The sequence below is a fragment of the Microcoleus sp. D3_18_C4 genome (assembly GCF_036702355.1).
Lineage (GTDB): Bacteria > Cyanobacteriota > Cyanobacteriia > Cyanobacteriales > Microcoleaceae > Microcoleus.
Window position 1 is genome coordinate 1 of the sequence record NZ_JAUBTF010000026.1, and the last position, 57,671, is coordinate 57,671.

General features: G+C 45.6%; 48 protein-coding genes (1 of these 48 running past the window's edge). 24 read left to right on the top strand and 24 right to left on the bottom strand.

Annotated features, from left to right (window positions below; all coding sequences use genetic code 11):
* Window positions 1-84: 84 nt before the first annotated feature.
* The gene (locus QUA90_RS14720; protein ID WP_333322004.1) at window positions 85-729 is read right to left on the bottom strand and encodes an IS607 family transposase; all 645 of its coding nucleotides are present in this window, start codon (window positions 727-729) and stop codon (window positions 85-87) included.
* A 65-nt stretch (window positions 730-794) separates the two neighbouring features.
* Window positions 795-1,409 carry a hypothetical protein gene (locus tag QUA90_RS14725; RefSeq protein WP_333322002.1) on the bottom strand — a complete coding sequence of 205 codons (615 nt, stop codon included), beginning with the start codon at window positions 1,407-1,409 and terminating at the stop codon, window positions 795-797.
* 529 nt (window positions 1,410-1,938) lie between these two features.
* On the opposite strand from QUA90_RS14725, the gene QUA90_RS14730 reads away from it, so the two are divergent.
* Window positions 1,939-2,844, top strand: a complete 906-nt coding sequence (locus QUA90_RS14730; protein ID WP_333322000.1) for an alpha/beta hydrolase — start codon at window positions 1,939-1,941, stop codon at window positions 2,842-2,844.
* Between the two features lie 195 nt (window positions 2,845-3,039).
* Here the strand turns inward: QUA90_RS14730 and QUA90_RS14735 are convergent, their stop codons facing one another.
* Window positions 3,040-3,564: a DUF4330 domain-containing protein gene (locus QUA90_RS14735; RefSeq protein ID WP_333042459.1), complete on the bottom strand. Its 525-nt coding sequence runs from the start codon at window positions 3,562-3,564 to the stop codon at window positions 3,040-3,042.
* Between the two features lie 381 nt (window positions 3,565-3,945).
* Here QUA90_RS14735 and QUA90_RS14740 point away from each other — a divergent pair, with 381 nt between their 5' ends.
* A complete protein-coding gene (locus QUA90_RS14740) occupies window positions 3,946-4,797 on the top strand; it encodes a M48 family metallopeptidase (RefSeq protein WP_333446226.1) in 852 nt (283 codons plus the stop codon).
* Between the two features lie 200 nt (window positions 4,798-4,997).
* On the opposite strand, the gene QUA90_RS14745 is transcribed toward QUA90_RS14740, so the two are convergent.
* The 5 genes from QUA90_RS14745 to rfbF all read right to left on the bottom strand — a co-directional run bounded on the left by QUA90_RS14745 (window position 4,998) and on the right by rfbF (window position 9,987).
* Window positions 4,998-5,768, bottom strand: a complete 771-nt coding sequence (locus QUA90_RS14745; RefSeq protein ID WP_333446228.1) for a metallophosphoesterase family protein — start codon at window positions 5,766-5,768, stop codon at window positions 4,998-5,000.
* A gap of 381 nt (window positions 5,769-6,149) precedes the next feature.
* Entirely contained in the window at window positions 6,150-6,896 is a 747-nt protein-coding gene (locus QUA90_RS14750; protein WP_333446230.1) for a DUF1995 family protein, read from the bottom strand.
* Between the two features lie 228 nt (window positions 6,897-7,124).
* Window positions 7,125-7,856 carry a cyclase family protein gene (locus QUA90_RS14755; RefSeq protein ID WP_333446231.1) on the bottom strand — a complete coding sequence of 244 codons (732 nt, stop codon included), beginning with the start codon at window positions 7,854-7,856 and terminating at the stop codon, window positions 7,125-7,127.
* A gap of 84 nt (window positions 7,857-7,940) precedes the next feature.
* Entirely contained in the window at window positions 7,941-9,005 is a 1,065-nt protein-coding gene (locus QUA90_RS14760) for an acyl-CoA dehydrogenase family protein (RefSeq protein WP_333446233.1), read from the bottom strand.
* Between the two features lie 205 nt (window positions 9,006-9,210).
* Entirely contained in the window at window positions 9,211-9,987 is a 777-nt protein-coding gene (rfbF, locus tag QUA90_RS14765; protein ID WP_333446235.1) for a glucose-1-phosphate cytidylyltransferase, read from the bottom strand.
* A gap of 370 nt (window positions 9,988-10,357) precedes the next feature.
* On the opposite strand from rfbF, the gene QUA90_RS14770 reads away from it, so the two are divergent.
* Window positions 10,358-10,897, top strand: a complete 540-nt coding sequence (locus QUA90_RS14770) for an RNase A-like domain-containing protein (RefSeq protein ID WP_333446237.1) — start codon at window positions 10,358-10,360, stop codon at window positions 10,895-10,897.
* On the top strand, window positions 10,894-11,193 hold the full coding sequence (locus QUA90_RS14775) for a contact-dependent growth inhibition system immunity protein (RefSeq protein ID WP_333446238.1): 300 nt from the start codon (window positions 10,894-10,896) through the stop codon (window positions 11,191-11,193). The genes QUA90_RS14770 and QUA90_RS14775 overlap by 4 nt, the downstream gene beginning before the upstream one ends.
* A 70-nt stretch (window positions 11,194-11,263) precedes the next feature.
* Here the strand turns inward: QUA90_RS14775 and QUA90_RS14780 are convergent, their stop codons facing one another.
* The 3 genes from QUA90_RS14780 to QUA90_RS14790 all read right to left on the bottom strand — a co-directional run bounded on the left by QUA90_RS14780 (window position 11,264) and on the right by QUA90_RS14790 (window position 18,846).
* Entirely contained in the window at window positions 11,264-12,592 is a 1,329-nt protein-coding gene (locus tag QUA90_RS14780) for a GH39 family glycosyl hydrolase (RefSeq protein WP_333446240.1), read from the bottom strand.
* A gap of 73 nt (window positions 12,593-12,665) precedes the next feature.
* Window positions 12,666-16,172 carry a glycosyltransferase gene (locus QUA90_RS14785; protein ID WP_333446241.1) on the bottom strand — a complete coding sequence of 1,169 codons (3,507 nt, stop codon included), beginning with the start codon at window positions 16,170-16,172 and terminating at the stop codon, window positions 12,666-12,668.
* A 127-nt stretch (window positions 16,173-16,299) separates the two neighbouring features.
* Entirely contained in the window at window positions 16,300-18,846 is a 2,547-nt protein-coding gene (locus QUA90_RS14790) for a glycosyltransferase (protein WP_333446243.1), read from the bottom strand.
* 160 nt (window positions 18,847-19,006) lie between these two features.
* Here QUA90_RS14790 and QUA90_RS14795 point away from each other — a divergent pair, with 160 nt between their 5' ends.
* The 3 genes from QUA90_RS14795 (at window position 19,007) to QUA90_RS14805 (ending at window position 28,406) form a co-directional block, all read left to right on the top strand.
* A complete protein-coding gene (locus QUA90_RS14795) occupies window positions 19,007-21,325 on the top strand; it encodes a tetratricopeptide repeat protein (RefSeq protein WP_333446245.1) in 2,319 nt (772 codons plus the stop codon).
* Between the two features lie 183 nt (window positions 21,326-21,508).
* Window positions 21,509-22,801 (top strand): ATP-binding protein, encoded by a 1,293-nt coding sequence (locus tag QUA90_RS14800; protein WP_333321969.1) that lies wholly within the window; start codon window positions 21,509-21,511, stop codon window positions 22,799-22,801.
* A gap of 409 nt (window positions 22,802-23,210) precedes the next feature.
* Window positions 23,211-28,406 (top strand): PAS domain S-box protein, encoded by a 5,196-nt coding sequence (locus QUA90_RS14805; RefSeq protein ID WP_333446246.1) that lies wholly within the window; start codon window positions 23,211-23,213, stop codon window positions 28,404-28,406.
* A gap of 77 nt (window positions 28,407-28,483) precedes the next feature.
* Here QUA90_RS14805 and QUA90_RS14810 read toward each other — a convergent pair whose 3' ends face one another.
* Window positions 28,484-29,047: a Uma2 family endonuclease gene (locus QUA90_RS14810; protein WP_333446248.1), complete on the bottom strand. Its 564-nt coding sequence runs from the start codon at window positions 29,045-29,047 to the stop codon at window positions 28,484-28,486.
* 228 nt (window positions 29,048-29,275) lie between these two features.
* On the opposite strand from QUA90_RS14810, the gene QUA90_RS14815 reads away from it, so the two are divergent.
* Window positions 29,276-30,661, top strand: coding sequence for a lipid-A-disaccharide synthase-related protein (locus QUA90_RS14815; protein WP_333321962.1), 1,386 nt, complete (start codon window positions 29,276-29,278; stop codon window positions 30,659-30,661).
* A gap of 321 nt (window positions 30,662-30,982) precedes the next feature.
* On the opposite strand, the gene QUA90_RS14820 is transcribed toward QUA90_RS14815, so the two are convergent.
* Window positions 30,983-31,774: a 2-phosphosulfolactate phosphatase family protein gene (locus tag QUA90_RS14820; RefSeq protein ID WP_333321958.1), complete on the bottom strand. Its 792-nt coding sequence runs from the start codon at window positions 31,772-31,774 to the stop codon at window positions 30,983-30,985.
* A gap of 124 nt (window positions 31,775-31,898) precedes the next feature.
* Here QUA90_RS14820 and QUA90_RS14825 point away from each other — a divergent pair, with 124 nt between their 5' ends.
* Complete coding sequence (locus tag QUA90_RS14825) at window positions 31,899-32,792, top strand: EI24 domain-containing protein (RefSeq protein WP_333446251.1); 894 nt, start codon at window positions 31,899-31,901, stop codon at window positions 32,790-32,792.
* 3 nt (window positions 32,793-32,795) lie between these two features.
* Here the strand turns inward: QUA90_RS14825 and QUA90_RS14830 are convergent, their stop codons facing one another.
* Window positions 32,796-33,050: a hypothetical protein gene (locus QUA90_RS14830; protein ID WP_333446253.1), complete on the bottom strand. Its 255-nt coding sequence runs from the start codon at window positions 33,048-33,050 to the stop codon at window positions 32,796-32,798.
* A 467-nt stretch (window positions 33,051-33,517) separates the two neighbouring features.
* Between QUA90_RS14830 and QUA90_RS14835 the strand changes: the two genes are divergently transcribed.
* Window positions 33,518-34,249: a DUF7873 family protein gene (locus QUA90_RS14835; protein ID WP_333446255.1), complete on the top strand. Its 732-nt coding sequence runs from the start codon at window positions 33,518-33,520 to the stop codon at window positions 34,247-34,249.
* Window positions 34,250-34,722: 473 nt separating this feature from the next.
* Window positions 34,723-35,661, top strand: a complete 939-nt coding sequence (locus QUA90_RS14840) for a serine/threonine-protein kinase (RefSeq protein WP_333446257.1) — start codon at window positions 34,723-34,725, stop codon at window positions 35,659-35,661.
* Here QUA90_RS14840 and QUA90_RS14845 read toward each other — a convergent pair.
* From QUA90_RS14845 to QUA90_RS14855, 3 genes are all read right to left on the bottom strand, one after another.
* Window positions 35,655-36,278 (bottom strand): J domain-containing protein, encoded by a 624-nt coding sequence (locus QUA90_RS14845; RefSeq protein WP_333446259.1) that lies wholly within the window; start codon window positions 36,276-36,278, stop codon window positions 35,655-35,657. The two genes, QUA90_RS14840 and QUA90_RS14845, sit on opposite strands and share 7 nt — an antisense overlap.
* A 130-nt stretch (window positions 36,279-36,408) precedes the next feature.
* Entirely contained in the window at window positions 36,409-37,002 is a 594-nt protein-coding gene (locus tag QUA90_RS14850; protein ID WP_333321941.1) for an ATP-dependent Clp protease proteolytic subunit, read from the bottom strand.
* 228 nt (window positions 37,003-37,230) lie between these two features.
* Window positions 37,231-37,890, bottom strand: a complete 660-nt coding sequence (locus QUA90_RS14855) for an ATP-dependent Clp protease proteolytic subunit (protein ID WP_333321938.1) — start codon at window positions 37,888-37,890, stop codon at window positions 37,231-37,233.
* Between the two features lie 72 nt (window positions 37,891-37,962).
* Between QUA90_RS14855 and QUA90_RS14860 the strand changes: the two genes are divergently transcribed.
* The 5 genes from QUA90_RS14860 (at window position 37,963) to thrB (ending at window position 42,127) form a co-directional block, all read left to right on the top strand.
* Entirely contained in the window at window positions 37,963-39,198 is a 1,236-nt protein-coding gene (locus tag QUA90_RS14860) for a VWA domain-containing protein (RefSeq protein ID WP_333321936.1), read from the top strand.
* Between the two features lie 225 nt (window positions 39,199-39,423).
* Entirely contained in the window at window positions 39,424-39,990 is a 567-nt protein-coding gene (locus QUA90_RS14865) for a Uma2 family endonuclease (protein ID WP_333321934.1), read from the top strand.
* Between the two features lie 3 nt (window positions 39,991-39,993).
* On the top strand, window positions 39,994-40,485 hold the full coding sequence (locus QUA90_RS14870) for a tetratricopeptide repeat protein (protein ID WP_333446262.1): 492 nt from the start codon (window positions 39,994-39,996) through the stop codon (window positions 40,483-40,485).
* Between the two features lie 52 nt (window positions 40,486-40,537).
* Window positions 40,538-41,107 carry a Uma2 family endonuclease gene (locus QUA90_RS14875; RefSeq protein WP_333446264.1) on the top strand — a complete coding sequence of 190 codons (570 nt, stop codon included), beginning with the start codon at window positions 40,538-40,540 and terminating at the stop codon, window positions 41,105-41,107.
* Window positions 41,108-41,194: 87 nt separating this feature from the next.
* Window positions 41,195-42,127: a homoserine kinase gene (gene thrB, locus QUA90_RS14880; RefSeq protein ID WP_333446266.1), complete on the top strand. Its 933-nt coding sequence runs from the start codon at window positions 41,195-41,197 to the stop codon at window positions 42,125-42,127.
* A 240-nt stretch (window positions 42,128-42,367) separates the two neighbouring features.
* Here thrB and QUA90_RS14885 read toward each other — a convergent pair whose 3' ends face one another.
* On the bottom strand, window positions 42,368-43,615 hold the full coding sequence (locus tag QUA90_RS14885; RefSeq protein WP_333446268.1) for a response regulator: 1,248 nt from the start codon (window positions 43,613-43,615) through the stop codon (window positions 42,368-42,370).
* 466 nt (window positions 43,616-44,081) lie between these two features.
* On the opposite strand from QUA90_RS14885, the gene QUA90_RS14890 reads away from it, so the two are divergent.
* Window positions 44,082-46,790 carry an endonuclease MutS2 gene (locus tag QUA90_RS14890; RefSeq protein WP_333446311.1) on the top strand — a complete coding sequence of 903 codons (2,709 nt, stop codon included), beginning with the start codon at window positions 44,082-44,084 and terminating at the stop codon, window positions 46,788-46,790.
* Between the two features lie 40 nt (window positions 46,791-46,830).
* Here QUA90_RS14890 and QUA90_RS14895 read toward each other — a convergent pair whose 3' ends face one another.
* Window positions 46,831-46,959 carry a ribbon-helix-helix protein, CopG family gene (locus QUA90_RS14895; RefSeq protein ID WP_333446270.1) on the bottom strand — a complete coding sequence of 43 codons (129 nt, stop codon included), beginning with the start codon at window positions 46,957-46,959 and terminating at the stop codon, window positions 46,831-46,833.
* Between the two features lie 46 nt (window positions 46,960-47,005).
* Between QUA90_RS14895 and QUA90_RS14900 the strand changes: the two genes are divergently transcribed.
* A complete protein-coding gene (locus tag QUA90_RS14900; protein WP_333446272.1) occupies window positions 47,006-48,130 on the top strand; it encodes a transposase in 1,125 nt (374 codons plus the stop codon).
* Between the two features lie 290 nt (window positions 48,131-48,420).
* Window positions 48,421-49,362, top strand: coding sequence for a site-specific DNA-methyltransferase (locus tag QUA90_RS14905; protein ID WP_333446274.1), 942 nt, complete (start codon window positions 48,421-48,423; stop codon window positions 49,360-49,362).
* Here QUA90_RS14905 and QUA90_RS14910 read toward each other — a convergent pair.
* Complete coding sequence (locus tag QUA90_RS14910; protein ID WP_333446276.1) at window positions 49,325-49,876, bottom strand: hypothetical protein; 552 nt, start codon at window positions 49,874-49,876, stop codon at window positions 49,325-49,327. The two genes, QUA90_RS14905 and QUA90_RS14910, sit on opposite strands and share 38 nt — an antisense overlap.
* Window positions 49,866-50,078, bottom strand: coding sequence for a helix-turn-helix transcriptional regulator (locus tag QUA90_RS14915; RefSeq protein ID WP_333446278.1), 213 nt, complete (start codon window positions 50,076-50,078; stop codon window positions 49,866-49,868). Before QUA90_RS14915 ends, QUA90_RS14910 begins: the two co-directional genes overlap by 11 nt.
* Before the next feature lie 166 nt (window positions 50,079-50,244).
* On the opposite strand from QUA90_RS14915, the gene QUA90_RS14920 reads away from it, so the two are divergent.
* The 3 genes from QUA90_RS14920 (at window position 50,245) to QUA90_RS14930 (ending at window position 52,836) form a co-directional block, all read left to right on the top strand.
* Complete coding sequence (locus QUA90_RS14920; RefSeq protein WP_333446279.1) at window positions 50,245-50,445, top strand: hypothetical protein; 201 nt, start codon at window positions 50,245-50,247, stop codon at window positions 50,443-50,445.
* Window positions 50,446-50,462: 17 nt separating this feature from the next.
* The gene (locus tag QUA90_RS14925; RefSeq protein WP_333384901.1) at window positions 50,463-51,065 is read left to right on the top strand and encodes a DUF3038 domain-containing protein; all 603 of its coding nucleotides are present in this window, start codon (window positions 50,463-50,465) and stop codon (window positions 51,063-51,065) included.
* Window positions 51,066-51,243: 178 nt separating this feature from the next.
* Window positions 51,244-52,836, top strand: a complete 1,593-nt coding sequence (locus QUA90_RS14930; protein ID WP_333384904.1) for a DUF4335 domain-containing protein — start codon at window positions 51,244-51,246, stop codon at window positions 52,834-52,836.
* Between the two features lie 72 nt (window positions 52,837-52,908).
* Here the strand turns inward: QUA90_RS14930 and QUA90_RS14935 are convergent, their stop codons facing one another.
* A complete protein-coding gene (locus QUA90_RS14935) occupies window positions 52,909-54,267 on the bottom strand; it encodes a DUF3370 domain-containing protein (RefSeq protein ID WP_333384907.1) in 1,359 nt (452 codons plus the stop codon).
* Between the two features lie 140 nt (window positions 54,268-54,407).
* Window positions 54,408-55,331, bottom strand: coding sequence for a nucleoside hydrolase (locus QUA90_RS14940; RefSeq protein ID WP_333446281.1), 924 nt, complete (start codon window positions 55,329-55,331; stop codon window positions 54,408-54,410).
* 79 nt (window positions 55,332-55,410) lie between these two features.
* On the opposite strand from QUA90_RS14940, the gene QUA90_RS14945 reads away from it, so the two are divergent.
* On the top strand, window positions 55,411-57,372 hold the full coding sequence (locus tag QUA90_RS14945; RefSeq protein WP_333446283.1) for a S9 family peptidase: 1,962 nt from the start codon (window positions 55,411-55,413) through the stop codon (window positions 57,370-57,372).
* Window positions 57,373-57,481: 109 nt separating this feature from the next.
* Here the strand turns inward: QUA90_RS14945 and QUA90_RS14950 are convergent, their stop codons facing one another.
* The gene (locus tag QUA90_RS14950) at window positions 57,482-57,604 is read right to left on the bottom strand and encodes a hypothetical protein (RefSeq protein ID WP_333086344.1); all 123 of its coding nucleotides are present in this window, start codon (window positions 57,602-57,604) and stop codon (window positions 57,482-57,484) included.
* Between the two features lie 5 nt (window positions 57,605-57,609).
* Here QUA90_RS14950 and QUA90_RS14955 point away from each other — a divergent pair, with 5 nt between their 5' ends.
* A protein-coding gene (locus QUA90_RS14955) for a hypothetical protein (RefSeq protein WP_333084085.1) crosses the window boundary here: on the top strand, window positions 57,610-57,671 show its beginning. The gene runs 157 nt beyond the window's last position; 62 of the gene's 219 nt are visible here — the first part of the coding sequence; the start codon lies at window positions 57,610-57,612; its stop codon lies beyond the right edge, outside the window.

Consider the following 57,671-nt stretch of genomic DNA (forward strand, 5'->3'; position numbering starts at 1 on the left):
AAACTTATATTTAACTCACCTTGAATATATCGATCGCTCCTGCTAGTGGTCTGCGATCAATTATTCAGCAAACCCTAGTTAAACTTACTTGGAATTCTTTACTTGGTGAAGTATATGGGACTCTGAACAAGGATCTATATCCTCTACAATATTCTTAACTTTTGCTTGATATTTCCGTAACCCGTAGATGCGGGAAGAAAAGCAGTCGATAATCGAGAGTAAATCTTGAGTCAATTCTTCATGCGGTGAAAGGGTTTCGGCGTTGGCGACGATAATCGTTCCGCCATTCCACTGTAGAATTTGCTCGACCAATTCAAATCCAAATCGGCAGAGTCGATCTTTGTGAGCCACGTATAGCATCTTGACTTCGCCCTGTATTGCCCATTGTATGATTTGCAGGAATTTGGGACGATTGAAGTTCAGTCCTCCCCCAATCTCTTGAATGGAGTCCGTGATGGAGACACCTTGGGCCAAGCAAAATTGTTCCATAGCCTGTGTCTGGCGAAGTAACTCTGGTTTTTGTGCAGTGGATGAGACGCGGCAGTAGACGATAACTCGGTTTGGTGTTTTACCTGTTTTCAGATTTCGGGCGATACTCAGGTGACTTTCTGTATAAAGACGCTGGTTGCCTAGTGTCCTATTGGGGACTAACTTGCCTTCACTTTCCCAACGCCGTAAGGTAGAAGACGAAACTCCAACTAACTTTCCAAATTCTGCCACTTTCCACATAAAACTTCTTCTTAAGGATTAACTATGGATAAGTTTAGCGAACTATTTGGCAATTTAGTTCAAATCTAAAATCCAAACATTAAGTCATCGACTATTAGCTGACCGTCAAAAGCGTAAAAACTAATTCGATGAATATTCGGAGCTTTTACGCGCAGGGGAGCCCTAGGGGCGATCGGAGAATTAGACCCGACCAGATTGGGCGCCGGCATTTCATCCTGAACAATTGGGTTGCCGTCAATGTCACAAGCTGATAAAACAGTTCGTCGCGAACTGGTGACAAGTCCTGACACCCAGCGAACTGGATACTTAAAAGTTACTTCTATCAGTCCGCTTTTGGGGGCGCCCATTAACACTGTTGCCCCAGAACCCGTGAAAAATGCTGGGTTTGAAGGTTGGATGGCGACGGCATTGCTAAAAGTCACCCCCCAATGTGCAAACTGGTGTTCTACTACTTCAAAGCATTTCAAGTCTTCTAAAGCTACGCGGACGATCGCAGGTACTGTGGCACGCGATCGCACCTCTGACCCTGCGCCTGAGCGTTCTGGAGTGGCGACAACAGACTTTTTGCCGTTTAAATCCATGCTTCGACAGGCTGTGTCAAATTCTGCAAACCCGTCCGATTGAAGACTTTTCGCATCAACCATAAAACCCTCGCGATCCCTTTTTCTGAGCAGTTGCATTTTAGTAGACCTCCCTGAGATTAGTTGTTTCTTCTGTTTTGGAATTGATAACGGCGAGGTCAGTGATTGCCAAACCTGCAATTAGGAATCGAAACCCCATTGCCCGCCCTCCAACAAAGACTTTCGACCTCAAAAGCCACTGCTCCGCAAAATATCGTGATTAATGATTTGTGATTGGCGAGCGTCGGCAAACCTGCCGCCTGCCTGAAAGCCAGTTCTAATAGTCCTCCTTTCCGAGCGCCTGCTTTCCCAGTTAGCGAACAGACTCTATTTTGTTGAGGGGTCTTACCCATCATTTTGCTATTATCTCCCATCAGCGGTAGTTTGCAAGGGTAAGGATAACTACACAGCCGAATTGCCCAAATCGCAAAACTTACTTGCTGTCTGTAGTTTCACGCTTCACCTGTACTAAAATAGATTTAAATCATTACTCAATCTTTACAAAAACGCCACCAGCTTTGCAAGTTTTTTAAACAAAGACGGGGCGACGGAAAAGAATCTAAAATATAACAGCGATTAAGGTTAGTTTATGCTTGTACCCCTCGGCTTCGGTCAGCGATCAATAGTTACTTCTCTCGGCAGAATGGTTTACTACACTGCTGAAAAAATGCCTTGGATGGGGTTGCCGACCTCAACTTCGGAAAATAAGCCGAACTTAGTATTTTTTCACGGTTTTGGCGGCGGGTCGAGTGCCTACGAATGGTCGAAAGTTTATCCGGCTTTTGCGACAGAATATCGAATTTTAGCACCTGATTTAATCGGTTGGGGGCGATCGGAACATCCGGCAAGAAATTATCAGGTTGAAGATTATATCACAACTTTGATCGAATTTCTCGAAAAAACTTGCGGCAGTCCGACAGAGGTGATTGCTTCTTCGCTAACAGGGGCGATCGCGATTCGAGCTGCGATCGCACGGCCGGATCTTTTCAAATCTCTGATTTTGACCATACCCAGCGGTTTGTCGGACTTCGGACAAGATTACGGCAGCAGTTTCTTCGCTAAGCTAGTCAACACGCCGATTTTAGATCGCTTGCTCTACAGTACCGGAATCGCCACAGACGGCGGCATCCGTAGCTTCCTAGAACAACGCCAATTTGCCGATTCGCGTCGCGTTTACCAAGAAATTGTTGATGCTTACCTCCAATCTGCTTTGGAACCAAATGCAGAATATGCCGCCCTGTCTTTTGTGCGGGGAGATTTGTGCTTTGATTTGTCGCTGTACATCACTCAGCTAACAAGGCCGACAGCGATTATTTGGGGAGAAAAATCGCAGTTTACCGGGCCCGATATCGGCCAGCGGTTGGCAAATCTCAACCCCGAAGCAATCAAAGTTTTTCAACCTCTGGAAAACGTAGGTTTGACTCCGCAGTTAGAAATTCCCGCTGTCACGATTGGCTTAATTCGGCAATACTTAAAATTGCTTTCGGAAGGGTGAAAAAGTTCGGCAACGGATTTTTAAATGGATGTAACGGATGGAGGAAAAAGGAAGAAGGAAGTTCGGCAACGGATTTTTTAACGGATGTAACGGATGGAGGAAGAGGCAACAAGGAAGATTAATTACCCATTACCCATTAGTCCTTACCCATTACTAAGGACTAATGACTAATGACTACTGACTACTGACTACTAATTATTCTTTTACTCGCACGTCGATAACGCTGGCGTTGAAAATGTACTTGTTGCCTTCAAGCTCTAGAGTAGTGCCAATTTTGACTTTCGTATTACCTAAAACCGGGCCATTTTCAGTAAGTTGACCTTTTCCCTCTAAGGTAAACATCATATTTTTGCTGAAGGCTTCTTCTTCTCTGGGATCGGGGAGAGCTTTCAGAGTGCCGTTGGGCTGAGGAACTGCTAGGGTTCTGGTGAGAGTTTTGACAGATTTGATGGTAATCTGACCGGAGGGTTGATTGCGGATCACCACATTGATTTTATCACCCGGTTTGAACAAATCTTGAACGTTTGTTCCTTTGAGACCGATCGCAATTGCATCAATCTCTACAGGTTTGACACTGGTGCCGACTTGGGCGACGGAACCGCCAGAAGTGCCGGGAAAGAAGAAGATTCCGACTGCAACTAGCAGTACGATCAGAGCGGCAGCTACGTCTAGAATGCTGAGTTTGCCGAACAGTCGGCCTTGAGAATCTAAAATTTTCATAATCGCCTATTATACTGATAGCGACAGGAGTATGTTTACAAGCTCAGGACTTACGCAGACATCGATGAAAAACAGATGCTGCTATTGCTGAGCTACCGCTGGCAATGACATACTTTATTGATGTGTAAGTCCTGAAGCTAAAAGATATTACCACAACGATCGCCCAAAATCCGCATGACTTGGGCACTTAAAGCATAAGGCAGAAGGCAGTTGTTGAGGGCGGTTGGTTGCCCAGTTGCCGATCGCCGTGAAGCTGGTGGCGCCGTTAAAAATTGACAAAAAGCTAGAATAGCAACTAAGCAGCCTCAAATTGCGTCTGCCTATTGAGTGACTTTTCGAGTATTTCCTCAAATTTTATCTAACTTCTCCCACGTATCAATCATGTTAAAAAGTTTTTGGTTGACTTGTCGGCGTACTTGTGGTAGGGGAATTTATCTGTTTCTGTCCCTGATTGTGGCTGCGGGTATCTGGGTGGTTTCCCCAGAACCGACTCAAGCATTTTCTTTGCCTGAACTTATTTTTCGAGGCATTCAAGTTATTCAATTGTCGAATATGTCCGATCGCCAAGAGGTGACTATTGGCAGACAAATTAATCAGCAGTTGACCAGCAGCCAGTTTAAGATTGACCGCGATCGGGACACTACAGAATATATCAACCGTATCGGTCAACGACTCGCTCAAGAAAGCACTCGCCCCAATATTCCTTATACTTTTCAAGTGATTGACGACGACGCGATTAATGCTTTTGCAACTATGGGCGGTTTTGTTTATGTGAATAAAGGCTTAATGGCAGCGGCGGACAATGAGGCAGAATTGGCCAGTGTGATCGCCCACGAAATCGCTCACATTAATGCTCGCCACGCGATTCAACAAATGCGTCAAATGGCCATAGCTTCAGGTGTAGCTTCGGCAACTGGGCTCGATCGATCTCAGGCGGTTCAGATTGGGGTGGAATTGGCTTTGCGCCGTCCCCACAGTCGCCAAGCTGAGTATGAAGCCGATCAGTTGGGATTGCAAACTATGGGGCGAGCAGGCTACGCTCAATCTGGGATGGTTGATTTTATGAAAAAGTTGCTCAACAAGCCTTCTCCTCCTAGCATTTTGAGCACTCACCCGGCAACTGGCGATCGTATTGCTGCTATTTCACAGGCTATAGATCCGGATCTTGCTAGCGGTGAAGGTTTGAATAATGAGGATTACAGGCTAGAAATCCGCAGACTTTTAGGTTCGTAGCAATTCTCAATCTGTCAGGGGCTCTATTGTTTTCTCTTCTATTTTCTTACTTCGCGATCTAGCGCTAACGCGCCGCTTCGCTAACGCGTCTTCGGGGTTCGTTAAAAAACGAATCCAGTTACTAGGGTAAGTCAGCAGCAAGTTAATTTCGATTTAAGATATCGGACTTAATCTGACATACCCTACAACTAAAACTTGATTTAACACTGCTGTTGAACAATAGAATCGATCGCAGCTTGCGGGGGTGGAATCGGCTGCGGCTTCAATTGCCGAACAACTTCGTCAAACGGCAAAATTCGGACTTGATTGTTAAATACATTTACTTGATAAACTCTGCGGTAGCTGAGGTCAAATCCTGTCAGCCAGCCGCTTTTGGGATGATAAGCACCCGTGTCAATATCCAACCACCCTTCGCCCCTGACTAATTCGCCCGGTCTGACCCCATGAAAGGTAAAGGTGATCGTGTGACCGGTGATAATTAATTTATTGGGAAAATAGGGTTTCGACATGGTGTGAAATTCCCTGCGAATCCAACACAGTTGTTCGATCGACTGTTCATCGAGCGACAGATGGGGGTCAACGCCGGCGTGAACCAGCCAGATGTCCCCTAAATCCAGGTGCGTGGGGAGCGATCGCAGCCACTCTAAGTGTTTGTACGGCATCATCCCTGTATCTCTGTAGCTCGCTACTGTCGCATCGCCACCACTGTAGAGCCAAGATTGCCACGCTCGCATATCCATCGGCGTTCCCGACAAAGCCTCCAGCATCAGTTGTTCGTGGTTGCCCAACAGAGTTTGGTAGGGGCTTTGCTGCACAAAATCTAATACCTGAGCGCTTTTGGGGCCACGATCAATTAAGTCTCCTAAAAAATAGACGCGATCGTCCAAGCCGGGGGCAAGTGCCTCTAGCAGGGTCATTAACCCGTCGTAATGCCCGTGTACGTCCCCGATAACAATGCGCCGGTGCTCCATTGTGTTTATCCGCTTCCCTGACTCAAAAGCCCCATCTCTAGCTTATAGCATCTGATTTTGCTGCTATTTGCCTCCCCTCTTTTACGGTGGAGGGGTGTCACCCATTATAGTGCCTTGTATAAAGATTCTGTAAAGCTCGCCAGTACCTGTTTGCGTAGCTACTGATAGAAACAGAGGCAAGTTATATCAATTCCGCTTGCACTCCTCGATATGAGTGTTGACTGTTGACTGTTGACTGTTGACTGTTTGGACATTTGAACAATACCGATGCAACCGGAAACGATATTATGGCAGTTTTAATTTGAGCGAAGTACAAATATCGGGTAGGGGCACGGCGCCTGGCCGTGTCCTGGGCGTATTTCAGAGAATTGAAAACTGCTGTCACTGAGTCAAAGCTTTGAGGAATGTTTGGAGTTCTGCCAAAAAACCTTTCTTTTTTAAGGGTTTGGCAGGTGTGGTGGAGTCAGGATCGTCGGTTCCGAGAGCTTTGGCTAAAATCCGCTCTAAATCGTCTCCGACTGGTTTTTGGGCAGTTTCAGAAATTAGTTTGTATTCGTCGTTTGTTTCCAACCACACTTGCCACGATTGGGGGTAGCAGCGGAATAAAGCAGCAGTGTCTAGGGGTCTGATATAGTAGCAGGATTCGATTTTGCTGAGGAATCGATCGCGCAATTGGCGGCCCGCATAGCCTATACCTATGGTGGCAACATCTTCCAGGCGCGGGTTGAGTAGAATTACGGGGCGACCGGCCGCAGCTATATAAATTTTTTCGACTTGGGCAACTTCTACGGCTGCTGGATTGATCAAAAGGAAAAGTTGATCTTCCGGTGATATTTTATCTTCAACAGGGGTGCGACTGCTACCCAAATCAGTGACTTTAAACGGTGTTTCTCCCCAGTCGCGACGCGCGAGGGCTGCCGCACCGGTGTCGGGAAAAAAGACTTTGACTCCGGGGTAGATTTCCTCAAATTCTGGGAGGAATTGTAGGGTGATAGACTGTGCTTGCAGGGCGATTTCTGGAAATACTAATTCGACTTGCAGTAGAGTTTTGCCGTCCGAGAGGGCAGCGGCGGTGGCAATGCGGGATTGGGCGATCGCCTCGTTGAGATCCTTGGGCAGTTCTGTCATTAATCTAATTGTTTTTACTCGACTTCTCTCAATCTAATTTTACCTGAGATATTGCACCATTTTCAATTACCTATTTATGAACTGGCAAGATGCCCGTTCCACAATAAAATTCACTCTTTGTGGAACGGGCATCGGGCTTTCCGACCTGTGAAGCGAGAAAATTCACTCTTTGTGGAACGGGCATCTTGCCTGTTCTTGAGCATAATGCAAGATGTAAGTTTTACCGCCTCAAGCAACAAAAGCTAACACCGACACGGGCGAACCGGAACCTCCCAAAAGGCGCAATATTCCGATAACTAAAGTGATTTCAGTCACAGGTAACAAGTCGAGATTTGTTAGATTTTCCAGCACTATTCGCTGCTTTTCCAATACCAATTTGTTAACCGCAAAACTTTGATCTCGCCCGGTATCGACTCCGTGGGTGTCGGTGCCAATTCCGGCTATCGAGCGTTCTTCTAGCAAAAATTGAGTTGCTGCTTGGCTAAATCCGGGAAAGTGGCAAATTCCGCGATCGTCTCGGTTGAAAAATGCTTTCTCGTTATCCCATTTTGCTTGCCACCCAGTATACAATAAAACTAGATTTCCCGGTTCTATAAGTTTGTGCTGCCGTTCCCAAGTCAATATATCATCAATTGTTAAAGTGTAGTCGGGATTGGCAAGGCTTTGCTCTCGGATGTCGATCGCAATTGCCGGCACAACGAGTGACTGCGGGGAATAATTATCAATGCTGGCGCCTCCTGCATAAAAGCTGTTGGGTGCGTTGATGTGAGTGCCGCTGTGTTCTCCCATTGAGAATTTTCGCAGGAAATACCCGTCTGTTTCTATTTGGGCTACTGTGGCAATTTCTGTCGCTGGATCTCCTGGCCAAATGGGAATATTTGGGTGAATTGCATGGGTTAAGTCTACAATTGTGCTATAGGCGATCTTTTTTAAGTTATTTGACTTAAAGTTGTTGGTCATCAGGTTAAATATATCTATTATTTATTAAACACAGTTGAGCTATTGACCTTCTGCACTCTCAATCTCATATCTAAAATCTACTATCTAAAATTGGATTAGTCGATCGAGCGTTGCTTCCATCACATCCTTTGTTTGCCCGGAAACAGTATACACCAAAGCTTCTCGATAAACTCTCCCGGCGGGGTGTAGCGCACCGTTAGCAGCACCGCTAGAAACTGCAACCGCCGCGTGCCCGCAACGCACGGCTAAATCAATGGCTTGAGCTCGCAGCGCTAATTGTTCTGCTTTTGAGCTATGTTGAGATTGTGAGAAATTCTGTTTTAGCCGATCGAGCTTTTGCTCTAGTTTTTGACAAGCCGCCGTTATAAAAGGTGAATTCTTAGCAGCCGGCGCTGCTGCAATTACATCCAATCCCGCTCGAATACAGCCAAAAGTACCCGGAACAAAATTCAGTATATTTTTGGTGTCGTTTTCCAAAATCCAGCCGACAGGTTTAACTGAAATTATTTCCGATTCATGCAGCCACCAATTATCGAGAGTTGCTGTCACAGTATTAGTCGAGTTCATGGCGATTAACTGCATGATTTCGCTGCAAGCTATTTTACCATAGTCGCGTTCAATATTGACAAAAGGCACTAAACCGAAAACAGCGCTTGCGTCAGGAAGTACCGCCGCTACAATAAACTTTTGAAACAAGCCAAAACCTGTTACCCAAGGAACTTTTCCTGACAGTAAATAGCCATCTTTTGTGGGAGTTGCGGTGACGGCCGGATTGCCCGATCGCCTCAAATGCGAAAACCCAATACCCAAGCGTAACTCTTTTTGGGCGATCGCGGGCAAGTATCTGCTTTTTAGCATTTCATTGTCGCTGTTGGCAATCATCGCAGTTGCACTGTGGTGCTGAGTTTGCAGGAAAGACAAAGCGCCGGAATATCGAGCCGTCAATTCCTGATATTTGTAAAAAATCTCCGGTGCAACTTCGGCACCGCCCCATTTTTGGGGAACTCGCAATGCTAAGAGCGATCGAGCTTCCAATCCCGCAACTGCTGTTTTTAGGGCTTCCGAGTCGCTGTCGATAATTTCAGCGTGGGGTGAAACGCACTTTTTCAGGTAAGTTTCTGTGCTGTTGAGAATATCTTGGGAATCCATTTTTTATAATTATTTTATAGTGAGTTTTACCTTATTTGGGAAAGTTTCACTTCCCACGGATAGGGATCTATAAAAACCCAGTTACTACGATTTTTGCGACAACTCACGAAAAATCTACGAAGCAACCGGATTTATGAGGTAATTTTATAGTAATTTTTAGTCAAACTTGTGTGGGGCGGAAATTAAGCCTCGCCCCCAAACTAATTTATTTCCACACTTTCCAAGGAGCCTTCCCTTCATCCCAAAGTTCGTTTAAATACTTGTACTCTCGAAAAGTATCCATCGCAAAGAAAAAGCCGTCATGACGGTAAGCCATCAACTGTCCGTCTGCGGCCAAACGCTGCATCGGCTCTTGTTCTAAAATACAATCATCTCCCCCCAAATACTCAAATACCCGGCGGTTAAATATCATATATCCAACACTAATCCAGCCGTCGATCTGAGGCTTCTCAGAAAACTGTACTACGCGGTTATCGCTGTCTACATCCAAAATTCCAAAGCGAGAAATCGGACGAAATGTAGTGACAGTGGCCAGCTTCCCGTGAGATTTGTGAAAATCCATCAAGGCGTCAATATCGACATCAGCTACTCCATCGCCGTATGTCACCATGAAATTCTCGCGATCGATATATTTTTCGATCCGTTTTACCCGCCCTCCTGTCATGCTTGCGGCGCCAGTTTCAGCTAGTGTCACTTTAAAATCTTGTTCGAGATGTTCCTCGTGATAAGTGATGGTATGTTGGCGTCCCAGACAGATAGTAAAGTCATTGTTCATGGCTTCATAATTTAGGAAATATTCTTTAATCATGTTGCCGCGATAGCCCAAGCACACAATAAAGTTTTGGAAACCATAGTGTGCATAGATCTTCATGATGTGCCAAATAATTGGATGGCCTCCCACCTCAACTAAGGGTTTGGGACGAAATTCTGTTTCTTCTCTGAGACGAGTACCGAGACCGCCAGCTAGGATAACTACTTGCATTTTGTCACATTTTTAAAGATGATCAATTAATTTATCATCAATAATCAGTGATTTATTCAAAGAATTATTAACTTTTTCTCATAGTGAGTGAAGCTTTGTAAACCACAGAAATCACAAACTATTCTCAATAATCGTATGCTGGGCGGCCAGCCCCCTCTATTTACGTCTATTTATGAATAATCCTAGGGTGCGCGCGGAGAAGCATGTATTTAAATATTGCGGGCAATTTCTACTTAACCGTAGGTCGCGCACTGCACACCGTATATTTAAATGCGGCGCGCAATTAATTTCTAACTTACGAATGGTAGATTAGGAAATACACAAAGAAAGCCAACACCTCTACTAAATATAAGGAAGAGATTAAACAGCAATGAAAAATCAACTCGATCGCCTAAAAAAGTTTTTAGGTATCCTGTGTGCGATCGCCTCAATAATTATATTATTCCAATCTGCTATACCTGGTGTTTACGCCACGGTTGTTGCACCGGAAGGCTCAACAATATCACAAACCGCCATAGCTTTTGTACCCAACATACCGGGCGGCGGATTAGACTTTCACGAATCAGCAGGAGGACACACTTTAGAGAGACACGTTGGCAAAACAGAAGCAGAACTAGCACAGCGACTCGCAAGCGAAACGAGAATTTCTGCTGCATCTTCTTTTACTGATCGTTCCGTCGCCGAAGCGGCTATTGCAGAAGCAATGAACAGAAATCAAAGTGCGATCGACTCTTGGGTGAAAAGTCGAGGTAATCGTTATACGATCGACTACAATGCCAACAGAATAATTGGCATTACTCTGCGTCGCCGCGCATCTAAAGCAACTTCAACATCTCGCCTGAGAATCGTCCTCCAGCGCAGCGCCAAATTACCTCCCGGATACTTTATTCTCACAGCCTATCCCCAATGATAAATCAATTTCCTTATTTAACCCAATTTTTCAGTTCCTACTTTCACCAAGACTGGCCGTTAGAAGCTGACACTCCCAGCGATGTAGTTAACAACTACCGCAGCAGCGAACCGCCCGCAAGTCTTGAAGCTGCATCGCAAGAGCTCAGCAAACTGCTAGAAATGCCGATCGCCCCAGCCGATTTAGAAGCATTAATCCTCGATGAATTAGGGTGTTACTACGATCCACAATCCGAAAATCAAACAGTCAGAGAATGGTTGGAATCGGTGCAAAAATCTTTGAATAATCCTAGATAAAATCTATATATTTGTAAGGACACGGCACTGCCGTGTCCTCTATATAATTCTTATGCAACCGAAAACGATATCACTTGCTAACCGTCAATAAGTAGCCTTCGTGGACGTTAAAATTAGGGATAACATAAGCCAAGCTGCCGCTACCCACCGACAAACTTTCTTCTTTAACTGTGACAAGCTGTGGCACGGCTCCTTCTTGATTGTTGGGTATCTTTTCTAACTTTAGAGTGATTTTCTGACCCCTTTGAATACCTAGCTGCTCCAAATTTCCGAGGGTTAATGTTACCGTTGTTGCTGAGGAAAAATTGGGGTCGAAATAACCTAAAAGTATCTGTGCTTTACCTTCAGGATTTGACTTGCTGGCTAAAGCGACAAGGCGATTGTTATTTGACCAACTCCGCACCCGTGAATTAACTCCGTCAGCATAAGCTTTGTAAGTCCACCAAGCGGCTCTCGGCTCAAAAGTATTAGGCATGACCATCCCACTCAGCGTATTGTTGAAGCAATTGCTAACTTTATTTGGCCCTTTACTCTCCCAACAAGCTCTGCAAGCACCGTCAGCTTTTGCATACTCTAAGTTATACAAATAACCTAAGATTTCTCCCGGCTGGTACTGCGCTAAGTTCCCGACAATTTCGTTGACGTAAATTTTTTGCAATTTCAATTCCTTGTAAGAAGGACTTTGCTGAAAATTGCGTTTAGCCTCAATTACGTGATCGTCAATAAATAAAATCATCGTGTCGTTAAGTTCGTGCCACGATAGGAAATTAACTTCAAGTTTGTTAGCCTTGCAATAATCCAAAAAAGCGGCGAGATATTCTTTGCTGTAGCGGCCGAGGCTCGGCCCGCCAATCATTGCTGACGGCCCCAATTCTTCCCGCAAGATTTTGTAAGCTCTTTTGTAAGTTTCAAAGAATTGTTCTCTGCTTCCCTTCCAAAATGGATCTTTCCAATCTGGTTCATTCCATACATCCCAAATAATTTTCTTGCCTTTATTTTGCTGGGCTAACTGTCGGATGAATGCTTCCCATGCAGGGTAGTTTTGATAGGGCCACCCATTGGGATTGCTACCGTAGCCCCACAAATCGCTGACTACTAACTGAAACTCGGCTCCGCTGGCGATTACTCGATCGTAAATATCGAGTCTCCCCGCCCGCCAAAGTTTGGGCTGCAAGGGTTTAATCGAGCTATCCGGCGGTTTTGCAGTGTCGATTCCGTGCAGGATGCCACTCATGGAAATTGTACCGGTGGCTGGCTGTCCAAAATCTACTGTAACGTTCGATCGCAGTTGGGCGATCGCTCTTGGCTGTCCCCAATAGGCTATTAACAGAACAGTGACAATAGCTAAACAAATTGGCAGCAGTTTATTAATACGTGGGAACTTGAATGTAAATTGCATATCTTTTGTGTGGTTGATGTTTTGTGGAATGGGTCGGAGATCCCGTTCCTAAGAATACTGCAAGAACTCAGTTTTAACGAACAGATGAAAACACTTCAAAACCCTGTATTGATTCTATCACTTGTTGCCACCAGCGGGAGTTGATCAGCTCGTTGGTATCGAAACTAACTCCTTTTTCCGCAGCAAAAATACCAAAATTTTTCACCCAATCAAAGATAGTTTCTGTGGTAAAATAAGGCGTGCAGGCCCAAGCCGATTGCAAATTATTCACCATCTCGGACATATCTCCCCGATCGTAAGCCTCCCAAGCTTTCCACACTAAATAATAGTATTTCAGCAGGCTATCCACTTGCTGTACCTGCTTTTTGAGTTTCGGACTAATAGAGAAACTATCGCTCTCATCGTCACTTACAAATGCCTGCTCAATTATTTCTTCATATTCCCGAAGCATCCGTTCTTCTTTGAATAGTTCTTGGGCTCGCGCTTTGCACGCTTGTCCTGCAAGCCTGCGCGCTTCGGGATTTTCGGCCCATATTTCGACCATTTCTACCAACTCTTTTACTGTTCCTGCTGGATCGATTGTAGGATCGGGAAGTAGCTTTCCCGTGTCTCCCAATTCTTCGGGAATACCGCTGACTGCTGTGGCAATTACGGGCAATCCTTTCGCCATTGCTTCCATAATTGCTAGTGGCATTCCCTCTGCTTCGGAAGATAAAATAAAGATGTCGCTGGCGTCGAGCCAATCGGCAATATCCCAGCGCTGTCCTAAGAATTTAACCTGTTCTTCTACTCCCAATTTGCTCACAGTTGCTCTTAATTCAGGTTCCAGATTGTCGTGAGTAGTAGACCCAGGCCCTGCCCAAGCAAAGTAAATTTGGGGCCAAATTGGACGATTTTTCAATTGGGCGATCGCCTGCAATTGATACTGATATCCTTTAATTGGAGTCAATCTTGCCGCCGTAAAACAAACGACAGCATTTTCTGGGATTCCTTGTTCTTGACGCAGCCGTTGGCGAGTAGAAAGATTCGGCGGCTCAAAATAACTATTTGGTCTGCCATAATAGATTACTTTGCCTCGTTCTAGACGTGCTTTAAATAGACTTTGGAACAAGTTTAAATTCTCGTGAGAAACTGCTACTGCTGCTTTGGCTACCATGTACTGGTAGGCAACTGCATCGAAATAGGGAATTTGATCGCCGCGATCGAAGGTTTCATAATTGCGATTGATATAACCCAGACTGATTATGTAGGGTATATTTTGCTCGATCGCAACTTGTTTAGCTGCAAAGTTAGCCATCGGCCAGCCGTCACTAAATATAATCAAATCCGGTCGAGCCTGGGCGTAAATCTTTTGAGCATCATCCAAATTGTAAGCTATTCGCAAAAACTCTTTCATCGTGTCGAACTCTAGCCAAATATGTTCGATGCCGAGCTGTTTTTGTTCGGTAATTAAAGGGTTAGAAGCTTGACTTTGAACACTGGTTACTCGGTAGCCATCGGCAGCTAATTTACACATCAGCGAGTGGTTGAACTGAGCCAATCCGCCGACTCCTGAGTCTTCTGTGTACAGGAGTACGTGCTGTCTTGGCTGCCGAGAAGTCGAACTGGGAGCCGATTGAAACTGATAAGGATTGTTCGCTGCGATCGCCACTATGTCTTGCCATTCCTGTAAATTGGTTAAGGCATAGGCATCAAAGTTGTAGCCGTACTGTTCTGAAACCCCCTTAAAAGTTTCCAGCCAATTAAAAACAGTTTCAGTTCCTGTCAGATTAGTGTAATACAGAGATTTTTCCAGACATTCGACCATTGCTGGCAAATATCCGTCGCGGTACATCCGCCATGCTATCCATACGAAACACTTGTAACGTTCCGCGCGTTTCAAGTCACGGATGTGCTGAGGTAAGTCTGGCCGAGCAAAAAATTGCTCCATCAAAATTTCCGTATTTTTCATTAATTTGGAGCCGTTAGACATGATATTGCTGTCGTGCTGACGATAGCAGGTTAATATCTCTTTTAACCAAACTGACTTGCAGCCTTTTAAAGCTAAACGTAGCACAAAATCTAAATCTTCGGTTGGCGGCAAGCGATGATCGAAACCGCCCAAGCGTTCCCACCATTCTCGCCGCAGCATCATGGCGCTGGGACGCACGGATTTGTAGAAAACAAAAGCTTCTAAATCTAATTTGGGTTCTTCTTCCCAAGGCGTGACTCCATAGATGCCTTCGTCGTTTTTTCCAACGATAACCCAACCTGTTTGCACCATATCTAATGTGGGGTCAGCGTCAAAGCAAGCTACTTGTTTTTCTAGTTTTTCTGGTAAGAAGAAGTCGTCAGCATCTAGAAAAGCTAAAAACTCCCCTTTGGCTAATTTACAAGCATGATTTCGAGCAATTGCTGCTCCTTGGTTATCTTGATAGATGTATTGAATTAAATCGAGGTAAGGTGACAAAACTTGTCGAGTGTTGTCAGTTGAGCCGTCGTCTACGACGATAATTTCCCAGTTTTGATAAGTCTGGCCCAGAACACTCTCTACGGCTCTGACAATGTAGCGATCGCAGTTGTAAGCCGGGATGATGACACTGACGCGAACTTTTTTGGGAGTAATAATACTAGCCATTAACTGTTTCCATTCTGGTAATTGTCGGAGAGAAATTGCATCAATATTGCGGCCGTAGGTTTTAGCAATTTCAGTGATGCGCTTTACCCAATCTGCTATAGTTGCTGTCAGGGAGTACGGGGTATAATCCAAAGATTTTTGCAAATACTCAGTCATTTCTGCCGGATAGCCGCTGTAGTAAAGTTGCCACGCCATCCATGTCAGAGCTTCATAAAAAGCCTGCTTTTCTAATTGGCGGATTTCCTCTGGCAAGTCGGCTCTACTGAATAAATTTTGCTTTAACTTAATACTAAGGTTAGCCTGTTTTAGCGCTCTCTGGATGGACACATTTTGCCCGTGCTGGCGGTAGCATACTGTCACTTGAGGCAACCAAACAGCTTCGCAGCCAGATAGTGCTAAACGCAAGATTAAGTCGGCATCATCTACTGAATCATACTGAGAATCAAAGCCACCGACTCGTTCCAGCCACTGCCGCGAAAACATCATGGCGCTGGGAAGTAGGGGCATATAAACAATCCAGGTTTTTAAGTCTAGCTGAGGCAAGTATTCCCAAGGTGTGACATCGAAAATACTTTCGCCTTGCTCTTTAACCATTCGCCAGCCACTATTAACAATTCCTAGTGATGGCTGAGCGTCAAATAACGCAACTTGTCCAGCTAACTTATCGGACAAGAAAAAGTCATCTTGATCTAAAAAAGCAATTAATTCACCTCGGGATTCCTGAATTCCTCGGTTGCGGGCGGCAGCTACTCCTTGGTTTTCCTGATAAACATAGCGAATTTTGTCAAAATAAGGCTGCAATGCTTGGCGGGTGTCGTCGGTTGAGCCGTCGTCTACGACGATAATTTCCCAGTTTTTATAGGTTTGGCTGATGACGCTTTCTACCGCTTGCGCGATGTAGCGATCGCCATTATATGCTGGAATAATTACACTTACTCGCGGTGTCGGATTTGCTATTGACATGAATTTTATCGGTTATAAGGAAGGGTGCGGCAACGGATTCTGAAACGGATGTAACGGAGGTCAGGAAGAAGGAAGATGCCATTATACTGCTGACACAAATCCTATTTTGAAAGGTAAATCTGGTATTTTAGCGTGCATAAAAGACAGATTCAACGCCCTGTAATTCCTCGACTAATTGTTGCCATTCGGCTGAATTAATTAGAGAATATGTATCTAAATTATGCCCTTTGGCTGACGAAAAATTTCCAAAATATTCTACCCAGTTTAAGAGCGTTTCTGTAGTCAAAAAAGGTGTGTACTTCAAAGATTCTTGAAGCCACTTCTGCATTCCGCGTAGATCTTCTTGACAGTAAGCCTGCCAAGCATTCCATACTAAAGAGCTGTAGTTGACCAGGCTTTCTATTTTCGCCATTGACCTCTGCACCTTTTTTTGATTAACAAATGGATCTGTTTGGCGATCATCGCACAGTAAAGCTTTTTCGATCGCCTCAATCGACTCTGCCAACATCCGTTCCTCTTTAAACACTTTCTCGGCCCGCTGCTTGCAAGCTTGACCGATTTGATGCCGTAATTCTGGATTCATCGCCCAAGATTCTACAGTTTTCGCCAATTCCCTGGCGGTTCCCTCTGGATCGGTATTCGGATCGGGCAACAATTTCCCAGTATCGCCAAGCCCTTCAGGAATGCCGCCCACAGCCGTTGCAACTACGGCCAATCCCTTAGCCATCGCTTCCATAACTGCAAGGGAAGGCGCTGCATCTGCTAGAGAAGTCAAAATGAATATGTCACTAGCATCGAGCCAATCTAGGATATCCCAGCGCTGTCCGATCGCCTTCACGCGATCGCTCACCCCTAACTCTTTAATAGTTTCCCTCAATTCTATTTCTACATTATCAGCGCTTCCCTCACCAGTTCCTGCCCACACAAAATACAGTTTAGACCACACAGGAGACTGCTGCAACTGCTTGATGGCTTCAATCTGATATCGATGTCCTTTAATCGATGCCAATCGAGCCGATGTGAAACAGACAATCGCATCTTCAGGAATGTCTATTTCTTGTCGCAGGCGTTGACGAGCTGCAGCATTAGGAGGTGCAAAATATTTGGGAGAACGCCCCAAGTAAATCACTTGTCCTCGCTCTTTTGGCAACTTGAAATGTTGGCACAATAAATTCAAATGTTCGTAAGCCCCAACAATCAAGGCTCTAGCTTGCAGGCAGTGGTAGAGCACTCCTTCTACATAAGGCACTACATCCCCGCAGGCAAAAGTGGCGTGTTCTGGCATAACTAAGCCGATCACCATCATGTATGGTATTCCCATTTGAATAACTACCTGTTTAGCGGCAAAATTGGAAAATGGCCAACCATCGCTAAAAATAATCATATCCGGTTGATTGCTAGCAAAAAGCTCTCGTGCATCCTGAATATTTCTTAACACCCGCTGTAAATCTTTATGCCCGCTAAAATCCAGCCACAAGTGTTCTATACCTAACTCTCGTTCTCGCTCAAGCAAGGGGCTAGAATGTTTGGTCTGCACGCAAGTGACTCGATAGCCTAATAGGGCTAACTGACAAAGAATGGCATGATTGTATTGCGCTAATCCTCCCACGCCCGGATCGTCCGTGTTGTAGAGTAAAATGTGCGCTTGCGCTTTTGAAGGTGTGGGAATAGAACTCTGTTGAGATTGGGGTGGATTAGTCATCACCATCAGAATTATCTCTTGCCATTCCGCTAACTTACTCAGCGAATAAGCGTCAAAATTTTCACCATATTCTTCCGAAGCCATCTGAAAACTTTCTAGCCAATTCAAAACTGTTTTTGTGGGCGAAAAAGGCGTATATTGCAATGACTCTTCTAAACACTGGGCCATCTCTGCTAAATGACCGTCGCGATACATCCGCCATGCCAGCCACTTTAAGCATTGATAGCGTTCCGGGTTTTTTAACTGCCGGATTGACTGGGGCAAATCGGGTCGAGCAAAGAATTTTTTCATCACAATTTCTATATTCTTCATTACGCGAAAACCGCTTGACATGAGACTAGAATTGTGCTGGCGATAACAGGTAAGAATTTCTTCTAACCAAACTGCTTTGCACCCCTTTAAAGCTAAACGCAAGGCAAAGTCTAAATCTTCTGCTAGTGGAAACTTAGCATCGAAACCGTCCAATTTTTCCCACCACTTTCGGCGCAGCATCATCGCACTCGGTCGCACGCATTTATATAGAATAAAGCTTTCTAAATCTAATTTAGACGATTGCTGCCAAGGCTTGACAGCAGAAATCTCTCGCCCGGTTTCATCGACGATTACCCAACCTGTTTGCACCATATCTAAGGTGGGGTTAGCGTCAAAGCAAGCTAGTTGTTTCTCTAGCTTTGATGGTAGGAAATAGTCATCGGCATCAAGAAAGGCTAAAAACTCGCCTTGCGCTAGTTGGCAAGCAATATTTCGGGCGGCTGCTACTCCTTGATTTTCCTGGTATATGTAGCGAATTCTGTCAAAATAAGGCTGCAATACTTGCTGCGTGCGATCTGTGGAACCATCGTCTACAACTATAATCTCCAAATTAGTAAAAGTTTGAGCTAGGGCGCTTTCAACCGCTTGCACGATGTAGCGATCGCCATTATATACAGGTATAATTACGCTTAATTGCGCTGTTTGAGTAGCTGTTGACATTATTTAGCTCGCTGTTAACCTATGATTATCTAGTTTAGATTAATGTGGCGGACATTCATTATTATTCTGTGTTCGGTTGCTCTACTTACAAAAACTTGAACTTTGGCAAAGTGTAGCATATAATTTTACATGGAATGATAACTCAAAAGGAAAATAAAAAATGAATTCGGAAACAGCGCAGGTGAATTTTCAGCAACAGGCAGAACTTTATTTAGCTACAGGCAACTTCGATCGGGCGATCGCACTTTGCCAACAAGTTTTGGCCTCTGAACCCAACTCTGCAGAGACTTGCAAGACCTTGGGAAAGGCGCTGCAAGCTCAGGGTAAACTAGAAGACGCAAGGTATTGGTATAAAGTTGCGATCGCCCTGCAACCCGATTTTGCCGAAGCTTTTGCTAACCTCGGCACTCTCTGCGCTACATTGGAACAGTGGCAAGAGGCGATCGCCTGTTACCAAAAAGCCATCTCCCTGCAACCAAACTTTGCAGGATTTTACCGTAATTTGAGCCGGATATTTACCCAAGTCGGCAAAGCTGAAGAAGCAGCAGACTGTTGGTATCAAGCACTGATCGTGGAACCGATAGAAATAGCAGAAGAATATCTCGATTTAGGTAATACTTTGTTGACCCAAAATAAACCCGAAAAAGCGCTAGTTTGTTACCACCGCACCATTTTTTTAAACCCCAGTTGTTGCGAAGCTTATTGTAAAATAGCAGAAGCTGCTAGCAACTTGAAACAGTGGGACGAAGCTATTGTTAACTACCGCAAAGCTATTAAACTCCAGCCGGATATTTCGGAGTTTCATTACAAATTAGGCAATATTTTACAAGCTAAGGAACTCTGGCGCGAAGCGGAGGCTGCCTACCGAAAAAGTATTGATTTAAATCCCAATTCTTTTTTGTCATACTACAACTTAGGCAGCGTGCTGCTCAATTTAGAAAAATGGCAAGAAGCTGCGATCGCCTACCGCACGGCTGTTGAAATTAACCCGGATTATTCTTGGTCTTACTACAGCATCGGTGCAGCTTGCGATCGATTAGAACAATGGTCTGAATCCGCCGCAGCTTACCAGCGCGCTACTGAAGTAGACCCGAATTTCTTCGCAGCTTTTCACCAGTTAGGAGATGCTCTTTTTAAACTAGAAAAGTGGTCAGAAGCTGAGGCTGCATACGAACGGGCGATCGCCCTAAATGCAGATTTATTTTGGTCGCATTATAACTTAGCTTTGACTTTAGTTAAACTTCACAAGTTTGAAGCAGCCGCACTCGCTTATCGGCGGGCGATCGCACTCAATCCAGAATTCTCTTGGACTTACCACAATTTAGGAGAAGCGCTGTTAAAAACCCAACAGTGGAAAGCCGCAGCTACCGCTTACCAACGTGCTATTGAACTTAATCCTACTATTTCTTGGTCTTATTACAATTTAGGCGATGCTTTGAGTGGAAGTCACGCATGGAACGATGCTGTTTCCGCCTACCTTTGTGCGATTCAAATCGAGCCGTCTCTACCGGGAATTTACATAAAATTAGGTGAGGCTGTAATTAAAAGAACTCCGGTAGATTCAGATGTAGCAACTAGCTACTATCACCACGAAATGCAGCCGCTGCACGCTCCTGAATTTTACTGCGAAATCGCCCAAAAGTTTGCTGAGAGCGATCGGCTTAACGAAGCCATAATGTTGTACTTGATGGCATTAGAAATTAGACCAAAAGATCCAGAAATATCCCCCAAATTAGAGGAGATTTTAGAAAAACAGCGTCAAACAGGGGAATCTACTCTATTATTAGAGTTAGAGGCTAAGGATATTCGCGATCGCTACATTGCCCGAGTAGTCAAAGGCAAGACTTTTGCAGAAGTCGGCGGCTTGTGGGGAACAGTCAGCGAAAAAGTATCTGTAGCTAGCAAATACGGTGCAGTTTCTCTGACAATGATTGATGCCATGCCGGCATCCCTCAACTGGTGGCAAGATTTTCACGATCGGATGACAAGTTTAAATATTGCTAATTATCACTGTATCAATCAAGATATCACTCAGATTCAACTTGCAGACATTGGCGAACCTTACGATGTAGTTCACTGTGCAGGAGTTTTGTACCATCACCCCCATCCGTTGCAGATTTTAGTTGCCTTGCGTCAGATAACTCGCGAGCATTTAGTTTTCACTTCAGCTATTACCCAAGAAGTTATAGAGAATGAGTTAGGACGCTATGAACTTCCCCCTTCTGGAGTAATGTTTATTCCCGCTTTGGACGACGCCGAACGAGCTATTTTAACAGCTTATTGGCAGCTATACATCAACAACAACCCACTTATAGGGATAACTGAGAAAGCAGTTTTTGACATGAACAATTTTGCGGCGTGCTGGTGGCTGCCTACAGCTACTGCTTTAGAAGCTATGTGCGAAGTCGCGGGATTTAAAGTTTTAGACAAAGGATTGACTTGGAGCAATAATGCTCTGACTCTGCTGCTGGGGATTTGAGGATTGCTAAACGAATAATAAGAGGACTTGCTTGTGCACAAACGCCTAAACACCCGGTTTATGAGCGGATTCCTCGTTTTCTTTCCCCAATATTCCTACTAGAAACCGGGTGTTTTCCGTAAGTCCTAAATAAAATAGCTGCCAACATTTTTTGTGAATAAAACAGGAACTGGGAAATAATCAATGAACAATCAGCAACCAGGGACGCCGTTAGGAAACATTTTAGTAGTAGACGATACAGCAGAAAACCTGCGTCTGTTGTCTACGATGTTGACTCAGAGGGGATACACCCCCCGCTGCGTGATTAACGGAAAAATGGCTTTGAGAGCCTGCAATTCTAATCCACCAGATTTGATTTTGCTCGACATAATGATGCCGGAAATGAACGGTTATGAAGTTTGTCAGCACTTGAAACTAGAGCCTAAAACTCGCGAAATCCCGGTAATTTTTATCAGCGCTAAAGATGAAGTTTTCGACAAAGTAAACGCATTTGCTGTGGGAGCTGTTGACTATATCAGCAAGCCATTTCAGTTTGAAGAAGTGCTCGCCCGCATCGAAAGTCACCTTAGCCTGCGGAATTTACAAAAGCAGCTAAAAGAACAAAATATGCTGCTGCAAGAAGAAATCACGAGCCGCTTAGCCGTCGAAAAAACTCTTCAGGAAAAAAACCAAATCTTGCAACAAGAAATCAGCACCCGTCGCGCTGTTGAAAAAGCTCTGCAAGAGCAAAATTTGGTACTCCAACAAGAGATATCCCACCGCCAGCGCGCCGAATCTGCTCTATTAAAATCTAACCAAGAATTGGCGCGTTCAAATGCAGAACTAGAACAATTTGCTTATGTGGCTTCTCATGACTTGCAAGCACCTTTAGCAACCATTGCCAGTTACGCTCAACTTTTAGAAAAACGCTACAAAGACCAACTCGACAGCCAAGGTAGTAAGTTTATCGGCAATATCGTTCAGGGCTGCACCAGAATGCAAACTTTAATTGACGATTTACTCGAATATTCGCGCGTTGGCCGGAGTCGGAAACCTTTTCAAATGACAGATTGTAATCACGCAGTCGAGCAAGCACTCGCGAACTTGCAAGGGGCGATCCGCGAGACTAAAGCCGTTGTCACCTACAGCGAATTACCCTGGGTAATGGGGGATATTTCTCAACTCGTACAGCTATTTCAAAATTTAGTCAGCAATGCGATTAAATATCGCCACGATGCACCGCCTGTGGTTCATATTGCCGCTTGTAAACAGGAGGAAAACTGGTTAATTTCTGTCTCTGATAATGGAATTGGGATTGCTCCCCAGCATCAAAAACGCATCTTTCAAATTTTCCAGCGCTTGCACACTCAAAGAGAATATTCTGGGACAGGTATTGGTTTAGCAATTTGTCAAAAAATTGTGGAACTTCACGGCGGATGTATCTGGGTAAAATCGGAACCGGAGCAAGGTTCAACTTTTTACTTTACTCTCGCTTAATAGAGACATAACTTCGGCCACAGTTATAATCTATAAGGGAGGTAAAATTAATTACTTTCTATATTCTAAATCCTAACCTAGAAGATATAATCTAGAAGGTAATACTATTGAATATGGCCGATGAAAGCAGTAAAGAATTGGGAAGGAATGTGACTATCGGGGTGGGGAGATGGGCTATAGTTGCATTTTTTTAAACTGGTATAAATGCCCAGTTATAATAAAAATTATTTTCCGTTGACAGTCTAGTTGGTGCGTGATATAATTTTAATTATTAAACAAAATTTTTGTAGCGCTTGCTTACCCTCCCCAATCTGACGGTCAATGTATATGTACGTGCAATTGAATGACTGCCTTGAAAATAAAAGGTAAAATTCAAGTTAGTTTAACATTTTTTTGATTAATAAATATTATGAAAGCAGTTTTTAACTTAGCTTTGCCTCCTATCTGCTTTAAAGTTCTGTTAGTAGAAGACAACCCTCATGAAGCGGAGCTGATTGAAGATTTGCTGTCAGAAATTGGCGGCGCGCAGCGTATAGTGCTGACGAAAGTAGAGCGTCTCAGCGAAGCGCAGCAGCGATTGAATCAAGAAACTTTTGACATAATTTTATTAGACCTTTCATTGCCAGATAGTCTGGGAATCGAGACGGTGGCTCGGGTACAAGAGTACGGGGTAAATGTGCCGATCGTAGTTCTGACCGCCCAAAACGACGAAGAACTTGCCCTGCGGTTGATTGCGGTCGGCGTACAGGATTATTTGGTAAAAAGAAAAATCGACAGCGAACTGTTAATTCGATCGCTCCGTTACGCCATAGAACGCCAGAACAGTCAAGATGCTTTGCGAAAAAGTGAAGAAAAATATCGCTCGGTGGTGGAAAATTCCCTGATCGGCATTGCCATCATCGCTCCAATTATTGACAGCGAAATTCCTCTAAATTGCCACTGGATAGAAGTTAACGATGCCCTGTGCAATTTGCTGGGCTATGAGCGCTACGAACTCGTGCAAAAGAATTGGCTAGAGTTGACTCATCCAGAAGATTTGGAGGCGAATTGTGAAAATTTTTCTCAGATGTTAGCAGGTAGGCTCGACGGTTACATCTTAGACAAAAGGTGGCTCAGAAAAAACGGCGGAATAGTTCACACGCGAGTTTCCCGGCGCTGCATCCGTCGCCTGGACGGGTCTATCGACCGGATAATCGAAGTAGTGTTGGACGTGAGCGATCGTTACCGCTACGAAGCCAAACTGAAAGCGTCAGAAGAATTTTTAAACCACACCATAAATGCTACGCCAGACCCAATTTTTGTCAAAGACGAGCAACACCGCTGGATGATATTAAATGATGCTTTTTGTCAGTTGGTCGGCAAATCGCGACAAGAACTGATGGGCCAATCAGATTATGACTTTTTCCCCCAATCAGAAGCTGCTGTTTTTTGGACAAAAGATGAAGAAGTATTGACAACGGGTGTCTGCTTGGAAACCGAAGAAAAATTTACAGACTCTGCCGGGAAAGAACACATAATTTCTACCAAAAAAAGCGTCTTCCAAATAGCAGACGGCAGTAAAGTAATAGTGGGTACAATTAGAGATTTTACCGAATACAGACAGCAACAAAAAGCCCTGGAACAAAGCGAAGCTCGCTTTCAAAAATTGGTAGCTAACCTGCCGGGAATAATTTATCAATTACGAATGTCAGCAACGGGAAAATTGTCTTTCCCCTACGTCTCTTCAGGCAGTAGCCAACTCTACGAATTAGAGGCAGAAGCAATAGAGCAAAATGCGGAACTGATTTCCAAGGGAATTCACCCAGACGATCTCTTAGATTTAAAAACATCGATCGCAATTTCAGCCACAACGCTGGAACCTTGGCAGCAGCAGTGGCGGCAGACTTTACCATCTGGAAAAGTTAAGTGGCTGCAAGGAGCTGCGAGACCAGAAAGGCTCACTAATGAGAGCAAATCTGGCAACGAAGGCGATATTCTCTGGGACGGTTTAGTGATGGATATCACTGAATTAAAGCAGGCACAAACAGAGCGAGATCGTTTTTTTACCATCTCCTTAGACTTGCTTTGTATTGTAGGTTTTGACGGTCATTTTAAACGTTTAAACCCAGCTTGGTCAACAGCTTTAGGCTACAGTATTAGTGAATTGTTTGCCAAGCCAATGATCGAATTTGTTCATCCAGACGATCGAAAAGTCACGGCAGCCGAAGGAGCAAAACTAATCGCGGGTAAGTCCAGTATCTCCTTTGAAAACCGCTACATCTGCAAAGATGGTTCTTACAAATGCTTCCTGTGGACATCATCGCCATTTAGTGAAGAAGGTTTAATCTACTCAGTCGGTCACGACATTACCTATCGCAAACAAGCAGAGTCCCAACTCCAGCGACAAGCAGTAGCAATGGCCGCTGCTTATGACGGAATCGCCATTTTTAATAATAATAAAGAATGTATTTATTCCAACGACGCTTATCTCAAGATGTACGGCTTGGCTAGCCCTAGCGAACTGTATGGGAAGAAATGGCAAATGCTCTACAGCAAAGCAGAAAATTTATTTTTTGAAATCCAAATAATGCCGATGCTCCTGCAAAAAGGGTACTGCAATATAGAAGCGATCGGTCAGCGTCGGGACGGTACTAAGTTCCCGCAAGAATTGTCACTGACCATGCTTGCCGGTGGCGAAATTATTTCTATAGTCCGAGATATAACTAATAGAAAACAGGTAGAGTCAGCCCTGCGATCGAGCCAGCGCCGCTACCAAACTTTAGCCGAAGCATCGCCAGTTTGTATATTCCATACCGACACCTTGGGAAATTGCCTTTATGTGAATAAACGGTGGAGCGAAATTACGGGATTAAACGCAGAATTAGCAGCAGAAATTGGCTGGATGAATGCCATATATCCCGATGATGTCGAGCGGGTAAAAAATGAATGGCATCGAGCAATTAGTGAGAAAATTCCTTTTAAATCAGAATACCGCTTTCAGCGTCCAGACGGTCGGGTAATTTGGGTGATCGGTCAGGCAATTGCAGAAATCGGAGACAAGCAGGAGATTAAAGGCTATATTGGCACTATTACTGATATTAGCGATCGCAAACAAGCAGAATTAGATTTGCTGCGAGTTACTCAAGCGGTGGAAAGCACCAGCGATGCGATCGGCATTGCTGACTTGACAGGGCGATCGCTCTACCACAATCAAGCCTTTGTTCAAAAGTACGGCTACACCGCAGAAGAACTAAACACAGCAGGCGGATTAACAGCAATTTACCCTCAAACTAAAGTGCTGCTAGAAATGTTTAAAACGATCCGTAAAGGCAAATCTTGGCAAGGCGAACTCAAAATCAACACTAAAAACAACGAACTGGTAACAACTTTATTTCGCGCCGACGGCATTAAAGATGAAACTGGTCATTTAATCGGGTTAGTGGGAGTAATTACCGACATCAGCGAACGCAAGCAAGCTGAGATGGCGCTGCTGCACCAATTAAGGCGAGAGCGGCTGGTAGTTGCCATGCTCGATCGCATTCGCTCCTCCCTCAATTTAGAAGAAATCCTCACCGCTGCTGTCGAACAAGTGCGGCAATTTTTGCAAACAGACCGCACAGTTATTTACCGCTTTAATCCAGACTGGAGCGGCGTTGTAGTTGTGGAATCCGTGGCACATAATCGAATTTCGATGCGAGATTTTAACAATCTTGACGGCTGTTTTAGAGAAAGATTTGTTGAGATTTACCAGCAAGGCTGTATTCGTGCTATAGAAGATATTTACGCTGAAAATATGACCGAATGTCACATTAAATTCCTCGAACAATTAGAAGTTAAAGCTAACTTAATAGTGCCGATTTTACAAGCACGAGAAAGCATTTCCCAAGTGCAACCGACGGCAGAAAATCAGCTCTGGGGACTCCTGATCGCCCACGATTGCAGTGGCCCCCGTTCCTGGGATTCCTCAGAAATAGAATCCCTCCGACAATTGTGCGTGCAATTGGCGATCGCGATCCAGCAATCCACGCTATTTCAACAAGCACAAACCGAAATTGCTGATCGCAAACTTGCAGAATCTGCCCTCCAACAAGCTGCATTAGCTGCTGAAAGCGCCAACCGCGCCAAAAGCGAATTTCTTGCGAATATGAGCCACGAACTACGCACGCCTTTAAACGGCGTTTTAGGTTACACTCAAATCCTCAAAACCGACAAAGACTTAAGCTCTGATCACCAAGAAAGTCTCAGCAATATTCAACAGTGCGGTCAACACCTGCTGATGTTAATCGACGATGTTTTAGATCTTTCCAAAATTGAAGCTAGAAAAATGGAACTCTACCCGGAAGAGTTAAATTTTATAAATTTCATGAAAAACATTGCTGATCTCTTTCAGATGCGGGCCTCTCAAAAAGAAATTTCCTTCAATTACGAACAAGTATCTCCCCTGCCTAGCTGCGTTCGTGTCGATCCAAAAAGACTGCGCCAAATTCTCATAAATTTACTCAGCAATGCCGTTAAATTTACTAACAGCGGCGGTGTGACTTTCAAAGTCGGCTATGTCGGCACAGGGGCCTGGAATCGAGGGCAAGAAGAAAATTATGAGTTCTCGACTTTGAGTTCGGAACTGAAAGAAAATTATATGCGCTTCGCCCACAATCCGATCGCAGCCAAACACGCTTTAAAAATCCGCTTTCAAGTCGAGGATACCGGCACGGGAATAGACCAAAGCAAGTTAGAAGAAATATTTTTGCCATTCCACCAAGTAGGAGGCAATACCTTTGTTGAAGGTACAGGTCTCGGACTCTCGATTACCCAGAAATTAGCGAAACTAATGGGTACCGAAGTTCGCGTCCACAGCACTTTAGGAAAAGGCAGCACTTTTTGGGTAGATATAGAATTGCCAGCAGCTAAACGGTACTTGGAGGTGTCTCCTTTGCAGGAAAAACGCTGGCTTGTCGGTTTTATCGGCAACAAGCGGAAAGTGCTAATCGTGGATGACAATCAACAGAATCGCGATTTGTTGTGCAGGCTGCTGCGGCGTTTGGGATTTGAGCTTGCAGAGGCCCAAAACGGTCAAGAATGCCTCTGCAAAACAGTTGAATTTCAACCGGATGTCATTTTAATGGACTTGCGGATGCCTGTAATGGATGGCTTAGAAACTGCAAGAAGACTGCGGCAGTTGCCGGAAGTAAAAGATGTTGTGTTAATCGCTATGTCAGCTAGCGTTTTCGAGGCTACGCAGCAAGATAGCATCCTCGCAGGGTACGATGCTTTTCTTCCCAAACCGATCGAAGCAAATCACTTTTTGGAACAGTTGCGCGTGCGTTTGGGACTAGAATGGATTTATGGGGAATCTTCGGAAAACAGAAAGCGCAAACCTCCCAGTTTGTCACCAGCCTCTGATTTTCCTGCTTATTCTTCTCTGTTACCTGCGGCTTCTGAGTCGGTAGTAAAACTTTTGAAACTCGCAGCTATGGGCGACATTGAAGAAATTTTTGATGAGAGTGCTAAGCTGGAGAGTTTAGAACCTAATTTAATGCCGTTTGTCTCGAAGCTGCGCCAACTTGCTAAGGGATTTCAGCTCAAACAAATTCGGAATACTTTAAAGCAATATATCGATGGTCAGTAGTCAGTGGTCAGTAGTCAGTGGTCAGTGGTCAGTGGTCAGTAGTGATATCATGTGCGATCGCTCGATCGGACATGATATCACTCTAATAGCCAACCAAATAAATCTCCTACTGTCAGTTGCAATTCCCTGGAAAAAGATGGCATGGGCAATAACTGTTCCGGTTCGTCAAACACCTCCGTTGATTGAGTCGGCCGATATACAAAAACCGATCGCTCCTCTGGATCGATTAACCAACCCATTTGAGTTCCATGTTTGAGACAATATAAAATATTTTTAGTAACTTTAGTTTGGCTTTGGTCGGGGGAGAGGATTTCAATTGTCCAATCCGGGGCGATCGCAAACACATTTGCCACACCACCATTTTCTTTACGGGGAATGCGCTCCCAAGTGAATACAGTCACGTCGGGAACGATCGCTCGACCGCCGAAAATGCACCGTAGTTCTGGAAATGCTCGCGCCACCTTTTGAGGTTTAAGAGCAGTATTAGCAGCGCTTGTCAACTCGCCTTGAATGACACTATGTTCTCCTTGAGCCATTGGTTTTTGAATGATTTCACCGTCAATGTACTCGCTGGCTGGTTTGGTTTCTGGCAACTTCAGAAACTCTTGGAGTGTCAAAGATTTTGGCAGGGTTTGTACCATCCAATTTTACCTATAAAATAGGAGTTTCATCTGCTATTTTACCAAAAAGTCCCCGACTCGTGCGGGTCTACTTACTTCATTTTTTCCGCTATATAGTAGTTCTCAAAAAAGTGAGGTATGCCCAATGCCCCATGCCCCATGCCCAATGCCCCATGCCCCATGCCCCATACCCCATGCCCGATGCCCAATGCCCGATAATATGAGAGACAGTTTTTGAGAGAGTTGGGATTGAAATTACTTTGCCTCAGTAACGGCCACGGAGAAGACGCGATCGCCCTTCGCATCTTGCAGGAACTGCAACAGCACCCGCATCCGCCAGAATTAGCCGTGTTTCCGCTAGTGGGTGAAGGGCAAGCTTTCGCTCAACTAGAAAACGCCCGCATCATCGGCCCGGTGCAGCGGATGCCTTCGGGCGGCTTTATTTACATGGACGGGAGGGAATTTTTGCGCGATGTCAAAGGCGGCCTGCTGCAGTTGACAATCGCTCAGTTTAAAGCCATCCGCGCTTGGGTGCGGACCCAACAACAGTCTGGGAATCAAGACGGCGTTATTTTAGCCTGCGGGGATATTGTACCGCTGCTGTTTGCTTGGCTCAGTGGCGCGCCCTATGCCTTTGTCGGTACTGCCAAGTCCGAGTATTATTTGCGGGACGAGGACGGGCCTCTGGCTCGCAAATCCAGGGTCTTTGGTGGGTGGAATTGGTCGCGATCGGTTTATTTGCCTTGGGAGCGCTGGTTGATGACTCGATCGCGCTGTCGGGCCGTTTTTGCCAGGGACGCGCTGACCGCCGAGACTTTACAAAAGCTGGGAATTCCCGCTTACAATCTCGGAAACCCGATGATGGACGGACTCGAACCGGAAAACCCCGCCGGTTTTTACGGCCCTGACGCAGAGTTTCGGGAAATCGAGCGATCGCTCATCATCACCTTACTCCCCGGTTCTAGAGCGCCGGAAGCCTATGCTAATTGGCTGCTAATAGTAGAGGCTGTAGCCGGAATTTTATCGCTGTTTGCCGATCGCAAATTGTTATTTTTCGGAGCCATTTCTCCCCAGTTAAACTTAGAAGCTTTGCGACCTAGTTTAGAATTTTTCGGCTGGCGACAAGACGGCGAAATTAGAACGCAGCGGCGAGAAGGAAGTATTTTGCGACCTCCTGTTTCTAGCGCTCAAGAAATGCAGCAAGAATCTCCTAATTTACTATTGCCCATGACATTTGTGCAGAGAAACGCCACGATGATTTTGACTCAGCAAAGTTTTAACGATTGTTTGTACGAAGCCGATTTAGCAATAGCAATGGCAGGTACGGCTACAGAACAATTTGTAGGTTTAGGAAAACCCGCGATCGCCATTCCCGGAAACGGCCCGCAATTTACTTTCGCTTTTGCAGAAGCTCAAAGTCGCCTGTTAGGCCCGTCATTAATTTTAGTCAAACATCCCGCCGAAGTTGCCGGCGCCGTGCAGTCTTTGCTCCGCGACCCCGACAGGTTGCAGCTAATCGCTGAAAATGGCTGGCGCCGCATGGGAGAACCCGGTGCAGCAGCCAGAATTGCCGAATGTTTAATTCAGCGGTTCGGCGGTGAATGCAGCAATTCTCAATTGCCTGCAATCGACTAGGGACAAAACAATGTTTTGTCCCTACCAAATATCTTTAATTCTACTTTTTAAACAAAAATCTCGTTGGCTAACTACTAACTTCCGTTGTCTGTAGTGATGAATGCAAGTCCTCTGATTTTTATGAGGACTTGCATTCCGATGGTGCAAACCAATTTTATTGTGGTTGTTCGAGTAGGTGTGCAGGGCCGCGCACCTTACTAATAAGCTGTTCTGCCTTGAAATTGTATGTCAAAAAAAATCAAAGTCTTGTGGGGTGGGCGTCCCGCCCGCCCTGAATATACAATTTAAATGCGCGACAGCTTACACCACTGGCAGAAAAATTTAATTCGCCGTTTTTTCCGAAGATGGAACCCAGAAATTAGCTTGAGGAATTTTAAAATCCGACTTAACCAACACTCCCGGTTCTCGCTGCACAGGCAGCACATCTAAAGTATCCGTTTGCGCGCAATATTTTAAATCTTCAATAACACCTAAACCGAGGAGGCGCTGACCGTGGCTGGCCCTTTCCAACAATTCGTGCAACCTATCTTGCCAGTGCAAATAAAGAGCAATAGCCCCAAATACTTCATCGTTACCAGCAAAATCGCTCGCAGGAATACCGCTTTCTGCCAGGAGACTTTGGGCGATCGCACCAGCACAAACCGTATCTTCCAACGAATAACTCCCTTCCCAACCAGAACCCACAATCCAAATAGTTTCTGGCTGTTTATTTAACAAAAACTGCACCACAGATTTGCGGTTAATCAAAGCCGCCGTTAACACAGTTGCAGCAGCTTGCACTCGCTGCAGAGCCCGAGTGCCGTTAGTTGTGCTGATAAAAATTCGCTTCCCAGTCACCTTTTCTGGCGTGCAGTCGAAGGGGGAATTCCCCATGTCAAATCCGTCAACTTTGCCGCCGCCGCGCTCTCCAGCGCGAATCCGCTTATCTGCAGGCCATTTTTCGCTCTCGGCCATTAGCTTATCTAAGTCGCTGAAAACTTGGACAGCTTCCGCCCCATTATTCAGGGCCGTTGCCATTGTCGTAGTCGCCCGCAGCACATCAACTGCGATCGCGCAAGCCGGCATTTTGTCGGCTGGCGTAAGTTCCGGGGTATGGTAAATAAAAAGCTTCACTTTTGGGCAACCTGCGATAAATCCTCATCAGTCATAATAATAGAATTTGTACCCTGAGCGTAGTCGAAGGGCTTTCTTCCTTCTTCCTTCTTCCTTCTTCCTTCTTCCTTCTTCCTTCACCTATATGTCAAAACAGCTCAATTCAAATCCCGCCCACGCCGCCATTACCGCACCAATTGGACTCCTGGCAGGTTTCACCTATCCTTTGCGAGCTTTCACGCTAATTTTGCAAACTCCCAAGCTGTGGACTTATGTATTAGTTCCTGTGGTACTAAATTTTATAATTGGTATCGGTCTTTATTTAAGCTTGCTATTTCCCAGTTTGGCAGGGATAGACGTTTTGGTTGCCGATTTGTCCGTCCGATTTAATACTCTAATTGCGAGTTTTCCAGCTTGGCTGAGCTTTCTGGGCGTGTTAACAGTTGCTTTCGGCTGGCTGCTGCGCGTACTCCTAGTGTCAGGACTTTTGCTGATAATTGGATTTTTGTTAGTGCAGTTTGGCGTGATTTTAGGTTCGCCCTGGTACGGCAAACTTTCCGAACAATTGGAACTGCTGCGGAACGGTCAATTGCCCGCAGAAGCACCAATGAATTTGGCGAGTAGTTTTGGGGATATTCAAAGGGCGATCGCCTTTGAACTGCGAAAACTACAAATTTTGTTGAGCGTCGGTATACCGCTGCTGCTGCTAAATTTTATTCCAGGAGTCGGCTCTATTCTTAGCAGTTTGGGTGGCGTAGCTTTGGGCGCGACTATTGTCTGTTTGGACTTTTTAGATGCACCTTTGGAGAGGCGCAGGCGACCTTTTCAGGAGAAATTGGAGATAATTTGGGCGAGTTTGCCGGCCAGCGGGAGTTTTGGTTTGGTTTGTTTGGGTTTGGTGAGCATTCCGCTGTTGAATCTGTTGGCGATTCCGCTGTGCGTGACGGCGGGAACTTTGTTTTTTTGCGATCGCATTTGGCCTGCCCGCTTTGCCCCAGAAGAAACTCATAGCGATCGAGAAACTAACATTACAAATTAAAAACTAGGGAGATGCTTCTTCCTTCGGCTGACTCTGGGAGTTAATACCCAAAAACGGGCTTAACAACAGCCAGCTAATGAAGAAAAAGGATGCTGTAAATAGCTGGACAATATCGATCGCCGACAAATATCCGTCAGATAATAGTGCAATAGTTCTATCTGTCAGCCCGAATATCCAAGAGAGAATCCCAAACAGCCAAATGCCTTTTTGGAGCATGGGCAAAAATGCTGAAACTTCGGAGTTTTGCGACTTGTTCATTGATTTAGCCCTTGTTTGCGAAAAGTCTGATTAACCGGGGCACCCCAAGGGCTTAAGGATTTTTGGTGTCTCCTCGGATTCCCTTTGTTATCTATATGTTAAGAAATATTTCCCGATATGACAACGCGCCCTGAGAGGGATTCCCGCATCTATCTCCAGAGGTAGTTGGAGCGCTGACAAAGAGTTATATTTGCTACACTTTGGCAGCGAGGCTAGAGATTTTGCCGATTTTTTGAGAGATAAATTGCTGGGCACGGATAGCAGCGGGTTCTCTTGGCACAAAAAAAAGCTTGTAATTTATATTGAATTATGTAATGCTACAAAATGAACAAGTCTGGTTAAAGAACGATCGTGAAGTTTGTACTGAGGAGGGAGAGTTATCAAAGCCCTAAAAGCCACAGGACAAACCATTTGATTATCAAAATCAACCGGACTTGATGTGAGTTCAGCGTCAATAAAATCGAACAATGGCACGCTTAAATCAGATTATTGCGATCGAAAAAGGCATCAAAAGTCGCTCGGTTCAAGAACTGGCAGAAGCTCAAAAAGCTCTCCAGAAGCCCGCTGTGCTTTCTGGAATCTCCCGCACTTACCGCCCAAAAGACGAAGAAGGCGAACAACTGCCGCCAGAGTCCAAAAAAGTTGAAGTCAAAGCAGAAGAGATTATCCGCAAAACGACTGAAGTTTTGACGAAACTCTTCGACGTAACCGCAACTAAGGATTGGACAAATTGTAGGGCTCGCGCAGACGTGACTGTAGACGGAAACGTGCTTTTGAACCAAGTTCCCGTCAGCTATTTGCTATTCATTGAAAAGCAGTTAGCAGATTTGCAAGCATTCATCAAAAAACTTCCAGTCTTAGATGCTTCCGAGACTTGGAACTTCGATGCTTCGGCAGATTGCTGGGCCACAGAACCGGTGCAAACTCTCAAGACTTTTAAAACTCCGCGCAATCACGTTAAAGCTGAAGCTACCGAACACCATCCGGCTCAAGTCGATGTTTATTACGAAGATATTACGATCGGCTATTGGCGGACTGTCAAGTTTTCTGGAGCTTTGCCAGCGCGGCGGATCAATGAGTTGCTGCAAAGGGTGGAAATCTTGCAGCAAGCTGTTATGTTCGCCCGCGAAGAAGCTAACAATTCTGAAGTTGAGGAACAGAGAGTGGGAGAGCGAATTTTTCAGTTTATTTTTCGCTGATTGCTTGCTTTTTTGATAGTTATGGTTTAAGATATAAACAGAGTACAAGTTTAAACTCAAACTTCAACTTAAACCGTACAAATGTGACAGTGCAGGTTCGACTCCTGTCCCTCCTACCCAAAATAGAGCGCAAAATAGGGGGGTAGCCCAATTGGCAGAGGCAGCATTGCGTACAAATTCAACAGCAAGCTATTACTCTAAACTCAGCATTCACCGCCGATCGCTAAAACGAATGTCAGGAAAATCACATCATCGAGGTTGCTGGCTCATATCCAGCCCCCTCTACCAAACGCAGGGGGGTAGCTCAATCGGTAGAGCGCGATGCTATTAATCTTAAATCCTTGACTTAAATGTGATAGCGTGCCCAAATGGGCGGTAAATATAAACCCAGTAGTAAGGTCAGAACTGCTGGGTTTTATGCTAATAATTGATTCAATTCGTTAAATCCGTCAGTCCTGGACGTATCAAGACAGATGATTTATTGCATCAATCCTCACTGCGAACAACGCGAAAATCCTGCTGCTGCTCAAAATTGTCAGGCTTGTGGCACAGATTTGTTAATTGGCGATCGCTATCGCATCCTTAAACCAGTGCGATCGCCCAATCCCGCACGCCCCACAGACATCTTTGAAGTCGAAGATTTGGGGACCGGGGAAAACGAATGGGGAACTGTCAAAATTTTAAAAGTCTTGAAACACACCCACAATCCCGATTTAGTTCGCTTGTTCAAGCAAGAAGCGCGAGTTTTGATTTGGCTGGCGGGAAAGGGTTCAGTACCGCAAGTGGAACCTGATGGTTATTTCCCAATTAAACTTCCCCATAATTTCCAGAAATTGTCTTGTTTGATAATGGAAAAAATTACCGGAGAAAACTTGGCAGAATTCTTAACTAAAAAACAGTACGTTTCTCAAAAGCTGGCTCTTGATTGGCTGCAACAAATGACCAATATTTTGCAGGAAATCCACAAACATCATGTAGTGCATCGGGATATTAAGCCATCCAACCTGATGGTTGAAGCCCATGGGAAATTGAGATTAATTGACTTCGGCGCCGCCACAGAAGCAGAGATAGAGACCGCACCCATAGGTTCTGCTGGATACGCTGCACCGGAACAAATTCTAGGTAAAGCAGGCGTGAGATCGGACTTTTTTGCCCTAGGGCGTACTTTTGTACACTTATTAACAGGCATAGAGCCGATCGACTTTCCCGTTAATGAAAAAACTGGTAAAATTAATTGGAGGAACCAGGCTGTAGATATTGACCCGTTACTCCTAGAGTCGATCGACGAATTGATCGAACCGCTACCGGAAAACCGACCGGAAAATACCCAAGTTATTTTAGAAAAATTAGAAAAATTAAAAATTCACGACGCAGACCCCCTGCAAAAGGGGGACGCAACATCGCTTCAATAAATCTCTTCCAGCCGGCGAAAATCCCGCTCAACTTCTGCCCACAAAGCCCGATTGTGAGGGTCAGTTTTCACAGCCTTTTTCAAATAAATTCTCGCCTTATCAACCTGCTTTTCTCCGATCAAATGCCGTCCCCAGCGCTGATAGGCGATCGCCTGCCACTGACGCACCTCCAAATCTTCGGGAACCCGCTGGGCCAAACCCTCAATCAAGGCGATCGCCCGCGGGAACCTCTGATATTTCAGCAACTGCTGCAACTCAAAATAAGCATCTTGCTTTAACTTTTGTTCCACCGCCGACAGATCCGTATGAGATTGAACCGCAACCTCTTTTCGAGTCACCTTAACTGGCTGCGGTTGAGCTTTCACCCCCTGATCCGGCGGTGTCGCAGTAGGTGGAGTTGAATTGGCAACTTTCGACTCCGCAACATGGTGGGGGGCAACATTCACCAGGAACTTATAAGCCTCTGTAATAGCAATAAACTTATTTTTAGCCTGTTCGTTTCCCGGATTCACATCGGGGTGATACTGTCTCGCTAACTGCCGATAAGAGGTCTTAACTTGCGATAAACTCGCACCTGACCTCAGTCCTAACTGTCGGTAATAATCTGCAATATCCATCTAGCATGAATGAGCGTTTATAATACCATTAAATATGGCAGAATCCTTAAATGTAAAGATTCTGCCAAAATTTATTGCGAACTAGGTTGTAGTGCGAGGGTTGCCCGCAGTACTGAGGCGAAAAAATAGCTTACGGACGCTCTTCGATCACTCTGTCAATCAAGCCGTATTCCTTAGCTTCCTCAGCGGACATGAAATAGTCGCGATCCATGTCCTTCTCGATTTTCTCGATCGGCTTGCCAGTATTCTTAGCATAGATACCGTTGAGTTGGTGGCGCAGTCGCAGAATCTCTTTCGCCTCAATCTGAATATCCGTTGCTTGTCCCCGCGTGCCCCCAGAAGGCTGGTGAATCATGATTCGCGAGTGAGGCAAAGCTAACCGTTTCCCCTTCGCACCGGCAGCTAACAGGAAAGAACCCATCGAAGCAGCCAAGCCCACACAAATCGTCACCACGTCTGATTTAATGTGCTGCATGGTATCAAAAATAGCCATGCCTGCCGACACCATCCCGCCTGGGGAATTGATGTATAAAATAATATCCTTACCTGAATCTTCCGAATCAAGATAGAGCATCACAGCGATGATTTGATTGGCAATTTCATCGTCAACGTCCCTGCCCAAGAAAATAATCCGTTCCCGGTAGAGGCGATCGTAGATATTAATCCACTGAGTATCATAACCCCCCGGCATTTTGTAGGGAACTTTTGGCACACCTATAGGCATAATTCGGAACTCCGTTTAGTTGGTAATTGGTGATCGGGCAATTGGGCATCGGGCATTGAGCATCGGGCATTGGTAATTGGGAATCGGTAATTGAGAATTGTTAGTCATAAAAAGACTATTTAAGAACTAATCAGGGTAGAAACTACTAGCCATTAACCCTTAATTCTTACTCATGCCACATTACCCATTCCTCATTCCCCATTACCCATTCCCCATTCCCATTCCCAGTTAGATGACTCCTGCAGGCAGCGGTTTCGGCAATTCTTCCGAACTTTCAAGAACGCGATCGATCAAACCGTATTCTTTAGCTTCCTGGGGCGTCATGTACAGCAACCGATCCATATCTTTAGTAATCTTTTCGATCGGTTGGCCAGTACAGCTTGCAAAAATCTCAAGCATCGTCGCTTTATTTGCCAGCACTTCCTTAGCCCGAATTTGAATGTCGCTTGCTTGACCCCGCGTGTACGCCTTGGGTTGGTGCAACACAATCGAAGCGTGGGGCAAACTCGCCCGACAGCCTTTTGTACCAGCCGCTAACAGCATCGCAGCCATACCCATTGCCGAACCGAGACAAATAGTGTGCACGGGCGGCTTAATGTACTTGATCGTATCGCAGATAGCGAAGGCTTCTGTTTCAAAGCCGACGGGTTCGCCACTGTAACCAGAAGTGCCGGTCGAGTTGATGTAGATTTTGATCGGCTTATCCGGGTCTTCGTACTGCAAGAACAACAGTTCAGCGATAATTAGTTCTGTTACCGCAGGCACTAGAGGCATCCCCAGATAAACGATCCGCTCCTTCAGCAACAGGGATGGCAAATCGGGAGGTGGCGTCCGAGAGTTCCCTTCCCCGTAGTATGGCGATTGCACAGCTTTAATTGGTGTGTTCATATAACCGAAATGTTGCCTGAACTGATGGAGCTATTCTTAAAGAAATAGTAACGCAATCTTTAGGTATCCCGCATGAAAGTTAGTTTGCTCCCGGTTTTAAACGACCCTAACCTTGACGCTGCTGCGCCCTCGACGCAGCGCCAGCTAGCTATTTCAGTGTCTGCGACGGCAAGCTCGATCGACTCCAGCGTACCCTTAAACCTGTGCCTGATTCTCGACCACAGCGGTTCGATGGGCGGACGCCCCTTGGAAACCGTCAAACAAGCCGCCGGACGGTTGCTAGACAGGTTGAAGCCTGGGGATCGCTTTTGCGCGGTGGCTTTCGATCATAAAGCCAAAGTCCTCGTCCCCAATCAAATTGTAGGAGATCCCAGCAGCATTAAACGGCAAATTGAGCAATTGCGATCGGCCGGTGGCACAGCAATTGATGAGGGCATTAAGTTAGGTATTGAAGAGTTGGGCAAAGGTAAAAAAGAAGCTATATCTCAGGCATTTCTGCTGACTGACGGCGAAAACGAACACGGCGACGACAGCCGCTGTTTGAAGTTGGCTAAATTGGCTGCCGACTACAACATGACTTTAAATTCTCTGGGATTTGGCGATAACTGGAACCAGGATATTTTGGAAAAGATTGCTGATGCTGGTGGCGGTGCTCTGGCTCACATTCAGCGTCCTGAAGATGCGGTTGACGAGTTTGGGAAACTGTTTAGTCGCGTCCAAGGTGTAGGTTTGACTAATGCTTATTTGCTATTTTCCCTAATGCCAAAAGTGCGGTTAGCCGAACTAAAACCGATCGCCCAAGTTGCCCCGGATACGATCGAATTGCCAGTACAGCAAGAGGGCGATCGTTTTATGGTGCGCCTGGGAGATTTAATGAAGGATATAGAGCGAGTAGTTTTGGCTAATATTTATATTGGACAGTTGCCCGAAGGTACACAGGCGATCGGGCAATTGCAAATTCGCTACGACGATCCGACTGTGGGTTCAAGTTTACTTTCCGATCCCGTTGCAGTTTCTGCTAATGTCCTGAAAGTTTATCAGCCGGCAATTAACCCGATGGTACAGCAGCACATTTTAGCTTTGGCTAAATACCGCCAAACTCAACTGGCAGAAACTAGATTGCAACAGGGCGATCGCGCTGGCGCAGCCACGATGCTGCAAACTGCTGCTAAAACTGCTCTGCAAATGGGCGATAAAAGTGCCGCAACTGTGCTGCAAACCTCTGCTACTCGTTTGCAGTCTGGTGAACAATTGAGTGAAGCCGATCGCAAGAAAACTCGGATTGCTTCTAAAACTATTTTGAAGTAATCGGGCGATTTGAAATTTTAAATAATTTTAAATTGGGCGATCGGACAATTTGGTGATGCGAAATCGCCTCTACAAAAACGAAACCCGCGCCCAGGCGGGTTTCAATATTCTGAGTCTCGCCTGCAGCAAAAAGCGAAAGTCAGTGTATGCCGATTGTTTCAAGCTGTGGATCGTGTAGAAGCTCGATCGTTTAGAATGTTTGTATCACCTATCAAGAGTGCTTGTATGAACCAGACAATATCTGATAAAGTACGCTGGACTACCGCCGATTTAGAACTATTGCCCGATAACGGCGATCGTTACGAAATTATTGATGGGGAGCTATTTATGACTAGAGCACCGCATTGGGGGCATCAACAGACTTGTGGCAGATTTTTTTCTTGCCTTGATACTTGGTCGATGTCTACTGGTTTGGGACGAGCCGCCATCAATCCAGGCCTTATTTTCACTGATGCTGATAATGTCATACCTGATGTAGTTTGGGCCAGCAATGAACGCTTGGCTATCTTGCTAGACGAAGCAGGCCATTTAACCGCCGCACCCGAGTTAATTGTTGAAGTATTGTCCCCCGGTGCAGACAATCATAGACGCGATCGAGATTTGAAACTCAGACTCTATTCGGTACGAGGAGTACAGGAATACTGGGTTGTGAATTGGCAATTGCAGCAAATAGAAGTTTATCGCAGGGAACAAGCAAGTTTAAGGCTCATTGCTACGCTGTTGAGCAATGATGAACTAACTTCACCTTTGTTGCCCGGTTTTAGTTGTTCTGTCGCTCAAATTTTTGCCTAAATTATGAAATCATCATTTTACAATTTAATTGCTACTATAGGAATCTTGAGTATCTTGGGTAATGTATCCCCTGCTGTTTCTGCTGAATCTTCAGCTTTAATAGTTCAAAGAACTCTTGTTAAAAATTCTGCTGAAGACTTATTTAACAGCGCTTTAGCCAAATCAGAAGCAGGAGATATTCAAGGGGCGATCGCCGATTACACCGAAGCCATCCGCCTCAACCCAAACTACGCCAAAGCGCACAACAAACGCGGCATTATCCACGCCCGCCATCTCAAAGACTATCAAGCAGCTAAAGCAGATTTCGATCGCGCAATTGAAATTAACCCCAACTACGGCGACGCCTACTACAACCGCGCCAGAGTCCGCGAGTTCTTAGAAGACAAACCGGGGGCGATCGCCGATTATCATAAAGCAGCCGAACTCTATCAAAAAGATGGCAATACCAACGATTATCAAGATGCTATCAAGCATCTTCAAATGCTGCAAGAATAAATGGGTTGTGAAAAAATGGTAGAATATGATTAGTCTTTAAGAAATACATACTATGGTTGCCACCAAAAGTCACAACTACGCATCCCCGGAAGACTATTTAGAAGGGGAAAAAATCAGCCCCATAAAACACGAATACAGACAAGGCGAAATTTATGCCATGGCAGGAGCAAGTGATGCTCACGAGACAATTGCAGGCAACTTATTTGCACTGCTGAGAAACCACGTTCGGGGTAGAGGATGCCGAATTTACATAGGAAACATGAAAGCCAGAATTGAGCAAGCAGATGTGTTTTACTATCCAGACATCATGGTGACTTGCGATGAAAGAGATAGAAGCCTGGAATATTTCAAACGCTACCCGCGCTTAATAGTAGAAGTTTTATCTCCAACAACAGCAGCATTCGATCGCGGAAATAAATTTGCCGACTACCGCACCTTAGAAACTTTACAAGAATATGTAGTTATTAACCAAGAGAGAATAAGTGTAGAATCTTACCAGCGCAATGCAGAAGGGCGCTGGGAACTTTACCCTTACGCGGAGGGCGAAGAAGTTCGCTTGGCTAGCGTAGACTTTCAATGCCCGATCGCACAAATTTACGAAGATGTTCTAGGAATCAGTTAAAATAGTCGAGCGCACAAACACCAAAAAACCATCTGTGTTCATCTGCGTCCATCTGCGGTTAAACACTTCAAATTAACTATTCAAAAAATGCCCGAAACTTCCACCGTCACCGTCACCGTACCCGCCACAACCGCCAACCTAGGCCCCGGATTCGACTGCATCGGCGCCGCTTTAAGCCTCTACAACCGCTTCCAATTCTCCCGACTCGAACCCTCAGCAACAGAGAAACTAAAAATTACTGTTACAGGCAAAGAAGCCGCCAAAGTCAAGACAGACGACAGCAATCTCGCTTATCAAGCTTTTCTCAAGTTATACGATCGCCTCCAACAATCGCCGCCCCCTGTAGCGATACATATAGATATGCAAGTTCCGCTGGCTAGAGGTTTGGGGAGTTCCGCCACAGCTATTGTCGGTGGGTTAGTCGGTGCAAATGAGTTAGCCGGTGCGCCTTTGACTCAGGTGGAAGTGATGCAATTGGCGATCGAACTTGAAGGACATCCAGACAACGTTGTCCCCGCTTTACTCGGAGGATGTCGCCTCGCTGCTAGCAATCCACCAAGCGGTTCCTGGGAGATTTGCGATATTCCCTGGCATCCAAATATTGTGCTCGTGGTAGCCATTCCCGATTTTGAACTTTCTACAGCCGAAGCGCGCCAAGTTTTGCCCGCGGATTACAGCAGGGCTGACGCGATTTTTAATGCCGCACACCTCGGTTTGCTAGTGCGGGCTTTGGAAACTGCGAATGAAAACTGGCTGCGCTGCGCCCTCCAAGACAAAATTCACCAACCTTACCGGCAATCTCTGATTAAGGGATATGAAGCGGTGCAACAAGCCTCCGTGAATGCAGGGGCCTATGGAATGGTAATTAGCGGTGCCGGCCCAACGCTTTTGGCTTTAACGGATGCTACTAATGCTGATGCGGTTGTGAGGGAAATGGCGGCTGCTTGGATGGAATTTGGGGTAAAGGCAGATGTAAGGGCGATCGGCCTTGATACTCAAGGCGCGCAAGTCTCCCTTTAGTTATTCCAATCCTAGACACACAACATCTACATAACCGTGTTTTGTAGGGGCAATCTCCCGTGGTTGCCCCTCTCGATGGAATTATTCATATTTCAATTCTCTTTTCGATAACTTCTGCCATTCCCTCTACAAAATTTTCCCTGAAAAAAGTGCAGTCATTGTAGGGGCGGATTCACAAGAATTTCCGGCTACAACCAACCATTTCAAAAACCCGCCCCCACCAACGGTAAATACTGTTAATTAACTGTGACGCAGCGGAATCTCTATCTGAATTTTAGTGCCTTTACCCGGTTCGGAAAAACACTTGAACTCTCCTTTGTGCTGGTCTACAATTATCCGATAGCTGAGAGCAAGTCCCGATGATATGGGTGGTTCCGCAGGTTTTGCTCCCAAAAATGGATCGGAAATTTCGGCTGTGGTATCTTTGCTATGTGCGATGTCGTTATCAGCAATCTCAATCGAAATTCGCTGAGCATCGACCACCTGAGTGGTAATCAAAATCACAGGCTTAAATTTGACGGATTCCAACTCCTCTAACTCTTGAGCCGACTCTTCCAAAGCATCGATCGCGTGATTGATTATATTCAGAAAAGCTTGATTGAGCAGACCTGCATAACACTCAATCTGTGGCAAATTGCCGAATTGTTTGATCACCTTGATGTCTCGCCTTCCCTCGCGAGCCGGCAAGCGGTGCTGCAACAACAACAGAGTATTTTCTAAACCGTCGGAAACATCAAATAACTGCCAGCCCGATCGATCGCTGCGGGAAAAATCCTGTAGCGACAAGATTATTTGGCGGATGCGATCGCTTCCGGTACGCATGGAACTCACAATTTTTAATAAATCGTCGAGTACGAATTCCACATCCATATCTTGTTGTTTTTGCCGAATTTCCGCTCCGGGCTCGACTAGCTCTTTTTGATACAATCGCAGCAGTTCAATTAAATCGGTAGCGTAGCTTTGGACGTGAGTTAGATTGCTGTAAATAAAAGTAATTGGGTTGTTAATTTCGTGGGCGATACCTGATACCAATTCGCCCAAACTTGACATTTTTTCAGTTTGTAGCAGTCGATCGCGCGACCGATCCAATTCTTGTTGGGTGAGAGCCAACTGCGCCCTCAACTCGTGCGATCGCTTAGACGCGCGCACCCGCGCCAATAATTCCTGCTTAACTATCGGTTTAAACAGAAAATCGTCCCAGGGCGCATCCAATTCTTGAATTTCATCAAATTGCTCCGGTGTTGTCAGCAGAATAAAATAGGCTGTCGCCAATTCTCCATCGGCTTTCAGCAGCCGGCACACCTCCAAAAAGTTGATTTGAGGCGAAGTCCCGTCGCAAATTATCGCATCGGGGGACAATTCCCTCGCCAATTCTAAACCCTCCTTATCGTCGGAAACGACTCTCACCTGATGTCCCTCTTGGCTGAGTAACTCTTGCACAACTTGAAAAGTCACAGTATCCCCGATGATCGCCAGAATCTTTGCCATACTTCTACCAACTCTACAAATTACTTTTTAGGATACAACCGCCAGAATTGCGCTGACAGATTTAAAATTCCAAAATAGTTCAATTACATCAAAAAACAACCGATGCCCGCTTCCTCAAAACCCCAAATCGCCCATACCATTTTAGATTTTATATTTTAGAGCAAAAAATTGGGAATGATTTACTGTATAATAATAGTTGGGAGCTTGCCTACAGTTGCATATTTTTTTGGGACTGGTATCACTAGAAGGTATAATTTTAGACGGGCAATGCAAAAATGCAAATTTTCTCCTTCGTAATTAATGGTACATCAGAGCTTTCTGCCGAAAGACTGCTGAGGGCGATCGCAGATAGTTTCTCAAATTGCGCCAGGAAACAATAAAAAACTTTAAAATCAATTAATAGTATCGTTAAATTCACCTTCTCGGTCAGCGCCTGAGAATGCCAATTACCAACACCACCTCAACTTTGATTCAAGCCGAAACACTAGAACTATTAGAATGGCCGCGCCTGTGTCAGCACTTGGCTACCTTCGCGGCCACCAAACTTGGCGTCGCCGCCGCCCTCGACCTCGAAATCCCGGCAACTCAACCTCAAACAGCAGAACTCCTAGCCCAAACTCAGGAAGCTTATCAGTTAGACAGCCGCGCTGGCGGTGCTTTGAGTTTTGAAGGAATCCAAGACATCGGCACTTCTCTGCAGCGAGCCGAACTGCAAGGTTTGCTCAGCGGCGAAGAATTGCTGGCAATTGCTACTACCCTCGCCGGAGCAAGGCAATTGCGCCGGATAATTGACTCTCAGGCAGATGTGCCGACGCTCAAAGAACTGGCATCCCAATTGCGGACTTATCCCGAACTAGAGCAAGAAATCCATCGCTGTATAGACGATCGCGCTCAAGTAGCAGACAGAGCCACTCCTAAATTAGCAGGAATTAGAGTTCAAATGCGACAGTTGCGCGATCGCATTTATCAAATATTGCAGGGGATTTTGCAGCGCCAATCCAACGCCGTACAAGAACAGCTAATTACCCAAAGAAGCGGACGCTTTGTCATTCCCGTCAAAGCTCCCCAAAAAGATGCCATACCGGGCATCGTTCATGACTCCTCGGCCAGCGGCGCGACTCTTTACGTAGAACCCCACAGCACAGTCAATCTTAACAACCAAATGCGGCAGTTGCTCAGGCAAGAACAAGCCGAAGAAGAAGCAGTCCGCCGCGCCCTCACGGAGCAAGTCGCAGCAGTCAAACCCGATTTAGACAGATTGGTGGTGGTAGTTACAACTTTAGATTTAGCCGCCGCTAAAGCGCGTTATAGTTTTTGGTTGCAAGCAAATCCGCCGAAATTTATCGAATTGGGAGAGCCAGAATTAGCACCAAAAAATCCCGAAACAGAAGATGAGGAAAAAGAAGATGAGGAAAAAGAAGATGAGGAAAACTCAGAAAACAGTCAATTATTAATTCGCAACCTGCGATCGCAAATTACCCTGCGCCAGTTGCGCCATCCTTTATTAGTTTGGCAGCAACAGCACGAGCAAGGCTTTCCAGTCGTGCCGGTCGATTTAACGATCGCGCCGCACATCCGCGTCGTCGCCATCACTGGCCCCAACACTGGTGGCAAAACTGTCACCCTCAAAACCTTGGGCTTGGCAGCTTTAATGGCAAAAGCCGGAATGTTTGTTGCCGCCCGCGAACCCGTAGAATTGCCTTGGTTCGACAATATTTTGGCCGATATTGGTGACGAACAATCTTTGCAGCAAAGTTTGTCTACTTTCTCCGGCCATATCCGCCGCATCAGCCGCATTTTAGAAGTTTTACACAATAAATCGCAGGCTGAAGGGGAAGAAAATTCAAACCTTCCAATTACTAATTCCCAACAGCAAGACCCAGAAGTCACAGCTACACAGAACACTGTTTCTGCTCTCCCAATTCTCAAACCTAAATTACAAATTCCCCAACCCCAAATCCTAAATCCCAATTCCCAATTACCAATTCCCAAATCTTTAGTTTTGTTAGACGAAGTAGGAGCGGGGACAGACCCCTCAGAAGGCAGTGCATTGGCGATCGCCCTGTTGCAATACCTCGCCCAACATTCCCTATTAACAGTTGCAACTACCCACTTTGGCGAACTCAAAGCCCTCAAATATCAAGACTCCCGCTTTGAAAATGCCTCAGTAGAATTTGACGACAATTCCATGCAGCCAACCTATCGCTTGCTGTGGGGAATTCCCGGACGTTCCAACGCCCTCACCATTGCCAAAAGACTCGGTTTGCTACCAGAAATTGTCGAAGAAGCTCAAACCTATGTCGGGGGAGCGTCTCAAGATGTCAATCAAGTGATTGCTGGGCTCGAAGCACAGCGCCGGAAACAGGAAACCAAGGCCAGAGAAGCAACTCAACTGCTACACCAAACCGAAAAACTGCACAGAGAAGTTTCTCAAAAAGCAGCGGCTTTGCAAGAGCGGGAGCGAGAACTAAAAATAGCTCAGGAAGTGGCAGTAAATGAGGCGATCGGGTCGGCAAAATCAGAAATTGCTCAAATCATTCGGCGCTTGCAGTCGGGCAATCAAACGGCTCAAAATGCCCAACAAGCGACAGAAACCTTAAATCAAATTTCCCAAAAACATCTCCCCTCTCGACAGCAACCGGCTAAACCCAAACCGAGTTTTATGCCGAAAGTGGGCGATCGCATCCGCATTCCCAGCTTGGGCCAAACCGCCGAAGTCCTCAGCGGCCCAGACGCTAACGAAGAGTTGAGCGTTCGGTTTGGGATTATGAAAATGACTGTCAAATTAGGAGAAATTGAATCCCTCGACGGTCAAAAACCGGAAACTAAAGCTCAATTAGCCAAGGCGGCCGCCCAAGCACAAGCACTCGCTACCGCTAAAGCTAAGCAAGCAGCGGCGGAATCTCCAAAACCCAATCCCGAAATTGCCATTCGTACTGCTAATAATTCGATCGACTTACGGGGTGCGAGAGTCTCAGACGCAGAAATCGAAATAGACAGAGCTCTTTCCAAGGCCGTGGAATACGGAGTGCTGTGGATAATTCACGGCAAAGGTACGGGACAGTTGCGGCGCGGGGTTCACGAGTTCCTCGCGACTCACCCGCAGGTTTCCCGCTTTGAGCTCGCCAGTCAAAAAGAAGGGGGTGGAGGTGTGACGGTGGTTTATTTGAAATAGTCAGGATTTACCGGAGAAATGGTTCTAAAGCCCCGTCCTTCTAGGACGGCTTTCTCTTTGTCTTAAGGCTTCGGATGAGTTCCCTTAAAACATCTGATTGGGATCTTCCAGTGGCTTTACAATAGGTTTCTAACTTCTCAAACTCTTCATCAGTCAGTCTAAAAAACACACTTTTTTTCAGGGCAAAGTATATCTAGATGATATACAATACTAGCATGAAAACACTAAAGTTCAAGCTCTATCAAAGCAGTCGGAATAAACACCTTAAGCGGTCTATCAATGCTGCCGGGGTGATTTATAACCATTGCATTGCACTTCACAAACGGTACTACCGGATGTGGGGTAAGCACTTGAATTGCAGCAAACTTCAAAGTCATATCGCCAAACTCAGAAAGCGTAAAGCATTCTGGCAACAGGTTGGATCTCAGGCTGTACAGGATATCTGTCAACGCATTGAGAAAGCCTACCAACTGTTCTTTAAGCATCACAAGAAAGGAGTTAGACCGCCCAACTTCAAAAAGGTTAGACGATACAAATCGTTCACCCTTAAACAAGCTGGCTACAAGTTCTTGACGGGCAATCGGATCAAGATTGGGAATCGCGTTTATCAGTATTGGAACTCCAGAGAAATAGAGGGAACAGTCAAGACGCTAACCATTAAGCGCACGATTTTAGGAGAGTTGTTTATGGTTGTCGTTGTTGACAGTGTTGATGAGTCAGAAACCAAATTCGAGACAGGTAAAATTGCTGGGTTTGATTTTGGCTTGAAAACATTTCTCACTTGCTCTGATGGTTCCAAGATTGAATCACCGCAATTCCTCAAACAATCCCTGAATGCCATCAAGAAAGCGAGTCGTCAGCACTCCAAGAAACGAAAAGGTTCAGCCAGTCGAGAACGAGCCAGATTGAATCTAGTTCGCAAGCATGAAGACGTGACCAATCGCCGCTCTGATTGGTTCTGGAAGTTGGCGCATGAGTTAACGAATCGGTTTGATGTTTTGTGCTTTGAAACGCTTAACTTGAAAGGGATGCAGCGTTTATGGGGACGCAATATCTCAGATTTAGCATTCGGGGAATTCCTGAAAATCCTCGAATGGGTGGCAACCAAGAAAGGGAAGCAAGTCGTCTTTATCGACAGATGGTATCCGAGTTCTAAGACTTGCTCGAATTGTGGGCACGTTCTCAAAGAATTGGCGCTAGAGGTGCGTGAATGGCGTTGTCCGTCCTGTGAGTCTGTTAATGGCAGAGACGAAAACGCCGCCATAAATATTTGTGCGGTTGGGGCATCAACCGCTAAGTTAGGTGATGTTAGACAGGCGAAGCCTGCAATTGCTGTCTGAGCTTAGAATCCCCTCGCCTTCAGGCAGGGGAGTATGTCAAGCATTTCCGGTTGACTCGTAATTATAGCAATCCTAAATCATTTGTGAATTTCTTACTCCCGAACCAGGAGTTCGGAGAGGGTTGGGGTGGGGTAAAAAATTTACGACTCCTGCAAGGACTGCTATATCTAGTTGTCTGCAGCAACACAAGTCGCAACGAACATATCATACTGATGCAACCGGAATGGATACTAGACTGCAAATGTGGCATAATTAAGAGTTGATTTACCACTTTAGTAACTGCCTGACTAATGACAAAAACTCCCTCAAATGAAGTTTTGATTGGCGACTGTCGTGAAGTGATGAAGACCTTGCCAGAAAATTATATTTCAGCGTGTATCACTGATCCACCTTATAATTATGAATTTATTGGTCATAAATGGGATGACTCAGAAATTCAAAGGCGTATTGAAAGAGTCAATGGCAAGGAAAATAAAACCCTTGTTAAAAACATTCCCTATGGCAGTGGTTTAGCAGGTGGAGTCAGAAACGAAAAATGGTATCAAAGGAATCGTAACAACACTCTGGATTATGAAAAGTGGTGCTTTGAGTGGGGTGAGCAGCTTTTTCGGATCTGCAAACCTGGTGCGACAGTTTTAGTTTTCAACAGCACACGGACTGTTGCTCACGTACAAGTAGCACTTGAAAATGCTGGTTTCTATGCGAGAGATATTCTTGTTTATAAAAGATCGAGTGGTATCCCTAAAGGTGTCAATATTAAACAACAGTTAGAGAAGAAAGGATATGAAAATTCTGAAAAATGGGATGGTTGGCACAGTTGTCTGAGGAATGAATGGGAAGCAATCTGCGTACTTCAAAAACCACTGGTCAATAATTACTTGGAAACTCTACAGGAGTATGGTACTGGTGTATTTTATACTAAAGATCAGTTTGGTGGTTTTCAATCAAATATTTTAGAAGGTATACAGCGTGAGAAAACCGAGGAGTTTAACGTCCATTGCACCGTTAAACCAATCGCTCTAATGAGAAAGCTGGTCGAAATATTTGTACCGCGTTTGGAAAATTCTATTCTAATCGATCCTTTCGCAGGATCGGGAACTACTTTGCTGGCGGCGCAAGAATTTGGCATTAGGTATGTTGGGATTGAAATAGTACCTGACTACATAGAGATTATCAACAAGCGCCTTGATAGTTTCAGCGGTATACAGGGAATTCTCCCACTTTTTCAATAAGAAATGACTTTAAATCAAACCCGCTTATTGTTTTTATGAACTCAAACGAATCGTCCCCTGTGTAAACTTTCCAAGTCCCTACTTGGCACGCTGTAATAGCTGCGGGCAAATTATCTTGTCTAAGAATTAAGAATACGGGTTCGTAATTATAAGTACGAAGTAGTGGGCCATAAGATTTGAACTTTTTCAGTGTTCCAGAGTCTCCTGAGCCAATACGATATTTTGTATCTATTGCGTACCCATCAACAATCAGATCGCACGGCTCATCGCTTCCAACTTTAAATGCTGGCTGAAAGCTACTGCAATATGTTTTACACGTTTCAGTAACTAACAATTGCCAACACATACCTAACTCACGTCCCCAATATTGCCTATTTTCTTTTTTTATTATTGGAGAAATACCAAACACATCCATTAAAATATCGTGTTCTTCATTCTCTTCTGCATAAATTTTTTTTGTAAATGAGTTTTGGTATCTTTCTAAAATTTCCTCTAGTCTTCTTTCAGTCATCATCAACTACCAGAGCAGCTAGACTAACGGATAATGCCTTGGCTATTTTGCTTGCATTAAGTAGGGTTATATTCCTTTCACCTCGTTCAACTGAACCAATATAGGTGCGATGTAATTCAGATAGTTCTGCAAGCTGATCTTGGGAAAGATTTCTGAGCTTTCTGAAATGTCTAACTTTTTTACCAAATTGCTCCGTAATATCCATAGATGGCGCCAGATGAAGCAATGACAACTATAATCTGACAGACTATAAGTAGCGACAGACTATAAGTAGCATTCGATAGCGCTAGGATCTTTGCATTGATATAAGTCCCAATAGTTTCAAAGCACTGATTTGATTTCGGTCACTGTGTGGCGTAGGATGGTTAGGAGTGAAAATCTATGGGTTTTGCGGATTGCGATCGATCGAACTTGAAGCCGCAACTTTTAACCCGCAACTCCGTCCAGCAGTTAGGATTGCCGGAATCAAAGCAACGAGCTATGGAGACAACTTAACAGATGTGCTGTTGCCCACAGGCCCAAAAGCTTTAATCAGTGCATACTGTTTGATATCCTGCCTCAACCAGTCTTAATTTCCCGTGCTGAAGCCATGCGCTCGACCGTAAAGTCCTCCGCTCCCAACGAAACGGGCCAATCTCCCAACTGGGAAGAATTGACCCAAAAAGCACCAGAACCTACCCAGTTGGACAACATTAAAGCCCAACTGGATTTAGTGCTGTTAGCCCTAGAAGCACTGGCAGAAATTGGCTCAGAGGCGATGCTCAAGGTAGCAGCCGAACTGAATTTAGAGCCAATGGTAGCCGATCGGGTAGCTTTGTGGCGGCTGCGCCAATCTAACCCGCTGCGGAAAGGCCAGGGAGGGCGCAAAAAACTCGATGTGGAGGAAGCTCGATCGCTCGTTTTGATAAGCTGTCATTTGGCAAAACAGCACCAAGCTTTAATCCGCCGCGCTGTTGCTTTGCTGGAACAAATGGCCGAGCAAAACCGCGAACCTCACACCATCGCTTTGTTGGGAGATTATATTGACAGGTTCAGCAACACTTATGGCTCGCGCATGGAAGATGCAGAAAATTTATCGGCCCGAGAGTTGACTGATTTGGCCCTCAAACTCCTGATCGATTTGCTATTTTACAGCAGTCCCGGCGGCCACCGCCGCCTCTGGCTGGCTCTTCTAGACCGTGCTAAGAATTAAACAACAGTCAGTAGTCAATAGTCAGTAGTCAGTAGTCAGTAGTCAGTAGTCAGTAGTCAGTAGTCAACAGACTTTCGGCTCTAAGAATTAAACAACAGTCAACAGTCAACAGTCAACAGTCAACAGTCAACAGTCAACAGTCAACAGTCAACAGTCAACAGTCAACAGACTTTCTGCTATGGTTCTCAAACGGTTCACGCCCCCCACTTGCACGCTGGAAATTACAGCCAAAAGTTCGCCTCTATCTCGCTGGGCGGGCCAACCGGTGTTTAAATCTTTAAGTTTCGAGCTGCGACTCGACGACCCCAGGCTGCCAGATACCCAACACGTTACTCTCAGGGGTGATCGAATTCAACTCGAAACCCTCCACGAAGCTGTCAGCAACTACGTCCAAAACTTGCTCGGCGAATCCCGCGATTGGGAAAGCAACCTCACATCTCAAACAGGCCGTATCCCTGCGGGTTCAGACTCGCCCGAAGTCGCGCGTAATGCCGTTATATTCGATCGATCCGTCAACACTTCCGAACTAGCCACTTCCAACCCCTACTCTCTCCCAACTTCCTACCTTCCGGTTCCCCCCCGCTTAGAACCCCGCGGCTTGCTTGCCCACAACTTGTTTTTAGGCTCATTGAGCGCCGTAGAATCCGGGCCAGTAGTTCCCTTGAGCACCCTGCAACTGTTTGACTTGGCCACAGCACTAGATGACTGCGCCGCCGAAGTGATGGCGCTTCCCAACCTCAACCGTGAGTCCCGACGGCCGTTGTCCTCACCCTGGCTCAAGGTGGCAGCAATGCTGGTCGCCAGCGCGGGCCTGACGACAGGAATTATCAAATTGCTCGATCGAACCGCCACCTCCCCCCAAACCGCCTCAGCCCCCGCCAATCCACAATTGAGCACCGCTCCAGGAAACCCCCAGTTAGCTGCAGGCGTTTCCCCCAGTCCAGTTCCCGCGCTACCGACACCCCCAGCACCAACACCCGCAGCCACACCCGGTTTACCGCCCCTGCCGCCCCCGCCCATCAACACCGCCACCTCCCCCAGTCCCAGCTTGCCCCCCATCGCCCTCGCCCCAAATCCCCCCAGCAACAGACCCAGCCCCATCCAGCAGCCACCCCTGCTATTTCCCGCCAACGGCAGTGCAGCCAGCGCCCCACAGAGCGCCCCAGCATTCCCTCAAGGGTCAACAATCACTATTCCCGCCCCCGAAGAACCACCCATTTCCGCCCCCCAAGCACCCGCACCAGTACCCTACGTGCTGCCCCCATTACCGCCGAGACTAGCTCCCGCCGTACCGCCCCCCCTGCCGCCCTCCCTGTCGGCTTCCCGATTTCCCGTTCCCCCGCCCCAAACCTTCCCCAGCCCCATCGAGCCGATTGTCCCCCCCGCCAGTACCGAACTCCCACCCCTTGAGGACGGTCAACCAACCACCGAGTCTGAGAATAACAACGAGGTGGCTGCAAGCAAAAAAAACCGCACTTTATTTGATACAATTCCTCAAGTTTCAGAAGCTAGAACTTACTTTGAGGAACGCTGGAAGCCTCCAGAAGGAATGGAACAAACTTTGGAATACAGCGTGCTGATCGATGAAACTGGGTCAGTTCAAAGTATTGTGCCGATGGGAAAAGCAGCAGCAGATTATATCGAGCAAATTAATATGCCATTAGCTGGTGAGCCGTTTGTTTCTGCAGTTTCTAATGGCAAAAACCCGAAAATTCGAGTTGTTTTGCGACCAAACGGTCGAGTACAAACCTTTTTGGAAGAGAGTGATTAAACGCTCTCAAACACATTGTCGAGATGGGCAAATCCCGGTAAATTGCTAATGTTAAACAATTTCAAATCAGATTTAATTTGTTTTCACTGTCAAGACTTGCGGCGGCGACGCATCGGGCGGATAAATAAAATCCACTTCTACAAGTCGCTTTTCTCCCGATTTCATCTCTAATTTTACCAAAGGTTCCCCCTGCTGTCCCCGCCGCTGCACTAAATGCACGTACCGAGTTTGAGGCACTTTATTGTCATCAGTATACCGCACTCGAACCGTCCCCCTAAAAAAAGTTTGAGGTGCCGGAGCTTCTAAAAAATTAAGTCCTCCTGAAGTTAATTTGTCTGTCTTAATTGGAGTTTGAATTGCGACAGTTACAGTTTGATTGTTGCTGGTAGAATTGTACAGCGGCAAGCTGAGATTGTATTGAATTCCGTAATTGCCGTGGGCGCGGTATGCTGTATCTGGGTAGCGGACTAGCATTCTCGCACTTTGCACTTGATTTGTTCCCAGCATTCCGCGCGGGAGGCTACTTAATGGGTAGGAAAATGCTGTTCCGGGTTGGGGAATTGCTAGGTTTGATGTGGCGGGGTTGTCTGAGAGAAGTGCTCGCCATTCTGAACCTAATGCTACACCGGCAACTCGGCCGTAAATTATTTGACCTTCGGTGATTTCTGGCGGTGTGGGAGTTCGATCGCGCGGCCCGGCTATATTACCATTGTCTAATAAGTTTTGCCATTCTGCTAAGTTGGGCGATCGCTCGTTTCCCTGTCCGTTCCCCTGTCCGTCAACTCGGGCAAACATCGCCAGACTAGCAACATAGACTATACCATCGCTCCGTAACCGCATCAAGGTCGATCGACCGTTTAGCGGCGGTACCAATCCCCGCACCGGTATCGGATGATTCATCAACAATTGGCTTTTTCCAGGTGGAATAATTAACCCCGGCTCAAAGTCAGACTGTCTCCTTCCTCTGAGAATATCATTCACAGCGCGACTTCCCGGCCCCGCATAAATATTACTGTTTGAATTATCGACTTGCGGCGGCAATTCAATAAAAGGTGCATCGGGTTGACTGAGATAACTCGCAGCTTGCAATATATCTAATTTTACTGGTTTGTTGCCCGGATTGTAAACAATTACTCCTTGATATAATGTTCGCAAATCTTCCGGGGAAGGTGCGCGGGCTATGTGGTGGGCAAATATGTCGAAACGTCCTTGAAACGGAAAGTTTAAATGTGCCGCCGGAAATCTTTTACCATCTGGGGGAAATGTCGAAAGCAAAATTCCTTCTTGCAGCACTAATTCTGGACTGTTGCTGTTAAATACTGGTATATTGTCTAACTGTCCGGGGAGAGGTCGCACTTCTTGGATTTGAACTTTTTCTTGAGGTGCGGGAGGGGTTTGGGCTAAGGGGATGATTGATATAATTGGCAGCATTTTTGAGATGAGTTTTTTTTACCGCAGAGGGCGCAGAGGACGCAGAGGAAGAGAGGGAAGAGAAGACTCCGTAAATATTGGCGTTAGGGCGGGTTTTGTACGGAGATTTTACGTACCAGTCCTAGCAGATATTGTGATTTTTACCTCGCCCACTGTTGTAATATGTAATTGTAAAAGTTTTCTAGGTCTACTTTATCCATTGCTTGAATTTTTCGCCCACCCATTTTAACTTTTGTGCGTCCTTGACTGATGCCTTCGGTAATAATTTCTGTTTCCCATTCTCGCAGTTGGTAAAATTCTGGATGTGCTAAATAAGCGGTTGCCAAAATGTCCCAAAAATAGTAATCTTGAGATATTGCTATGGCATAACACTGTCCTGCTAAGTCGGAAATTGGACATTTGCGCTGTTTTGCTAAGAGATTGGAAAATTCTACAGTCAGCGGTACATTATTAGTGATGTCTAAAGGACACATGACAACGGGAATTTGGGTTTGCCAAATTCTCTCGATTGCTATCGGGTCCCAGTAAGCATTCCATTCCGCCGACATATCTTGTCCGGGTTCCATATCTTTGCTAACATTGCCCATAACATTGAGGGCGCCTCCCATCCAGACAATTTCTTGAATTTTGCTTTCAATTTCGGGCGCGATATCTAAAGCTTGCGCTACTGTTGTTAACGGCCCCGTTACCATTAATGTGACTGGTGCGGCTGCATCCCGCAAAACTCGCACCATAAAGTTTTGTCCGGGTTCTGATATTAACGGCGTGTCAATGGTTCCTTTTTCATTTAGAATGGGAAGTCGATCGACTGCAAAGGAATCTCGCCGAAATAACACCGGAAATGGATTCAGTCCCCGCACGGTACTCGCCGCCACCGGAACCTCTGAACGCCCCATCAAATCGAGGATTTTGCGCGTTGCACTCACCGCCGGTTGAATGTAGCAGTCCGCAGGAGTTACAATTACTCCCAGAGTTTCGACTTCCTCCATTGTCATCAGCAACACGACAGAGAGATAGTCGTCAACTGCACCGTCGTGATCCATTAGTACGAGTTTTTTGGACATTTTGCTTCCCCGGTGACTGAATTAGTGTAAAGTACAAATATTAATTTTTTTGTGCCAGAAACACAACTGCCTCAACTATATGAATACAGTATCACCTTACGGCTCTTGGAAATCACCTATTTCTTCCGATTTAATTGTTTCTGGAACTGTCGGACTCGGACAAATTGCTATTGACGGCGAGGATATTTATTGGGTTGAGGGAAGGCCTTCGGAAGCGGGGCGAAGCGTCCTCGTGCGGCGCACTCCTGACGGTACAATTAGCGACGTGACACCGCATCCTTTTAATGTTCGCACTCGCGTTAACGAATACGGCGGCGCTGCTTTTGCAGTTGCTGGCGGTGTGGTCTATTTTTCTCATTTTGCCGACCAACGTATTTATACTCAAACATTAAATTCTCAACCAGAACCTCTGACACCTACTGCTAATTCTCGCTATGCAGATGCGATAGTTGACAAGCAAACAAATCGCCTGATTTGCGTGCGCGAAGACCATTCAGGTGAGGGCGAACCTGTCAATACTATTGTTAGCATTAATTTAGATAACGGCGAAGATATTCAAATCTTAACTCAGGGTAATGATTTTTATGCTTCCCCTCGTTTAAGTCCTGACGGTTCTCTACTTTCCTGGATTTGTTGGAACCATCCAAATATGCCGTGGGATGGCACAGAATTGTGGGTGGCAGAAATTAATGCTGACGGTTCTTTAGGTGAAAAATACTTAGTTTCTGGCGGGGTTGAGGAGTCGATTTTTCAACCGGAATGGTCGCCCGATGGAGTTTTGTATTTTGTTTCTGATAAGTCTAACTGGTGGAATTTCTACCGCTGGCAATCTAGAACCCCCCTCAATCCCCCCTTGGTAAGGGGGGAAGCAGAGATAGAAACCAGCTTGTGCGAAATGGCGGCTGAATTCGGACTTCCTCAGTGGGTTTTTGGAATGTCTACTTATGCCGTTGTCTCGGAAAGCAAAATTATTTGCACCTACACTCAGCAAGGCCAGTGGTATTTAGCGAGTCTTGATTTAACGACAAAGCAGTTGACAACAATTGAAACGCCTTACACTGATATTTCCTCTGTCAAAGCGCAGGGACAAATAGTTGTTTTTCTGGCAAGTTCGCCGACTGAATCTACTGCTATTGTACAACTAAATTTAGCAACAAGCCAACTAGAAATATTGCGCCAATCGAGCAATTTAAGCATCAATCCGGGTTATCTTTCTGTACCGGAACCAATTGAATTCCCCACGGAAAACAATTTGACTGCTTTCGGTTTCTTCTATCCTCCGAAAAATCAAGATTTCGCAGCACCTGCGGGTGAAAAACCGCCGCTTGTTGTGAAAAGTCACGGCGGCCCAACTGCTGCTACTTCTAGCAGCATGAATTTGAAAATTCAATATTGGACGAGTCGCGGTTTTGCCGTACTCGATGTTAATTACGGTGGCAGCACTGGTTACGGCCGAGAATACAGAAAAAGACTGCAAGATAGTTGGGGAATTGTCGATGTTGACGACTGCGCTAACGGTGCTAAATATTTAGCTCAAAAGGGTTTAGTTGATGGCGAAAGAATGGCGATCGCCGGAGGCAGTGCAGGGGGGTACACCACTCTGTGCGCTCTTACTTTCCGTGATGTGTTTAAGGCCGGTGCGAGCTATTATGGAGTTAGCGATTTGGAAGCTTTGGTAACGGATACTCACAAGTTTGAAGCGCGCTATCTGGATGGATTAATCGGGCCTTATCCTGAAAGAAAAGATTTGTATGTAGCTCGTTCGCCCATTCATTCCGCCGAACGTTTATCTTGTCCCGTTATCTTTTTTCAAGGATTAGAAGATAAAGTGGTTCCGCCTAATCAAGCGGAAATGATGGTAGAGATATTGAAAGCTAAAGGTTTGCCGGTGGCTTATGTTGCTTATGAAGGGGAACAGCACGGTTTTCGCCGCGCTGAAAATATCAAAAGAACTCTTGACGGCGAATTCTATTTCTATTCGCGGGTGTTTAAGTTTGAGTTAGCTGAATCTGTGGAGGAAGTGCAGATTTACAATCTTTAGCAAAAATTAAGTTTGCAGTTGCTATGTTTGGGCTAAAACGCAACTGCAAGCTTTAGCATATTTCGCAAATAGGGAATGTGATGTCGTTCACAATTTTTGCTGTTTGCTGTCACAAGTTTTGGCGGTTGATTGTCACACCTTTTAAGGAAATATACTGACAGAATATCAGAGTGCGATCGCCTTTTGTTACCGAAGAAACGCCCGATCGCGCCATCCTCGATTTTAGAGTCAATCGCTATGCAAACTCCTATCAACCTGATTCCATCTGCTTTGGGCGAGCTGTTTGCCGAAGTGAATCA

Excerpts from the sequence above, each read along its gene's own strand:
- QUA90_RS14860 (WP_333321936.1), top strand. The coding sequence starts at position 37,963 with ATGAAAGTTAGTTTGCTCCCGGTTTTAAACGACCCTAACCTTGACGCT.
- QUA90_RS14775 (WP_333446238.1), top strand. The coding sequence starts at position 10,894 with ATGATAAATCAATTTCCTTATTTAACCCAATTTTTCAGTTCCTACTTT.
- QUA90_RS14885 (WP_333446268.1), bottom strand. The coding sequence starts at position 43,615 with ATGGCAAAGATTCTGGCGATCATCGGGGATACTGTGACTTTTCAAGTT.
- QUA90_RS14785 (WP_333446241.1), bottom strand. The coding sequence starts at position 16,172 with ATGTCAATAGCAAATCCGACACCGCGAGTAAGTGTAATTATTCCAGCA.
- QUA90_RS14930 (WP_333384904.1), top strand. The coding sequence starts at position 51,244 with ATGGTTCTCAAACGGTTCACGCCCCCCACTTGCACGCTGGAAATTACA.
- QUA90_RS14770 (WP_333446237.1), top strand. The coding sequence starts at position 10,358 with ATGAAAAATCAACTCGATCGCCTAAAAAAGTTTTTAGGTATCCTGTGT.
- QUA90_RS14905 (WP_333446274.1), top strand. The coding sequence starts at position 48,421 with ATGACAAAAACTCCCTCAAATGAAGTTTTGATTGGCGACTGTCGTGAA.
- QUA90_RS14795 (WP_333446245.1), top strand. The coding sequence starts at position 19,007 with ATGAATTCGGAAACAGCGCAGGTGAATTTTCAGCAACAGGCAGAACTT.
- QUA90_RS14845 (WP_333446259.1), bottom strand. The coding sequence starts at position 36,278 with ATGGATATTGCAGATTATTACCGACAGTTAGGACTGAGGTCAGGTGCG.
- QUA90_RS14850 (WP_333321941.1), bottom strand. The coding sequence starts at position 37,002 with ATGCCTATAGGTGTGCCAAAAGTTCCCTACAAAATGCCGGGGGGTTAT.
- QUA90_RS14825 (WP_333446251.1), top strand. The coding sequence starts at position 31,899 with ATGTCAAAACAGCTCAATTCAAATCCCGCCCACGCCGCCATTACCGCA.
- QUA90_RS14730 (WP_333322000.1), top strand. The coding sequence starts at position 1,939 with ATGCTTGTACCCCTCGGCTTCGGTCAGCGATCAATAGTTACTTCTCTC.
- QUA90_RS14925 (WP_333384901.1), top strand. The coding sequence starts at position 50,463 with ATGCGCTCGACCGTAAAGTCCTCCGCTCCCAACGAAACGGGCCAATCT.
- QUA90_RS14720 (WP_333322004.1), bottom strand. The coding sequence starts at position 729 with ATGTGGAAAGTGGCAGAATTTGGAAAGTTAGTTGGAGTTTCGTCTTCT.
- QUA90_RS14725 (WP_333322002.1), bottom strand. The coding sequence starts at position 1,409 with ATGCAACTGCTCAGAAAAAGGGATCGCGAGGGTTTTATGGTTGATGCG.
- rfbF (WP_333446235.1), bottom strand. The coding sequence starts at position 9,987 with ATGCAAGTAGTTATCCTAGCTGGCGGTCTCGGTACTCGTCTCAGAGAA.
- QUA90_RS14855 (WP_333321938.1), bottom strand. The coding sequence starts at position 37,890 with ATGAACACACCAATTAAAGCTGTGCAATCGCCATACTACGGGGAAGGG.
- QUA90_RS14750 (WP_333446230.1), bottom strand. The coding sequence starts at position 6,896 with ATGACAGAACTGCCCAAGGATCTCAACGAGGCGATCGCCCAATCCCGC.
- thrB (WP_333446266.1), top strand. The coding sequence starts at position 41,195 with ATGCCCGAAACTTCCACCGTCACCGTCACCGTACCCGCCACAACCGCC.
- QUA90_RS14865 (WP_333321934.1), top strand. The coding sequence starts at position 39,424 with ATGAACCAGACAATATCTGATAAAGTACGCTGGACTACCGCCGATTTA.
- QUA90_RS14935 (WP_333384907.1), bottom strand. The coding sequence starts at position 54,267 with ATGCTGCCAATTATATCAATCATCCCCTTAGCCCAAACCCCTCCCGCA.
- QUA90_RS14875 (WP_333446264.1), top strand. The coding sequence starts at position 40,538 with ATGGTTGCCACCAAAAGTCACAACTACGCATCCCCGGAAGACTATTTA.
- QUA90_RS14805 (WP_333446246.1), top strand. The coding sequence starts at position 23,211 with ATGAAAGCAGTTTTTAACTTAGCTTTGCCTCCTATCTGCTTTAAAGTT.
- QUA90_RS14735 (WP_333042459.1), bottom strand. The coding sequence starts at position 3,564 with ATGAAAATTTTAGATTCTCAAGGCCGACTGTTCGGCAAACTCAGCATT.
- QUA90_RS14755 (WP_333446231.1), bottom strand. The coding sequence starts at position 7,856 with ATGACCAACAACTTTAAGTCAAATAACTTAAAAAAGATCGCCTATAGC.
- QUA90_RS14780 (WP_333446240.1), bottom strand. The coding sequence starts at position 12,592 with ATGCAATTTACATTCAAGTTCCCACGTATTAATAAACTGCTGCCAATT.
- QUA90_RS14830 (WP_333446253.1), bottom strand. The coding sequence starts at position 33,050 with ATGAACAAGTCGCAAAACTCCGAAGTTTCAGCATTTTTGCCCATGCTC.
- QUA90_RS14900 (WP_333446272.1), top strand. The coding sequence starts at position 47,006 with ATGAAAACACTAAAGTTCAAGCTCTATCAAAGCAGTCGGAATAAACAC.
- QUA90_RS14840 (WP_333446257.1), top strand. The coding sequence starts at position 34,723 with ATGATTTATTGCATCAATCCTCACTGCGAACAACGCGAAAATCCTGCT.
- QUA90_RS14745 (WP_333446228.1), bottom strand. The coding sequence starts at position 5,768 with ATGGAGCACCGGCGCATTGTTATCGGGGACGTACACGGGCATTACGAC.
- QUA90_RS14870 (WP_333446262.1), top strand. The coding sequence starts at position 39,994 with ATGAAATCATCATTTTACAATTTAATTGCTACTATAGGAATCTTGAGT.
- QUA90_RS14790 (WP_333446243.1), bottom strand. The coding sequence starts at position 18,846 with ATGTCAACAGCTACTCAAACAGCGCAATTAAGCGTAATTATACCTGTA.
- QUA90_RS14810 (WP_333446248.1), bottom strand. The coding sequence starts at position 29,047 with ATGGTACAAACCCTGCCAAAATCTTTGACACTCCAAGAGTTTCTGAAG.
- QUA90_RS14940 (WP_333446281.1), bottom strand. The coding sequence starts at position 55,331 with ATGTCCAAAAAACTCGTACTAATGGATCACGACGGTGCAGTTGACGAC.
- QUA90_RS14760 (WP_333446233.1), bottom strand. The coding sequence starts at position 9,005 with ATGGATTCCCAAGATATTCTCAACAGCACAGAAACTTACCTGAAAAAG.
- QUA90_RS14800 (WP_333321969.1), top strand. The coding sequence starts at position 21,509 with ATGAACAATCAGCAACCAGGGACGCCGTTAGGAAACATTTTAGTAGTA.
- QUA90_RS14910 (WP_333446276.1), bottom strand. The coding sequence starts at position 49,876 with ATGATGACTGAAAGAAGACTAGAGGAAATTTTAGAAAGATACCAAAAC.
- QUA90_RS14945 (WP_333446283.1), top strand. The coding sequence starts at position 55,411 with ATGAATACAGTATCACCTTACGGCTCTTGGAAATCACCTATTTCTTCC.
- QUA90_RS14915 (WP_333446278.1), bottom strand. The coding sequence starts at position 50,078 with ATGGATATTACGGAGCAATTTGGTAAAAAAGTTAGACATTTCAGAAAG.
- QUA90_RS14740 (WP_333446226.1), top strand. The coding sequence starts at position 3,946 with ATGTTAAAAAGTTTTTGGTTGACTTGTCGGCGTACTTGTGGTAGGGGA.
- QUA90_RS14835 (WP_333446255.1), top strand. The coding sequence starts at position 33,518 with ATGGCACGCTTAAATCAGATTATTGCGATCGAAAAAGGCATCAAAAGT.